Below are 55,653 nucleotides of genomic sequence, written 5' to 3'. Positions count from 1 at the left end.
GCATCGGGGCGCACCTCGACGGGTTGATTCCGCCGACTCGGCTTCCGCGCGCGGTGCCGGCGCAGCCCGTACGGTGGTGGGAACCGTGCCCCGAGAACCTGGGAGGGACCAGCATGGGTCAGCCCGACGAGGACTTCGTCCCCGGCGACCACCTCGCAGCCGACGAACGCGACATTGAGGCCGAGCCGGCCGACGCCGTCGAGCAGGCGGCAGTGGTCGGCCCCACCGACGTCGACGCCGAGCCGCACCGCGGCATGGAGGTCGGCGACTGGGACGCCATGGAGCAGGCCCGGGTGGTCATCGGCGACGAGGACGACTACCGCTGATTTCGCCCGCCAGCCGGTTGCCCGTTGCGGCAGAGGTGCTCAACCGTTCGGTTCGATAGACGAAGAACGATCACGCAGGGCCACCGTGGGGGCCGGTCGTCTAACTAGGTTGGACGGGCGCCACCTGTATCCCCCACGGGAGGACCCCCAATGCTCAAGCAATCGACCCGCTGGCTGGCCGCTGTCGGCGCCGCGGGCGCGTTGGTCGCCGCGGCCGCCACCCCGGCCGTCGGCGCGGCGGCCGCGATCGAGCCCTACTTCCAGGACGCCACAGTGGCCGTCGGCGCGACGGAGACCACCCGCAACCTGTTCCTGTACGCCGACGAGCCGACGGTCCTCACCGACGTCTCTGTGCGGTACGACTACCGCTCGCTCGCTGGCAAGATCACCATTTTGCCGGCCGACGGCCAGAAGTGCACGACCCCGGAGGCGGGCGTTCTCGTCTGCGCGGAGGCGCAGGATGTCTCCCTGTACGAGCTGCCGCCCATTGGCAGTGGGCTCTACCGCGGCGTGGCCAAGCGCGTGCGCATCACCACCACCGACGATGCGAAGGTCGGCGACTCCGGCGACGTGGCTGTCAGCTTCCAGGCCGCCGGCGGTCGGCAGGGCAGCTACACCTCGCGCGTCCGCGTCGGGGAAGGCGTCGACCTGGCCGGCGGGCCGTTCACCGAGCACTCCTCCAAGCCAGGGGGCAAGTTCACGGTGCCGCTGGCCGTGGCCAACGTCGGCGACACTGTCGTCAAGGGGTTCGCGGCGGTCTTCGATCTCGCCTACTCGATCCGCACCAAGGACCGGTTCAGCAACTGCCTCTACTCCGGCGACCACCTACTGTCCTGCCAGTTCGACGAGGAGATCCCCGTCGGCGAGGGCCTTGCCACCACGCTCGACTTCGAGCTGGCGAAGGACACCTACGCCCCGTCCAACCAATCCGGCTATGCCCAGTTCATGACCACCGCCGACTTCGAGGACCTGACCCGCGTCCGGGAAGCCGCTGGCGCACGGGCGGCCACGAGCGGCGGCGGCCCGAAGCTGACACTGGCCGAGGCGCCCAGCAGAATGCGGCAGGCCGACCAGACCGACGTCGGCCCGGGCTACGACTACACCGGGTGGATCATCAAGACCACCGGAAAGAACGGCATCGACCTCGCGGCGATCGGCGCCACGCTCAAGGGCAGAGCCGGCGACATCGTCACGGCAACCGTCGGCTTCCGGAACAACGGGCCGGCCACGCTCGACGCGGTGAACGGGGACTTCGAGGCCCCCACCCACATGGCCGTCGAGCTGCCGCCCGGCACCAGCGCCGTCGAAGTCCCCGCTACCTGCGAACTGCAGCGGGGCACCCGGACGTACGTGTGCCCCTCGGAGATGCTGCTGGTGGCCGGCAAGACGTACACGATGGAGTTCCGGCTGCGCATTGACAAGGTCATCGCCAACGCCCGCGGTGCGGTGCAGGTGAACGCGCCCTGCGAGTGCCCGAGCGGCGGCATCTTCACCGGCGACACCAAGCCGGCGAACGACAAGGCCCCGATCGTGGTCAACGCGGGCCCGGGCGGCGGCGCGGGTGGCGGTGGCGGTGAGGATGACGGGGGCGCGCTGCCCATCACCGGCTCTCCTGTCGGCCTGCTGGCCGGCCTCGGCGGCCTGCTGCTCGTCGCCGGCGCGGGCGGCTACCTGCTCGCCCGACGCCGCAGCACCCGTTTCGTCGCCTGATCCATCCCGCCTCACGTGGCCCCACCGTCGCAAGGACGGTGGGGCCACGTCGTGAACAGACCGAACGTTGCGATGACGCTGATCAACCGTTCGGTTGGTCTTGGCGGCTGGGCAGCGATCAGGACAGCGGCGAACTTAATCACTTCTTAAGATCCACCCACCGTATCGACCCCCCTGTTGGAGGAATCCCCTTCATGCCCACCCACTCCACCCGGCGTTGGCTCGCCGGCCTGGGCGTAGTAGGCGCGTTCGTCGCCGCCTCCGCCAGCCCGGCCGTCGCCGCTCCTGCGACCGAGTTCGACCTCTACTTCGAGGACGTCACCGTCGCTGCCGATTCGCCTGGCGTCGTTCGGTCACCGGCGCTGTACAGCAGCGAGTCCACGGTGCTCAACAAGGTCTCGGTTCGCTACGACTACCGCAGCCTCACCGGCAAGATCACGCTGGCTGGCGGGCTCGGCAACGACTGCGCCGCCGACGGCGAAGGCGTACTGCTCTGCAATGAGTCCTTCCCGGTCAGCGTCGACGAGTTGTACGGCGGCTTCTTCAGCGAGGTCGTCATCGCGCCGACCGACAAGGCGGCAACCGGTGACGCCGGCGAGCTGAAGATCAGCGTCAAGACCGCAGGCAAGGAAATCGCCAGCTACGCCTCCCGGATCCGGGTCGGCGAGGGCGTCGACCTGCAGGGCGGCCCGGATACCACTGTGACGGCGGCACCCGGGGGCAAGTTCCAGGCTCCCTTGACGGTGATCAACGCCGGCACGACCGAGGTCGATGGTGTCGTGGCACTGTTCGACACCGACTACGGCATCCGGACCAAGGAGCGGTTCGACAACTGCCTCTACGTCGAGGACTTCCTCTTCGCCTGTGTGTTCGACGAGAAGATCCCGGTCGCCGGGCGTGCGACGGCGACCCTCAACTACGAGTTGGCCACCGACACCTACGCGCCGGGCCGCGAGTACAGCTACATCCGGTTCATGACCCCGGCCGACCTGGAGGATCTCCTCGGTATCCGCGAAGAGGTCGGTGCCGAGAAGGCCCGTCGCGGCACCGGTAAGACGCTGTCGCTGAAGACGGTCTCCGCCGCCCGTGCGGCCCGTGCCGTGCAGACCGACACCGACCCCAGCAACAACTTCAGTGGGCTGACGGTAGATGTCACCGGCAAGAACGGGGCCGACCTGGAGGCCATCGGTGCCACGCTCACCGGCAAGAAGGGCGCGGTGCTGAGCACCCCCCTCGGGTTCCGCAACAACGGGCCGGCAACGCTTGACTACATCCGCAGCGACTCCGACGTGACGTACGTCGACGTGACGGTCCCGACCGGCACCACCGCCGTTGAGGTGCCGATGGAGTGTGCGCCGCGTACCGGCGACAAGGCCGCGTGGGACAAGGCTGGCACCCCGGGTGCCGCCGCGTACCGGTGCTACCCGGGCCCGTTCGCGCCAGCCGGCGAGGAGCTGACCGGCGAGTTCACGTTCCGGATCGACAAGGTCATCGCCAACGCCACGGGCACGGTGAAGGTCAATGTGCCGTGCGAGTGCGAGGGCGGCTTCTACGAGGACCTGAAGCCGGCAAACGACAGCGCCAAGATCCTGGTGAACGCGGCCAGCGGTCAGGGCGGCGGCGAGGGTGACGATGGCGGGCTGCCGGTCACCGGTCAGTCCACCGGCCTGATCGCGGGCCTCGGTGCCCTGCTGCTCGCCGTGGGCGTCGGTGGCTACCTGGTGGCGAAGCGCCGCCGGACCCGCTTCGTCGCCTGATCCATCCCGCACCACCCGGTGCCCCGCCGACTGCTTCCGGTCGGCGGGGCACCGGCCGTTTCGGCACCGCCGAAAAGATTCCGCTTGCGGGTCACGAGGACTCGGTCCGGCGCAATGAAAGACGCGGACTTCGGTACCCTTTGTGGCCGTGGACACAGCCGAAAAGACCCGCGCTCTCACGGAGAGCGTCGCCCTGAACCCGCTCGACCCGAAGGATCTGCTGCAGACCTTCGGGCTTGTCGGTGTCTGGGTGATCCTCTTCGCCGAGACCGGGTTGCTTGTGGGCTTCTTCTTTCCCGGCGACTCGTTGCTGTTCCTCGCCGGGGTGGCCGCCTCGCCGGTGGCGGACGCCATCTTCGGTGGCGGCACGCGGCTCGCCCTGGCCGGTCTGCTGATCGGCGGGCCAATCTGCGCGATCGTCGGCGCGCAGCTGGGTCACTGGCTGGGTGCGCGGTACGGCCGCCGGATGTTCGAGCGGCCCAACTCCCGGCTGTTCAAGAGGGAGTACGTCGAGAAGGCCGAGCACTACTTCAAGAAGTTCGGCCCGTCGAAGGCCGTGGTGCTGGCACGCTTCATCCCGATCGTGCGGACCTTCCTCAACCCGGTCGCCGGTGCGCTCGGCATGCCGGCTCGGCAGTTCCTGCTGTGGAACGTGGTCGGCGCGGTGCTCTGGGTGGACGGCATCCTGTTGATCGGCTACCTGCTGGCCGATCGGATCTACAAGGCCATCGGCGACAAGATCGACCACTACATCCTGCCCGTGGTCGCCCTGATCATCGTGATCTCGGTGCTGCCGATCTTCTTCGAGTTCCTCCGTGACCGGCGGGCCCGCAAGCGCGGCGAAGCGGTAGCGGTGGTCGCGGCGGCAAGCGCTGCCGGGGCCGTGGAAGCGATGCACGAGACGTTCGACCCCCACGAGCACCCGCGCACCGGACGGGAGCACGGCCAGGAGCGCTGAATCGGAGGTACGGCGACGGCCGGCCCCTGGTGAGGGCCGGCCGTCGACATGTCATGCCCCGCCTCCGGCGGTGCGCGACCGGGGACGAGCAGGTATCACACCGGTGGCGCCACCCCTGGCTCGCCACCGGACATCGTCCCGGCGCGGGACGATGCGCAGTGCCTAATTCAGCGGGCCTTCTTGGTGGCCCGCTTACGCGGCGGAGTCAGCAGGTCGGCGATCGTCGCGATCGCACTCGGGACCAGCCGGTAGTACGCCCAGACACCGCGCTTCTCCCGCTCCAGCAAGCCGGCCTCGGTGAGGATACGCAGGTGGTGACTGACCGTCGGCTGAGAGAGGCCGAGCGGCGCCGTCAGGTCACAGACGCACGCCTCGCCCTCGGGGGCCGACTGGATCAGGCTGAGCAGCCGCAACCGGGCGGGATCGGCAAGGGCCTTGAGGACCCCTGCGAGACGCTCGGCATCGGCACGTTCGATCGGCTCACCGGCAAGCGGCGAGATCTGAGGCATAGTCATTTCGGCCAACGCAGTTCCCACGTATTCCATCCTTCCACCAGCAGCATCGATCCGCCTGCATATCAGCAGATCCGAATCGGCAAACTTTTACGCCACAAGGCCGAGGTCAGCCAACGTATAGGCCGCCTTGTACGGCAATCCGGCGGCTCGCACCGCGTCGCCGGCGCCTCGATCAACAATAACCGCCACGCCCACGACCTCGGCTCCGGCCTCGCGAAGCGCCTCGACAGCGGTCAACACACTTCCGCCCGTTGTGGACGTGTCCTCCACCGCCAACACCCGACGGCCGGCCACCTCCGGCCCCTCGATCCGCCGCTGTAGACCGTGCGCCTTGCCCGCCTTGCGCACCACGAAGGCGTCCAGGGCGCGGCCGGTCGGAGCGGCGGCGTGCAGCATCGAGAGCGCGACAGGGTCCGCGCCCAGGGTGAGCCCACCGACTGCCTCGTACTCCCAGTCAGCGGTGAGGTCGAGCATCACCCGGCCGACCAACGGAGCGGCCTGGTGATGGAGCGTGACACGACGCAGATCGACGTACCAGTCTGCCTCGCGCCCAGAGGAGAGCACGACCCGGCCGTGGACAACGGCCAGGTCGGAAATGAATTTACGCAGGTCGTCGTGGTCCCCCATGGCGATAGAGGTTACTGCGCAAGTCTGAGCGCCGTGTTCGGGGTCCACCCTGATCAGGCCCCTGAGGAACCGATGACTGGCGATGTTCGACTACGCTCAGCAACTGGCCCGCGGTCGGCGTGCCGACGTCCGCCGATGGGACGGACGGCGCGGCCGGGTCCCGGTGGGTCAGCGCTCGTCGCGACCGATCCGGCCCCGGGTGTCTCGGGCGACGGCCTCCAGGAGCCGACGCGGCGCGTGGCGCAGGCCGGCGACGGCCACCTTGTATTTCCACGCCGGAACGCTTACCAACTTGCCTTTTCGCAGGTCACGCAGGGCTTCGTCGACAACATCCTCGGCGCGCAGCCACATCCACTCAGGCGTTTTCGACATGTCGATGCCGGCTCGTTCATGAAATTCGGTGCGGGTGTAGCCGGGGCAGAGGGCCATCACCCGGACGTCGAACGGGCGCGTCGACTGGCCGACGGACTCGCTGAAGTTTGTCACCCACGCCTTGCTGGCCGAGTATGTGGAGCCGGGCATCACTGCACCGAAGCCCGCCACGGAAGAGACATTTATCACTGCCCCGTCCCGCCTTTTGGTCATCGGGCCCAGCGCCGCCAGCGTCAACCGCATGACCGCGTGCACGTTGAGCCGCAGCAGACGGGCCTCGTCCTCCGCAGTGGAGCGCAGGAACGGCTTGTTCAGGCTGATGCCCGCGTTGTTGACAAGCAGGTGCACGGGGCTTCCGGTGGTCAGCCGCTGCTCGACGATGGCGCAGCCGTCGTCGGTGGACAGGTCCGCCGAGAGCGTCTCCACCGCGCGGCCGTGCGGGGACCCCAACTCCGCGGCCAACTCGGTCAGTCGACCCGCGTCGCGGGCGACAAGCACGAGGTGCCAACCGTCGGCTGCCAGGCGTCGAGCGAAGGCCGCGCCGATGCCAGCGGTGGCCCCGGTGACCAGGGCACGTCGCTCAACGGTCGTGGGATCGGGCGTCACTGGCGGTCCTCACCTGGGCGGAACGGGGGCGCGGACGGCGCCGCCGGGGGCTGGTACGGGGCGGGCGGGGAGCCCTGATGCACGGACGGCGCCGAGCGGCGGTGTCGACCGAACCAGGCGCTCGCCGCCGGCAGGACCAACAGCGTTGCCACGACAAGGTAACCGAGCCCCTGCCCGGCCGAAAGCCCTGCGTTCAGCGGGATCCACCAGGACGGGTACGCGTCGCCGATCAGACCCAGCAACTCGGCTGTGGCGCGCTCGTCGGCGCCCAGCCGCAGCGGAGCCGAGCGCTCACCGACGAGGACCGCCACGCTGCAACAGCCGGCGAGCAGCCCGAGACCGCAGACCACCCAGGTGGCCACCCGGGCGCCGGGCCGACCGGTGAGCAGCCAGAGGGCCAGGCCCACGAGCACCAGGGCGGACAGCGCCGCGACCACCGCCGACAGCACCATCGACACGCGCAGCAGGGTCACCACGTCGTCGATCTGTTGCGTGGTGGCCGACGTGTCCCGGGCCGCCTGACGGAACGCGTCGACAGTTCCGCCCACCGTCCCCAGGCCGACAACGGCGTACGCGAGCGCGACGACCGCCATCACCAGCAGCACTGTCGCGGCCAGCAGGACCACGGCGGGCCGGCGGGCCGGTACCGATTCGGGGTACGACACGACGAATCCCTCCGGTAGGCGTCGGGTTGCAACCTACTCGGAGGGATCGTCGGCGTCGTGCTTATCGGTCGGTCAACTCGTCGGGGGCGTCCCGGGGCGGTCGGCCGGCGGGGTGTCGTCCGGACGGTCCGTGCCGGACGGTCCCGACGGCGGGGTGCCCGGCTGATCCGACCCGGGCGCCTGGCCCGGAGTCGACGGGTAGCCCGGCTCCCCACTCGACTGATGACCCGGCTGGCCCGGAGCCTGCGGGTAGCCCGGCTGACCGGACCCCTGCGGATAGCCAGGCTGGTCCGGAGCCTGCGGGTAGCCCGGCTGACCCGGGGCCTGCGGGTAGCCCGGCTGACCCGGGGCCTGCGGGTAGCCCGGGTAGCTGGCCCCCGGAGTCGGCGGCTCCCAGCCCGCGGCGGGCTTGCGGAAGAACTCGTTGGCCTTGGGCAGGGCCAGCAGGATCAGCGCCGCGAGCAGTGCGAGCAGGCTGACGACGCCGAGCAGGACGCTTACCGGCGTGATCCAGGACGGCAGCGCCTCGTCCAGGCGTCGCTGGATCTCCTCGCCGCTCGGCATGTCACCGCTGGTGTCGCCGGTGGTGGTGAAGTTGCCGGCCACGCCGGTGAGCAGCGTGCCACCGACGCAGCAGACCATGATGCCACCGACGATCCAGGTGGTGATCCGTGCGGCGTTGCGGCCCTGGTTGTTGAAGATGGCCAGGACGCCCAGCACAATCGCGAGCAGGAGCACGAGGATGCTGCTGCCGAGGCCGAAGGCGAAGAAGACGTCCGCCACCTGGTCCGCGCCCTCGGCGGAACTGCCCGCGTACGCGTCGCGGAGCACGTCGCGCGACTTGCCGAGAGTGGAGAGGCTGAGGATAAGACTGATCACCTGGCACGCCAGGAACAGGAAAAGCAGATAACTGGAAATCGTCACGACGGACGGCCGCTGGCGGGCCGGCGTGCTCTGGGAATCGACCACGATTCTCCTTCCCTTAAGATCGCGCCCACACCGTATCGACAACCAGCCACCATGGCATGCCGGGTGGGTCACGCCGCGCCCGTGGGATACGCCTCAGCGCTCCCCGCCTGCCGTTCGGATCGCCAGGTCAGCGGGGTCGAGCAGGTCTCCCCGGGCGACCCGCCAGCCCTCTTCGCCGTACGCCTCGAAGGAGAGCCTGGAGTTCGAGCCGGACTGGTAGTCGTGGTAGCGCATCGTCCCGGCCGACGGCAGGCCGGTCTCCCCGACGGCGGTGTAGCGCGCCTGCCCGGTCTCGGACCAGGTGTACCGCCGCCCGCCGAGGTCGATGGTCGGGGCGCCGGGGGTGACTGTGGCGCCGGGCTCGGCGGTCCAGAGCACCAGTTCCAGGTCGGGGCCGCCGGCACCCTCCACGGAGAGCCGCCGCGCGGGGCCCGAGTTGTCGTCGAGGAGGTACTGCACCCAACTCCAGTCCCCCTCGACGAGGCGGATGGTGCCGTTAACGACGTACTCCCGCTCGCCGATCCGCACGCGGTCGCCCACGGCCAGCCGGTGCCGGCCGCCACGCGGTGCGTCCGTGGCCCCGCCGCGCGCCGGCCGACCGTCCGGCGACGCGCCGCCGGGCCGGGTCGCGGCCCGCACGACGACCACCAGCACGACCACGACGAGTACGGCCACCACCGCTACCAGGTACGCAAGCGCCCCGTCCACGCGACCACCTCCCCAGGTACGTCGGCGCAGACGGTAACAACCGTCGGCACCCAAACGAGTCGCGTCGTGACCGAAAGCTCAGCTACCTTCGGCATCCGCGGTGTCGCCGGGAGTGGCGGGCCGCACTGTGGACGGCGTGGTGGGTGGTTCATCCGGCGTCCCGGGTGGCGTCGGGGTCAGGTGCGCGGCCGGGTCCGGGCAGATCAGGTATCCGGCCGGGACGTACTGGCCCGGTGGAAGGAAACCGGGCATGCCGGGCGCCTGCGCCACGATCGGCAGCGGCGGGTACGCGTAGCCGGCCGGAATGAACGGGGCGACTGCGTAACCGGAGGGCGGTGCCGCGTCGGCGGGCGCGGGTCGCGGCACGAACCACCCGGCGGCCGGCGGCAGCGCCAGCAGCAGGACGACGGCACCGATGAGGGCGAAGACGGCGAGCACGCTCAGGCCCGTCATCGGGAAGAGCAGCTCGTCCAACGGGTCGGTGCCGGAGTAGAGCGTGTCGAGGAATTTCGACGTCTCCCACTCGTCGTCGAAGTCCGCCGACGACGGGGCCTCGATTTCCGGGGCGACCAGCATGGACACGAGGAACCCGGAGCAGCACTGGCCGAAGCAGACCAGCAGCTGAGCGCCGCTGGCGGCGAAGACGAGGATCCGCGCGATGTTCGAACCCCGGCGGAGCGGCCCGGCGGTGGCGGCGAGCCACCCCGCCAGCAGCACGGCCGGTACGCCGACGACCAGGGCCATCAGGACGTTGCCCTGGCGCTCGCTGGCCACCTCGGCCGGGTCGGCGTCGGGCACCAGCCGTGCGGCACGGGTGATCTGGCCATCGAAGTGCACTGCCTGGGCGACTGCCAACGCGGCGAGGCCGAGCAGGATCAGCGCGACGGCGAGTTGCAGCCAGAACGCGATGGTGACGGTGCCGGGGCGGGGCGGACGCGGCGCGGAGGCTGGCGAACTCATGGCTGGCAACGTACGGCGGAAGGCCGGGAATGGGCAGCACCGATCGGGCAGGCTCGATCGGCGAATGGATCATGCTGCGGTGAGTCGCTGGGTGGCGTAGTCGCCGACGGTGGAGCGCCCCATGACACAGCCGACGAACGTGGTGAACTCGGTGGGGTCGTCCCGCAGCGACGTCCAGGCCGATCGGGCCGCCGCCGGGTCGATCCGCTCCAACAGCGTGGCGCCGTACGCCCGGCCGGCAGGCGACCCCTTGGCCAGCAGCCGGTCGATCTGCTGGCGTACCTCGTCGGGGTGCTCGCCGTGGGCGGCCTCGACCCGGAGGTACGCCTTGGTCACCGGCAGCAGCGTGCCGGCGAAGCCGGTGCCGCCGAAGGCGAGCGTGTCAGCCTTCATCAACTCGTCGATGGCCGCGTCGAGGTCCCGCTGCCAAGCCTTGCGCATCCCGAACATGCCCCATCCTTTCCCCGCCCGACCCCACTCCACCCTGTTGATCAAGAGGTTTGCGTCATCAGCGGACACTGCCCCACGCGGAGGTCAGTAGCCGCGCCACTCCGCGCGGGCGTAGTCGAGGACCCTGGGGTGCAGCAACGTGGAGGCGGGCACGTCCAGGCGGGGACGATCGGCGGGGAAGGTTGCCGCCGACCGCAGCACCCCCGGGTCGAGGAAACGTAGCCGGGGCGCGTCGGCGGGCAGTTCCAGGGCCGGCGGGACGGTGCCCGGCGCGGCGAGCAGGAACCCCCAGTCGCCGAAGGACGGAACGTCCACGTGGTAGGGCACCGTGGCGAAGCCGGCCTCCCGCAGCGACGCCTCGATCGACCAGTACGACCGGGGAGCGAAGTACGGCGAGCCGGACTGCACCACCAGCCGCCCCTGGTCGGCGAGCACCGACCGGATCAGCGTGTAGAACTCGACTGTGTAGAGCTTGGCTGTCGCCGTCTCGTCCGGGTCGGGCAGGTCGGCGATCACCACGTCGAAACGATCGGCGGCGGTACGCAGCCAGCCGAAGGCGTCGGTGTTCAACACCCGCACCCGGGGGTCGTCGAGCGCGCCGCCGTTGAGCGCCCGCAACTGCGGCTCGGTGCGGGCCAACGCCACCACCGCCGGGTCGAGGTCGACAACTGTCACCCGGCGCACGTCCGGGTAGCGCAGGATCTCGCGGACCGCGAGGCCGTCACCGGCACCGAGGACCAGCACCTCACCGCGCGAACCGTTGAGCGCCGGATGCACGAGCGCCTCGTGGTAGCGGTACTCGTCGATCGAACTGAACTGGAGGTCGCCGTTGAGGAACAGACGCAGGTCGGTTTGGGCGTGGCCGACCTCGCGCACCGACCGGGTGAGCACGATCTCCTGGTAGCGGGAGCGCTCGGCGTGCACCACCGGATCCCGGTAGAGCTGCTGCCGGCTGGTCACCTCGAAGTCGGCGGCCGTCACCCACGCGTACCCCAGGCAGAGCGCGACCGCGACGGAGCCGGCGCCGATCACGAGCCGCGCCCGCCGGCTCAGCTCCGCCCGGAACACCGTGCAGACCAGGGCGACACCGGCCACCGCGTTCACCGCGCCGACCAGCAGGGCACCCTTGAGCTGGCCGAAGACCGGGATCAGCAGGAACGGGAAGGCGAGCCCGCCGAGCAGCGCGCCCACGTAGTCGGCCGCGAACAGGTCGGCCACCGCGCTGCCGGCGGCCTGCTCGCGGATGCGCTGCAACATCACCATGAGCAGCGGGATCTCCGCGCCGATCAGCAGGCCCAGCACGAAGGCGGTGCCGACGAGCGCGGGGCCGTACAGGTCGAGCCAGGCGAACGCGGCGTAGAGGCCGAGCACGGACAGGCCACCGAGCAGGGCGAGGGTCAACTCGATCACCGCGAACGCGGGGGCGGCCCGGGACTGCAACGGCTTGGCCGCCAGCGCCCCGACCCCCATCGCGAAGACCATCACGCCGAGCACTATCGACGCCTGCCCGACGGTGTCGCCGATCAGGTAGCTGCCGAGGGCGACCAGGGCCAGCTCGTAGACCAGCCCGCAGGCGGCACAGACGAAGACCGCGAGCAGCACCGACGCTCGGGCCAACCGCCAGCGGGGCCGCGCCCCGGAACCGCCGTCGACGGCCGCCGGCGCCTCGGTGCTCACGCCTTCCCTGGGTACGTCCGGCGGGCACCGCCCGGTTGTGTTGCCACGCTCATCAGATGATGGCGGCGGCGATGATCGCGCCGGTGGCCAGGTGCACCGCGGCCGACACCCACACGGCGGGGTGCGGCTCCGGGTCGACGAGCAGCTCACCCAACCGGCCCGGGGTCACGGCGTCGAGCAGCAGGAACGCGGCGGCCATGATGACCAGGCCGACGATCCCGTACGCCGCCGCGCCGATCAGGCCGAGGGTGAAGTCGTTGTCGCTCGCCACGATCGCCGCGACCACGATGATGCCGACGCCCAGCAGGTTCGAGGTGAGCAGCAGCGCCGCGTTGCGGTTGCGCTCGGCCCAGATCAGTTCGTGAAGCTTGCCGGGGGTGGCCAGATCCACCAGCCCGTAGCCGACGCCCATCAGGACGACGCCGACCACCCCGAAGGCGAGGGTGACCAGCAGGTCGGTGACGAGATTCTGCATAGGAGAGCTCCAGGGTGAGGGGGTCGGTCGTCAGGCTTACTTGCCGCTGCCGGGGCCGCCGCCCCGGACGCTGCTGCCGCGTCCCCAGCCCCAGTACGACCCGACGGTCGAGTGGTAGCGGGGGTTGGCGGTTTTCATGTCTTCGAGCAGGATCACCGAGCCGGTGGCGAGCGGCAGGATCACCACCGAGTCGTCGTCGTAGCGCAGGTACACGCCGCTGCTGTCGGTGTAGCGGTCGCTCGGCCGCCACTTGTCGGTCAGTTCCTTGGCGACCCGGTCCGGCGACTTCGACGAGGTGTATGCGATCGCTTCCCTGCCGATGTCCCGACTGGCCGCCCTCGTGTACTTGTCCTTCACGTAGCCGCGGGGCGAGAAGGTGCCGTTGACGATCGCGAAGCCGGCGACCAGCACGCCGACCACGGCGACCGCCATGCCCACCACGATCCAGCGTCGGTACGTCATCGCAGTGCCACCACCGTCTCGGTCAGGACCAGTTCGTTGGTCTGGGGGTACGCGTGCCAGGTACGCCAGCCGACCGACCCGTCCGGTGGGTCGGTGCGTACGGCAAGCGCGGTGACCGCGTCCGGGTCCCCGGGAAAGACCCCGACCAGGGCGTACGGGTCGACGGCGAGGTCGGCGCGGAGCGCTGTGATACGGGCGTGCAGCTCACCGGCGGCGGGACGCAGCACCGTGGCGCTGAACCGGTAGCCGCCCGCCTCGTCGTGCAGGGTGCCGGGCAGGTGCGGTGGGCGACCGGGCAGGCACGCCACCGTCTCGGTGAGCCCGTCCCCACCTGCGGAGTCGGTGAGCACTACCTGGTGGGACGCGCCGAGCAGACGCAGGCGCAGCCGCACGTCGCCGGGCAGTGTGAGGTCGCGGACGTGCAGCGCGGGACGCTCCGGGCCGCCGAGTGCCAGGCTCAGGTCCGCCGCGCAGGTGTCCACGTACGGGGTGTCGAGGCTGACCAGCACGTCAGACCGCTCCCGGTCCGGCCTGCGGGTACACCATCACGTCGGAGCGGTGCAGCTGCTCGCCCCGGGCAACCTCCCAGCCGGCCTGCCCGTACGCCTCGAAGGAGAGCCGCTCGCCGCTCGAGGTCCGGTAGTCGTGGTAGCGGACGGTGCCGTTCGGGTCGAGGCCGGTGCTGCCGACGGCCGTGTACCGGGCCTGGCCGGACTCCTCGGCGGTGTAGCGCCGGCCGGCGAAGTCGAGGGTGTGCGCACCCGGGGTGATCGTCGCGGCCGGTTCGGCCGTCCAGAGCACCAGCTCCAGGTCCGGGTCCTCCTCAACGGAGAGCCACCGCTTGTCACCGTCGACGGTGTCCAGCAGGTGCTCGGCCCAGCTCCAGCTGCCCTCGGCGAAGTGCACCGAACCGCGGACCGCGTACGACACGCGGCGGATCTCGACGATGTCGCCGGGCTTGAGCCTGCGCGGGTCGCCGCGCAGCGCGTCGCTGTCGGTGTCGCGGAACGGGTCCACGGGTGCCGCCGGCCGGGCCTGCTTGCGACTCTTGCGCAGGGCCACCAACGCCACCACGATCCCGGCGACTCCGACCAGACACCCGAGCGTCGTCACCACGTACGCCACGGAACCGTTCACGCCGACCACCTCCCCAAGTGCGTCGGCGCAGACGGTAACAACCCCGCGCACCTGGGGAAACTCAAGCGCAGCGCGGTAATCGCCCGACTACCGAACGTTCCGGCGGGGTGTCCCTGATTCAGGGGACAGCAAGAGCCGCCCCGCCGGCGGGGCGGGGTCGGCTCTTGGTGGGACGGCTCAGCCGGCGCTTACGGCCAGCCCTTCCTTGCTGTCGGCGAGGTCGACCTTGACCGTGTCGCCGTCGCGGATGGTGCCGGAGAGCAGGGCCTTGGCGAGCTGGTCTCCGATCGCGGTCTGGACCAGCCGGCGCAGCGGGCGAGCGCCGTAGATCGGGTCGTAGCCGTGCTCGGCGAGCCACTGACGCGCGGGCTCGGTGATGTCCAGCCCCAACCGGCGGTCGGCGAGACGGTTCCGCATCCGTTCGAGCTGGATGTCCACGATGGAACGCAGATCCTCACCGCGCAGCGCGGCGAAGACCACGATGTCGTCGAGACGGTTGAGGAACTCCGGCTTGAAGTGCGAGCGGACCACCGCGAGAACGCCCTCGCGGCGCTGCTCCTCGGCAAGCATCAGGTCGCTGATCACCGACGACCCGAGGTTGGAGGTGAGGATCAGGATCGCGTTGCGGAAGTCCACCGTGCGGCCCTGACCGTCGGTGAGCCGACCGTCGTCGAGCACCTGGAGCAGCACGTCGAAGACGTCCGGGTGGGCCTTCTCCACCTCGTCCAGCAGGATCACCGAGTACGGCCGGCGACGTACCGCCTCGGTGAGCTGCCCGCCCTCCTCGTAGCCGACGTAGCCGGGCGGGGCACCGACCAGGCGGGCGACGGAGTGCTTCTCGCCGTACTCGCTCATGTCGATGCGGACCATGGCCCGCTCGTCGTCGAAGAGGAACTCGGCGAGCGCCTTGGCCAGCTCGGTCTTACCGACGCCGGTCGGCCCGAGGAAGAGGAAGCTGCCGGTGGGGCGGTCGGGGTCGGCGACGCCCGCGCGTGCCCGGCGTACCGCGTCGGAGACCGCTCCGACCGCCTCGGCCTGGCCGACCACCCGGCTGCCCAGCGACTCCTCCATCCGGAGCAACTTGGCTGTCTCACCTTCCAGCAGCCGGCCTGCGGGGATGCCGGTCCAGGAGGCGACCACGGCCGCGATGTCGTCCGCGCCGACCTCCTCCTTGAGCATCGCCCCGTCGGCCTGGAGCTGGGCGAGTTCCTCCTCGGCCTGCTTCAGCTCGACCTTGAGGGCGGGGATCCGGCCGTAGCGCAGCTCGGCGGCACGCTCCAACTCGCCGTCCCGCTCGGCCCGCTCGGCTTCGCCGCCCAGGCGCTCCAGCTCCTCCTTGGCGGTGGAGAGCTTGGTGATGTGACTCTTCTCGGTCTGCCAGCGCTCGGAGAGCACTGTGAGCTGCTCACGCTTGTCGGCCAACTCCTGACGCAGCCGCGCCAGCCGCTCGGCGGAAGCGGCGTCCGGCTCCTTGGCCAGTGCCATCTCCTCGATCTCCAGCCGGCGGACCGCCCGCTCGATCTCGTCCACCTCGACCGGCCGGGAGTCGATCTCCATGCGGAGCCGGGACGCCGACTCGTCGACAAGGTCGATCGCTTTGTCCGGCAGGAACCGGTCGGTGATGTACCTGTCGGACAGCGACGCGGCGGCGACCAGCGCGGCATCGGTGATCCGGACGCCGTGGTGCACCTCGTAGCGCTCCTTGAGGCCACGCAGGATGCCGATGGTGTCCTCGATCGTCGGCTCGCCGACCAGCACCGGCTGGAAGCGGCGCTCCAACGCCGGGTCCTTCTCGATGTGCTCGCGGTACTCGTCAAGCGTTGTCGCACCGACCATCCGCAACTCGCCGCGGGCCAGCATGGGCTTGAGCATGTTGCCGGCGTCCATCGAGCCCTCGCCCTTGCCGGCGCCGACGACCGTGTGCAGCTCGTCGAGGAACGTGATGACCTGCCCGTTGGAGTTCTTGATCTCCTCCAGGACGGACTTGAGCCGCTCCTCGAACTGGCCGCGGTACTGGGCGCCGGCGACCATTGCGCCGAGATCCAGCGATACCAACTTCTTGTCGCGCAGCGACTCGGGGACGTCGCCGGCCACGATCCGCTGGGCCAGGCCCTCGACGATCGCGGTCTTGCCGACACCGGGCTCACCGATCAGCACCGGGTTGTTCTTGGTACGCCGGGAGAGCACCTGGATGACCCGGCGGATCTCCGAGTCGCGGCCGATGACCGGGTCGATCTTGCCGTCCCGTGCGCTGGCGGTCAGGTCGACGCCGTACTTGGCGAGGGCCTGGTAGGTCTGCTCGGGGTCGGCGGTGGTGACCCGCCGGTCGCCGCCCCGAACGGTCGGGAACGCGGCGACAAGGGTCTCCTCGGTGACGCCCGCCGACTTCAGCGCGCTGGCCACCGCGCCGCCGACCCGGGCGAGGCCGGCGAGCAGGTGCTCGGTGGAGGTGTACTCGTCACCCAGCGGGCGGGCGATCTGCTCGGCGGCACCGATGGCGTTCACGAACTCCCGGGCCAGTGTGGGCTCGGCGATGCTGGAGCCGCGGGCGGCCGGCAGGCCGTCCACAGCGCGCTGGGCCGCCCGACGCAACTCGGCGGGGTCGGCCCCGACGGCGCGCAGCAGGCCGGTGGCTGTCGAACCGTCGGTGTCGAGCAGCGACAGCAGCAGGTGCCAGGGCTCGACGGTGGCGTGGCCGCGCTGGTTCGCGAGTGCGACGGCGCCGGTGATGGTCTCGCGGCTCTTGGTGGTGAGGCGTTCGGCGTTCATGGGCTCCCCCGGATCGGCGTTGTCCATTGGTTTGGACACAACCAGAGTTGAGCGTATTCCACTCAACCTTACCGCTGTGACACCCATCACTCGCGGGGACGCCACCGCCAGTCAGGGCCGTCGATTGCCGAGGGCCACTCATCTCCGGATCTGCCGCCCGCCCCGGAAGCTGTAGCCTTGCCCGGTGCGAGTACGTGTCGAGCAAACCGCCCTGCCGGGCATCGGCGTACGTCATGATCTGGTGACGGAGTCTGGACGCCGCCTGGGAGTCGTTTCCCACCGGAACGGCCGCCGCGATCTTGTCCTCTACGACCCGGACGACCCCGATTCCTGCCAGTCAGACATCCCGCTCACCGACGACGAGGCGGAGGCGTTGGCCGACATCCTCGGCGCGTCGCTGATGCTCGGCCAACTGTCCGGGCTGCGCGAGCAGGCCGCCGGTCTGCTCACCGAGCAGATCGCCATCCCGGCCGGCTCGCGGTACGTCAACCGGATGCTCGGTGACACGAAGGCACGCACCCGCACCAGCGCCTCCATAGTGGCGGTGCTGCGCGACGGCGAAGTCAACGTCTCACCGCTTCCCACCTTCCGCTTCGCAGCCGGCGACGTGGTGGTCGTTGTCGGGACCCGCAAGGGGCTCGACGGCGTGTCCGCCATCCTCGCCGACAGTGACCCGGACGGCTGAGGCGGATGCACGATTCCACAACTCTTCTCGTCGAAGTCGGCGCGCTACTTCTCCTCCTCGGGATCCTCGGGCGGCTCAGCCGCAGGGTAGGCCTGTCACCCATCCCGCTCTACCTGCTCGCCGGGCTCGCCTTCGGCCACGGCGGGTTGCTACCGCTGGACGCCAGCGAGGAGTTCTTCGCGGTCGGCGCCGAGATCGGCGTCATCCTGCTGCTGGTCATGCTCGGGCTGGAATACTCGGCGAACGAACTGGTCGGCAACCTCCGCTCGGCTGCTCCGGCCGGCCTCATCGACGGCGTACTCAACGCGTTGCCCGGCGCGGCCTTCGCCCTGCTGCTCGGCTGGGACTGGGTCGCCGCCCTGGTGCTCGGCGGCATCACCTGGGTCTCCTCCTCCGGCGTGATCGCCAAGGTCCTCGGCGACCTGGGCCGGCTCGGTAACCGGGAAACCCCGGTGATCCTCTCGGTGCTCGTCATCGAGGACCTGGCGATGGCGCTCTACCTGCCGCTGGTCACCGCCGTCCTCGCCGGCACCGGCCTGATCGGCGGCGGCATCGCCCTCGCCGTCGCGGTGGGCACCGTCCTGCTGGTGCTGGTCGTCGCCATCCGGTACGGCCACCTGATCTCGGCCGCACTGTCGGCGAGGGATCCGGAGGCTCTGCTGCTCGGCGTCCTCGGCCTGACCCTGCTGATCGCGGGAGTCGCCGCGAAACTCCAGGTGTCGGCGGCGGTCGGCGCGTTCCTGGTCGGCATCGCGCTCTCCGGGCCGGTGGCGCACCACGCCACCGAGATGCTCTCCCCGCTGCGGGACCTGTTCGCGGCGGTGTTCTTCGTCTTCTTCGGCCTGGTCACCGACCCACGGGACATCCCGCCGGTGCTGCTGCCGGCGCTCGCGCTGGCCGTGATCACCATGGCGACGAAGACGCTCACCGGGTACCTCGCTGCCCGCCGGGTCGGCATCGGCGAGCCCGGTCGCTGGCGGGCCGGCCTGGCACTCGTACCCCGTGGGGAGTTCTCCATCGTCATCGCCGGACTGGCGGTGGCGGCCGGCAGCGTCGAGCCGCGGCTGGCCGCGCTGGCCACGGCCTACGTCCTGATCACCGTGGTGACCGGTCCGATGCTGGCCCGGCTGCCGGACTTCCAGTGGTTCAAACGGTGGCTACGCGCCCGCGCGCTGATCCAACGAAGCGCGCCGATACCCATCCCCGACTGACCTCGCCGCCGCCGCTGTCGTGCCGTTGACCAGCACGACAGCGGCGGCGATGGTCAGCGGCTCGTCCGTTCACACAAGCACAGCCAACGGTTGCCGAATTGCGCCCCTGCGGGTACTACCGCAGCAACCGGCGGGCAGGTTACCGTTTCGCCCCAGCAGCCACGGTCCGCAGGCCAGTGCCAGCGCGGGCGAGAGCGGAAGGTTGGCCGGTGAGCGTGCAGGAGTCGACGTTCCACGGCTTTGCCAACCCCGTCGATCCGACTCCGGCGGAGTTGCGAGCCTGGGCATTCCAGCCCGATTCGGTGCCGCTTACTTCCATGCCACCCGACTGGGATCTCCTCGTCTCCGGCGACCGGCTGGTGCTGACGCTCTTCGACCTGGCCATGGACCCGACCTGCCCGGCTCGACGCTTCGCGCTGCACTGCCTCTACATCTACGCCGCCGACGGCATCCGGACGAAATTCCGCGCCCACCCCAAGCGGCGCTTCCGCAAGCTGGTCGAGCAGGCCGAACGCGACGGCGACGAGCTGATGAGGATCTGGGCGCACAACGGCCGGGTACTCCTCGCCCGACCGGACCTGTTCGTCTACCGGGACTGGTGCGAAGGCGGCCTGGTTCGCGAGAACCGCCGCCTCGGCTGACACGCACCCGGCTGCCGAGGCGACGATGAGCGACGGGCCGGGACCCCCCGTGGGTCCCGGCCCGCACATCGTTACCGGTCAGTCCTGCTTCCGACCGGATTCTGGCCGAGCGCTGTCGCCCTGGTCAGCACGGCCACCGTGGTCGGCGCGATCACCGCGGTCGGCCTCGTCGGCGCGGTCACCGTGGTCGGCGAACCGCCCTTCGACGATCCGGTCCCGGAAGCTTCCCTCGGTCACCTTGTCGAACTTCTCGCGGACGGTGTCGGCCAACCGTTCCAGCCGCTCCTCCGTCTGCTCCGCCAAGTTCTTCGCCGGCCCCGCCATCGTTCCCCCTCATCGCGCCGATAGGCCCGAATTAAGGCGGTAGGACCCGTATTGACAGGCTAACGGAAACGGTCCGGCCCGCGCCGGAAAACCGACACGGGCCGGGGGCCAGGAACGACGAAAGTGAGCTGCGGGTCAGCGATCCGGCGTGCGGCGGGGACGCCACACCACAAGCGCCGTGGACGTGCGGTTGGTCGGCACCAGGTCGCGGCCCGGGAAGCGGGCCAGCGACTCCAGCTCGGCCACCCGGCGGTACGCGGCGTCCAACTCCGCCTCCAGCCGGGCCACCCGCTGCTGCGCCTGCTCCAGCAGCCGTTCCAGCCCGATGATCCGCTTGACGCCGGCCAGGTTGATCCCGTCGTCCTGACTGAGCCGTTGCACCTCGCGCAGCAGCACCACGTCCCGAACGCTGTACCGGCGTCCGCCGCCAGCGGCCCGGCCCGGCTGCACCAGCCCCAGCCGGTCGTACTGGCGCAGGGTTTGTGGGTGCATCCCCGCCATCCGTGCCGCGACCGAGATCATGAGCACCTTGGCCTCGTAGGCCGGGTCACCCGAACCGAGGAACTCGCCCGACATCCCGCTCACCTCCGCGTCCACCCCACCGGACTAACTGACCCGACGCACCCGGGCGTCGAGATGTTCCCGCGCCGCCGCCGGACTCTGCTCGGCGAACGCCTCAAGTGCCGTGCGCGCCTCGTCAGACAGTCGGGCCGGCACCACCACCTCCAGCGTGACAAGCAGGTCGCCGGCCTGCCCGTCGCGGCGGACCACACCCTTGCCCCGGGCCCGCAGCACCCGCCCGCTGGGCGTGCCCGGCGGAACCCGCAGGGTTACCGCACCGTCGAGCGTGGGCACCCGCAGGTCCGTGCCGAGCACGGCCTCCGCGAAGGTGACCGGCACGGTCAGTGTCAGGTCGTCTCCGGTACGCCCGAACAGCTCGTCCGGTCGAACCTTGACGTGCACGAAAAGGTCGCCGGCCGGCCCGCCGCGCTCACCTGGCTCGCCGCGCCCGGCAAGCCGGATCCGCTGGCCGTCTGCCACTCCGGCCGGGAAGCGCACGTTGAGCGTGCGGGTCTTTGTGACACCGCCGCTGCCGTGGCACTCCGGGCACTTCTCCTCCACGACCGTGCCGACACCCTGACAGTTGCGGCACGGCTCGGAGAAGCTGAACGACCCCTGGTCCCGGGTCGTCACCCCGGCGCCGTGGCACACCGGGCAGGTGCGCGGCTGGGTGCCGGGCTTGGCACCGTTGCCGTGGCAGGTGTCGCAGACGCCCGGAGCACGCAGCGTCAGCGGCAGGGTCACCCCGCGGACCGCGTCGCCGAAGTCCAGCGCCACCTCGGCCTCCACGTCCCGGCCCCGGGCCGGACCACGCGCAGTTGCCTGCCCGCCGGCCTGCCCGCCGGAGAAGATCGAGCTGAACAGGTCCTGGAAACCGGCGCCGCCGAAGCGACGGTCACCGCCACCGCCCGCGCCGCCGTTGAACAGGTCGGACACGTCGAACGGCATGCCGCCCGGCTGGCCGGAGCCGCGGGCGTTGCGCCGGAACGCGCCCGAGCCGAACAGCGAACGCATCTCGTCGTACTCCCGGCGACGGCCGGCGTCCGACAACACGTTGTACGCCTCGGACACGGCCTTGAACCGCTCCTCGGCCTTCGGGTCGCCCGGGTTGTGATCCGGATGCGATTCCCGGGCCAGCTTGCGGTACGTCTTCTTGATGTCATCAGCGGAGGCGGCCTTGTCCACGCCGAGCACGGCGTAGAAGTCCTTCTCGAGCCAGTCCTTCGAACTCACCGGTCCACCTCCTTTCGACCGTCGTGGCCCGGCCGCCCCGCCCACCGCTGCGCGGGGGACGGGACGGCCCGGTCACTGTCTCGCACTATTCCGGATCCGCGACCGCGACCAGCGCGGGGCGCAGCAGCCGCTCACCGAGCTGGTAGCCGCGGCGCATGACCTGCACGCAGGTCGGCTCGCTGACGTCGGCCGAGGTCTGGTGCGCGACCGCCTCGTGCCGGGTCGGGTCGAACGGGTCGCCCTGCTCGCCGAAGGCGGCCAGGCCGAACTTGCCAAGCGCGGCGGTGAGCTGTTCCGCCACCGATCCGAACGGCCCGACCAGGTCGCCGTGTTCCCTGGCCCGGTCCAGGTCGTCAAGGATCGGCAGCAGCGCGGCCAGCACCGAGCCGGTCGCCTGCTCCTGCACCAGGCTGCGGTCCCGGTCGACCCGCTTGCGGTAGTTGGCGTACTCCGCCGACACCCGCTGCACGTCCCTGGTCCGCTCCTCCAACTCGGCCCGGAGCGCCTCAAGCTCGGCACCGAGTGACGTCCCGGTGCCGCCGCCGTCGACGGGCTGCGCCGGGGCGTCCACCACCGGCGGACCGGACGGCGTCGACCCGTCCACAGAGGTCGCCTCGATCTCGATCTCGTCGACCACTACCTCGGCATCCTCGACGAGGCCCTCGGCCGAGACGTCGCTCCCCGCGTCGGTGGCGGTGCCCTCCGGCTCCGTCGTGTCGGTGAGCTTGCGGTTGTTGCGGATGACCACCCGCTCCTCGTCGCCGGTGGCTGGCTCCGTGGGCGCGGAGCCACCCGGCGTCGACCCGGCGTCGTCCGGGTCGGCGGCTCGTGACTTCTGCGTCATGCGGCTACCTCATCCCTTCGCCGTGGATACGTCCCGGAGGCCGATCGTCACTTCTTGCCGTCCTCGTCCACGATCTCCGCGTCGACGACGTCGTCGGGACCGCCGGCAGCACCCGCCTGCGGACCGGTCGCACCGGCCGCACCGGGGCCTGCCGCACCCGGGCCGGCCTCGCCGCCGGGCTGCTGGCCCTGCTCGGACTGAGACGCGTAGAGCAGCGAGCCGGCCTGCTGGGAGACCTGCGCCAGCCGCTCGTGCGCCGACTTGATCTTCTCGATGTCCTGACCGCCGAGGGCACCACGCAGCTCGCCGAGCGCCTCGTTGAGCTGCTCCCGGTTCTCGCTGGGCAGCTTGTCGCCGCTCTCGGCGAGGAACTTCTCGGTCTGCCACTGGAGCGCCTCGGCCACGTTGCGGGTCTCGGCGTCGTCGCGGCGGCGCTTGTCCTCCTCCGCGTGCTCCTCGGCGTCCCGGCGCATCCGCTCGATGTCGTCCTTCGGCAGCGAGGAGCCGCCGGTGATCGTCATCTTCTGTTCCTTGCCGGTGCCCAGGTCCTTGGCGTGCACGTTGACGATGCCGTTGGCGTCGATGTCGAAGGCGACCTCGATCTGCGGCACGCCGCGCGGCGCCGGCGGAAGGCCGGTGAGCTCGAAGGTGCCGAGCTTCTTGTTGTAGGACGCGATCTCCCGCTCACCCTGGAACACCTGGATGAGCACCGACGGCTGGTTGTCGTCCGCCGTGGTGAAGACCTCGGAGCGCTTGGTCGGGATCGTGGTGTTGCGCTCGATCAGCTTGGTGAAGATGCCGCCCTTGGTCTCGATGCCCAGGCTCAGCGGGGTCACGTCGAGCAGCAGGACGTCCTTGACCTCGCCCTTGAGCACGCCAGCCTGGAGGGCGGCGCCGACGGCGACGACCTCGTCCGGGTTGACGCCCTTGTTGGGGTCGCGACCGGTGAGCTGCTTGACCAGGTCGGTGACGGCCGGCATCCGGGTGGAACCGCCGACCAGGATCACGTGCTCGACGTCGGAGATCTTGATCCCGGCGTCCTTCACGGCCTGCTCGAACGGGCCCTTGCAGCGGTCCAGCAGGTCCTGCGTCATCCGCTGGAACTCGGCCCGGCTGAGCGTCACGTCGAGGTGCAGCGGGCCGGCCGCGCCAGCGGTGATGTACGGCAGGTTGATGTTGGTGGTGGTGGCGGCGGACAGCTCGATCTTGGCCTTCTCGGCGGCCTCACGGAGCCGCTGGAGCGCCATCTTGTCCTGGCTCAGGTCGATGCCGTGCTCGCCGCGGAACGTCTTGACCAGGTGGTCGATGATCCGCTGGTCCCAGTCGTCACCACCGAGCTGGTTGTCACCGCTTGTGGACTTGACCTCGACAACGCCCTCGGCCAGCTCGAGCAGCGACACGTCGAAGGTGCCGCCGCCGAGGTCGAAGACCAGGACGGTCTGCTCCTTGGAGCCCTTGTCCAGCCCGTACGCCAGGGCGGCAGCGGTCGGCTCGTTGACGATCCGCAGCACGTTGAAGCCGGCGATCTCACCGGCCTCCTTCGTCGACTGGCGCTGGCCGTCGTTGAAGTAGGCGGGAACGGTGATCACCGCATCGGTGATCTGCTCACCCAGGTACGCCTCGGCGTCCCGCTTGAGCTTCATGAGGGTCCGGGCCGAGATCTCCTGCGGGGTGTACTTCTTGCCGTCGATGTCGACGGACCAGTTGGTGCCGATCTCCCGCTTGACCGAGCGGATCGTCCGGTCCGGGTTGGTCACCGCCTGGCGCTTCGCGACCTCACCGACGAGCACCTCGCCGTTACGGGCGAACGCGACGATCGACGGGGTCGTCCGCGAGCCCTCAGCGTTGGCGATGACGGTGGGCTCACCGCCCTCGAGAACGCTGACGCAGGAGTTCGTCGTGCCGAGGTCGATACCGACCGCACGTGCCATCTTCGCTTCCTCGCTTCGTAAGGTTGTGCAGGTGGCGGGTGTTGCCCGCGACTGCCTGGCGGGCACCGCCCGCAGCGGGCCCCACCACAAGTTGAGTGGACTTGACTCAATAGTGCCACGCGTTGGCGAATCGTCAAGTCGAGTTGAGCCGACCCCACGCAACCCAGACGTTATTACCGTCCGGTTGTCTTCCCTTGCATCGGTCGGGCACGCTTTAGCGGTGACGACGCACGGCGATTCCGCCACCCGTTCCGGCGCGCCCGCCGTCGCAGCCCGCACCGGCCCGCCGGACGCCGCGGAGGAGCCGCCCGCCACCACCGGGGACGACAGCCTCCCCGGCGCGCTGTCGGGTCTCCGGGCCGCGATCGGTGCCACCCGGTATCCCCTCGCGCTGCCCTCCGCCCACTCCGCCCGGCACACCGCCACGGCCCTCACCGACCAGCTCGACGACTACCTGCTGCCCCGGCTCGCCCGCCTGGACGCCCCCCTGCTCGTGGTGGTCGGCGGCTCCACCGGCGCGGGCAAGTCGACACTTGTCAACAGCCTGGTCAAGGCCCGCGTCAGCGCCGCCGGTGTGCTCCGGCCCACCACCCGCTCGCCGGTGCTGGTGTGCAACCCGGCCGACGCCACCTGGTTCCGGCAGGGTGACCTGCTGCCCGGGCTGACCCGCACCACGGAGCCCAGCGAAGACCCCCGAGCCCTGCACCTGGTCACCGCGCCGGCCCTGCCTCCCGGGCTGGCCTTCCTCGACGCGCCCGACATCGACTCGGTCGTCGACGCCAACCGGGCGCTCGCGAGCCAACTGCTCGCCGCCGCCGACCTCTGGCTCTTCGTCACCACCGCCGCCCGGTACGCCGACGCGGTGCCCTGGGAACTGCTGCGCAGCGCGCGGGCCCGGGGCGCGGTGATCGCCATGGTGCTGGACCGGGTGCCCGCCGAGGCCAGCGACGAGATCGCCGCGCACCTGACCGAGATGCTCGCCGAGCAGGACCTGGGCCGGGCACCCCTCTTCGTGCTCCCGGAGACCTGGGTCGACGGGCAGGGGCTGCTCCCGGAGGGCGTCACCGCGGCGCTCGCCGACTGGTTCGCCCGGCTGGCCGCCGACGCCGACGCCCGCGCCGCAGTGGTCCGGCAGACCCTGGACGGCGCGCTGGCCGCCCTGCACCCCGCCGTGGAGGAGTTGGCCGACGCCGCCGACGAGCAGGTCGCCGCCGCCGACGGGCTGGACGAGCGCGTCCGGGGCGCCTACCGGGGAGCCGAGCGGACGGTCGAGCAGGGCCTGCGGGACGGCCGGCTGCTCCGCGGCGAGGTGCTGGCCCGCTGGCAGGAGTTCGTCGGCACCGGCGAGTTCTTCCGCACCCTGGAGGCACGGATCGGTCGACTGCGGGACCGGCTGGTGTCCACCGTCACCGGTCGGCCAGCGCCCGCCGCCGAGCTGCGCAACGCCATCGAGTCGCAGCTCGTCACACTGCTGCGCGGGGTGGCGTCCGAGGCCGCCGAGGCCGCGTACACCGGCTGGAAGGCGCATCCGGCGGGCACCGACCTGCTTGAGCCGGGGCTCGCCCACCCCAGCGACGACCTGCCCGAACGCGCCGAGCGGATGGTCCGGGACTGGCAGCGCGGCGTGCTGGAACTCGTCCGGGTCGAGGGCGGCGACAAGCGGTTCGTGGCACGCACCGCCGCGTACGCGGTCAACGCCACAGGGCTGGCCGTGATGATCGCCGTGTTCGCCTCCACGGCGTTCATTCCCACCGGGTTGGAGGTGGCCGCCGGGGCCGGCACGACCGTCGCCGCCCAGGCCGTACTCCAGGCGATCTTCGGCGACCAGGCGGTGCGTACCCTCGCCGCGAAGGCCCGGACCGACCTGCTGGTCCGGGTACGGGCGCTGCTGGACACGGAGGCCCACCGCTTCCTGGCCCGCACCGCCGAAGCCCGGCCCGCAGCGGCGGCCGGCGACGAACTGCGCCGCGCCGCCGGCCTGGTCGAGCTGGCCCGGCACCGCAGCGGCCTGGCCACAGGCAGCGGCCTGCCGGCGGGCGGCGACGAGGAGGACTCCCGGTGACAAACATCGTCGGCCGGGTACGCGAGGCGTTCCGCGGCGACCAGCGCATCGACCCGGATGCGTTGATCACCCGCCTCGACGCGGTACGCCGGTTCCTGACCGCAGTCGACGGCCTGCTGCCCGACGCCGATCTGGTGCCCGCGCACACCCTCGTCGAACGGGCCGGCACCCGGCTCGCGCTGTCCCGCGACCACACCGTCGTCGCCCTCGCAGGCGCCACCGGCAGCGGCAAGTCCAGCCTCTTCAACGCCCTGGCCCAACTGGAGCTCTCGCCGGTCGGGGTCCGCCGACCGACCACCGGCGTCACCCACGCCTGCGTGTGGGGGCCGCTGGAGGGCGCCAACCGGCTGCTCGACTGGATCGGTGTGCTGCCCCGGCACCGCTTCGTTCGGGAGAGCGCCCTCGACGGGGACGACGAGACGGCCCTGCACGGCCTGATCCTGCTCGACCTGCCCGACTTCGACTCGGTGCAGCGGTCGCACCGGCTGGAGGTGGACCGGCTGCTCGGCCTTGTCGACCAGGTGGTCTGGGTGGTCGACCCGCAGAAGTACGCCGACCGGGTGATCCACGACAGCTACCTGCGCGAGTTCCACAGGCACCGCGACGTCACCCTCGTCGTGCTCAACCAGGCCGACCGGTTGCCCCAGGCCGAGCTGCCCCGGGTCCTGGACGACCTGCGCCGGCTGCTCGACAGCGACGGGCTTACCGGAGTTCCACTGCTTGCCACCACCGCCATCGACCCGGCCGGGATGGTCGGGCTGCGCAACGCCCTGGAGCGGACTGTCGCCGAGCGGCAGGCTGCCCTGCGCCGGCTGGCCGGCGACGTCGACTCGGTGGTCGCCGGACTGGACGAACTGGTCGGTTCGGCACGACGCCCGGCCGGGCCGGACGACGCGGCCGTCGCCGGACTGAACCGGGCGCTGGCCGGGGCGGCCGGTGTGCCTGCGGTGGCCGAGGCGGTGGAGCAGGCGTACCGGCACCGGGCCGGCGCGGCCACCGGCTGGCCTGTGGTGCGAGGCTGGCGTCGGCTCCGGCCCGACCCGCTGCGGCGGCTGCACCTGCCCGGCCCGACCGGCGACCAGGCCGACCCGGCGGAGAGCCTTGTCGCGGCGACCTCGGTACCGGACCCGACCGCCGCCCAGCGCTCGGCGCTCGGCCTGGCGATCCGCGCGGTGGCCGACCGGGCCGCCGCCCACCTGCCCGCCGCCTGGCCGCCCGTTGTCACAGCAGCCGCCCGGTCCCGCCTGAACGACCTGCCCGACGCGCTGGACCGCGCGATCGCCGGCGCCGATCTCGGCCTGGACCGGCGACCGCTCTGGTGGCGGGTCGTCGGCGCTGTGCAGTGGCTTGTCACCCTCGCCGCCGTGGTCGGGCTGGGCTGGCTGGCGCTCGGGTACGCGCTGCGGGTGCTCGGCCTGCCGGCGTTGGACAACCCGATGGTCGGCCAGGTGCCGCTGCCCACCCTGCTGCTGCTCGGCGGGCTGCTGGCCGGGCTGCTGATGGCGGCCCTGACCCGCCCGGTGATCCGCTGGGCGGCCCGGCGGGCACGCGGCCGGGCACAGCAGCGGCTGACGGCGAAGGTGGCCGACGTGGGGCACGAGTACGTGCTCGTTCCGGTGCGGACCGTGCTCGCCTCGTACGAGCAGGCACGGGAGGCGCTGGGGGACGCCGCCCACCGCTGACGCATCGCTACCGCTCTGCACAGCCCCTCCGGCGGCGTAGGGTCGGAGCATGGCCACGCCTCAGACCCCCTACGACGCGGTGCTGCACGCCGCACGCGACGTGACCAAGCTGGAGTCCGCCCTCGACGCCGAGATGCTCGGCAGCGCCCTGCTGGGCAGTGTCTACGCGATCGCGGAGACCGACCGCGACACCGCCGTACGGGAATTCGTGACCGGGTTCCTCGCCGCCACCGCCCGCCGCCGGATCGCGGCGGCGACCACCATCCGGCAGGTCTTCGCCACCCTCGTTCCGAATGCCGAAGGCGCCGAGCGGGTCCGTCCCGGCAGCCAGGCGCCCGCCTGGTCAGGCCAACTCGGCCGGGTTCACCTCACCGGCAGCTGGGCGTACGGCGACGTGTACGGCGACCAGACCTCCTACCTCGCCACCTTCGCGTACGACGACGCGGCGGGCGGCCCGGAGCACGCGCTTGTGGCCCTCGTCGACCACAACATCGGGATCACCAAGGACATCTTCGTCGGCGGGCCGGCGGAGCGGATCCTGGACCAGGTCCGGCAGATGTGCGCCGAGGACGAGCTGACCTGGTTCCGCACCGAGGACCCGTCCCGGCTGCGGGGCGAGGTGGCCCGCCATCTCTCGGTCACCGACGACCTGAGCGAGCTGCCCGGTGAGGGTTCGCTTGCCACCGACCGCGCGCTGGTGGGCGCCCGACTGGCGGCGCTGCCCACTGCCGCCGCCCCGACCGGCCCGGCGGAGGTCGAACCGCTGTCCGCCGCCGAGCGCACCGACCTGGTCCGGCGGTTCCTTGCCGCGCCCGAGGCCGCCCGGTTCGGCCTCGACACCGTCGACGGCCCGGAGCTCGCCTCGCTGCACTTCTGCCTGAGCCTGCTGCTGGACCACTCGGCGACCTTCCCGGACGCCGACCCGATGCGCTGGAGCCCGGCGGTGTCCGGGCTCTTCCTGCTCGACTGGGTGCACCGCCGTGCCGTGCTCGACATGGACGACGCGGCCATGCTGCCCCGGGTGCTCCGCGCCTGGGCCCGGTACGCGTCACGTCAGCGCGGGCTGCCCGAGGCCGCCGCGACACGCACCGACGAGGCGATCGAGGAGATGGTGCCGGAGTTCGCACGGCTCTACTCGACCGGCGAGCGGCGCAGCCCGGCAACGGCTGCGGTGGCCCAACTGATGGCCGACGGCGTGGACCCGGACGACCCGGCCGCGCTTGACGCCTGGATCGAGGCGAACCGCCACCGCCTGGCCGACGACGGCGCCTGACGGCATCGGGGCCGGCACGGGGCTTGACGGCTCCGGGCCGGCCGACGCGGTTCCGCCGACCCTGCATCGCACGGCTCGATCCACGCAGAAGCAGGTTCGCTCAGCGCAGCAGGCCGAAGGCGAGAGCGGCGATCAGCGCGCCGACCACGCCTCCGGCAAGCACCTGCGGCACTGTGTGGTCGCGCAGTCGCACGCGGGACCAGCCGACCACCGCAAGCAGCGGCGCGGCGACGAGGAAGCCGCGTCCGAAGGTCATCGCCAGGATGACCAGCGTCCCGGCCGCCACCGCCGAGTGGATCGACATCTTCCACCAGTGGCTCACGGACACGGCGACCACCAAGCCCACCAGCCCGGCCACCGCCAGCGCCAGCAGCGGCCGGGGCGCACCGAGCACTGCGAGCAGGGCGAGCCCTGCGGTGACCGAGCCGAGGCCGACAAGCAGCGGTACCCGCCGCTGCTCCCGGCGGCCGATGTGGTGGTCGGTGAACCGGCCCCGGCGCACCCCGCCGAGGATGTAGGCGAACGGGATGCCGGTGACGAAGAGCGTGGCGAGCAGGCCCCACGCCAGGCCACGGCCGCCGCCCGGGGAGCTGTGCCAGCTCACCGCGATCATCAGCAGCGACACCAGCACGGCCGGCGCGGTCAGCTCGGTGACCAGTCGGGCGATCCGCAGCCCCGGGCCGGGCCGGACGGCGACCGGGCGGGGCTCCGCACCGCCGCCCACGCCACCCCCTCCGGTACGTGCCTACCGTGGACCGTCGCCGCCGTGTCGGTGGCGCCTGACCGTCACCGTACCGCTGCTGGAACTGTGGGATGCCTCGGTCCGGCCGGCTAGGGACCGACCGTGGACGACGGCGGCGCGGTCCGGCTGAGCCGGGCGACCGGCGTTGTGGAGGCCCGGGAAGTCGGCGCTGTGGAGGCGGCGGTCCACGGAGCCGAGGCGGTGGGACTGGCGGTCCGGGAAGCCGGCACCGTGGGAGTGGCGGTCCGGGTGGGTGGCCCGGCGGGAGGTGTGCACGGCGGTGTGCCGGCCGGCACGCTGTAGGTGCTCGTCGGGACGGCCGTCGGTGTGACCGGGTCCGTGGCCGTGGGTGTCACCGGGTCGGTCGCGGTGGGTGTCACCGGGTCGGTCGGCGTCGGGCTCGGCGTGGCTGTCGGGGTCGGGTCGGGATCCGGTGGCCCGGTGGGCGACGGCACCGGCGACGGGCTGGGCGGACGCGCGGGCGGCGGGGTACTCCGGGTTGCTCGCGGCACCGGCAGGGCGGGGGCCGGCCGGTGCGCGGGCAGCCTGTCGTCGGCAGTAGGCCCGGACCAGGACTCGTCCGCAGCAGGTCGGGGAGCGGCGGGCAGCCAGCCGGGGGGCGTCGTCGGATCAGCGCCGGGCGTGCCTGGTGGGCGGAGCGCCGGCTGGGCGGTCATCGGCATCGGGATGACCACCGGCCCGACCGACGGCGTCGGGATGAACGGTGTGCCACTGTCCGGTAGGGCGGTGCTGCCCTGGGTGGCAGAGCCCGCGCTGATCGCGGCGAGGATGGGCATCGACGCGGTGCCGACGAGTAGCGCGACGGTGAGCAGGTAGCCCCGGGAAGGGCCGCCGATGCCGGGCGCGCGGTGCGCCCCGACCACCCTGCGGTATCCACCAGCGGCTCGGTGTCGGCCGAGCAGCGGCGCACCGGGACCGTCACCTGGCTCGTCCACCGCGCCCCCTTGTCGTTCGCTGTCGTTCGTCGCTGTCGTTCGTCGCTGCGGGAGAACAGGCGTCGCCGACCGGAAGCCGGCAAACCACCCGATCAATGTGATCCTGTGGCAATCAGCCTGACTCAGTTACCGTCCGTCAGCCAGTCCCCACCGCGTGTCGACACGCAGCACTGACCGAACGGTGACGAATCGTCGCCGGATCGCCCGGTGGACGCGCTACGGCACGATGAAGACAAACGGCAGCAAACCCTAGACGTTCGGAATGCGGGGCAGGCGTACTGTGGGCGCGCTCACCTGCTCTGCGAATATGGAGCACGACGGCAACGCAGCCGTGACCGCCGCGCATCCTCGCGGCAGGCGCGGCCCGGCGCCGGCGCTCCCGAACCGGGTTCAGCCAAGAATCCGGCTCACGCCGCGCGGCAACCCCCACCGGGGCTAGGCGCGGCCGCCAGGAACCGGCCCGGCAGCAGCCGGGCAGGCGCACGAGTTGCGCGGCCGGGTGACCCCCCGGTGCCGCCGCAGACACGACAGGGAGACACCGATGGCAAAGGGCGACCCCGGGGGTACCCCCACCCGCGGCAGGCGGGCTGCACCCCGCTCCAAGAAGCGCGCGGCCGGCGATCCGGACCTGGTACAACTGCTCACCCCCGAAGGCGAACGGATCGACAGCGTCATCGGGCCGGACGGCATCGAGTACCGCGTCGACTTCACCGACGAGGAGTACCGCGGGCTCTATCGCGACCTGGTGCTGGTCCGCAAGCTGGACGCCGAGGCCACCGCGTTGCAGCGGCAGGGTGAGCTGGGCATCTGGGCCAGCCTGCTCGGCCAGGAGGCGGCCCAGGTCGGCTCCGGGCGGGCTCTGCGTACGCAGGACATGGCCTTCCCGACCTACCGGGAGCACGGCGTCCTCTACTGCCGGGGCATCGACCCGATCATGCCGCTCGGCCTGTTCCGCGGCGTCGACCAGGGCGGCTGGGACCCGAACGAGTTCAAGTTCAACATGTACACGATCGTGATCGGGGCGCAGACCCTGCACGCCACCGGTTACGCCATGGGCATCACCATGGACGGCAAGACCGGCACCGAGGACGGCGAAGCCGTGATCGCCTACTTCGGCGACGGGGCCACCAGCCAGGGTGACGTCAACGAGGCGTTCGTCTGGGCCGGCGTGTTCAACGCGCCGATGGTCTTCTTCTGCCAGAACAACCAGTACGCGATCTCCGAGCCGCTGGAGCGGCAGACCCGCATCCCCCTCTACCAGCGGGCCGCCGGCTTCGGCTTCCCCGGCATCCGGGTGGACGGCAACGACGTGCTTGCCACGTACGCGGTCACCCGCACGGCGCTGGACAACGCCCGGCACGGGCAGGGTCCGAGCCTGATCGAGGCGTACACCTACCGGATGGGCGCGCACACCACCTCCGACGACCCGACGCGTTACCGGATCGCCAGCGAGGTCGAGGCGTGGCAGGCCAAGGACCCGATCGCCCGGGTACGGGCGTTCCTGGAGAAGCAGCAGATCGCCGACGCGGACTTCTTCGCCGAGATCGACGAGCAGGCCCGCCGCGAGTCGGTGCACCTGCGCGAGCGTGTGCTGGCCATGCCCAACCCGGAGCCGGTGACGATGTTCGACCACGTCTACCCCAACGGGTCTCCGCTGCTGGACGAGCAGCGCGCGCAGTTCAGCCGCTACATGGAGTCGTTCGAGGGGAGCGCACACTGATGGCCACGGAGACGCTCACCCTCGGAAAGGCCCTCAACACCGGTCTGCGCCGCGCCCTGGAGAACGACCCCAAGGTCATCATCATGGGTGAGGACGTCGGCAAGCTCGGCGGCGTCTTCCGGATCACCGACGGGCTCCAGAAGGACTTCGGCGACCAGCGGGTGATCGACACCCCGCTTGCCGAGTCGGGCATCATCGGCACCGCCGTCGGCCTGGCCATCCGTGGCTACCGGCCGATCTGCGAGATCCAGTTCGACGGCTTCGTCTATCCCGCGTACGACCAGATCGTGTCGCAGGTGGCAAAGATGCACTACCGCTCGCGCGGCAAGCTCAGCATCCCCATGGTCATCCGGATTCCGTTCGGCGGCGGCATCGGCGCGGTCGAGCACCACTCCGAGTCGCCGGAGGCGTACTTCGCGCACACCGCCGGCCTGAAGGTGGTGTCCTGCGCCAACCCGCAGGACGCGTACGTGATGATCCAGCAGGCTGTCGCCTCGGACGACCCGATCGTCTTCCTGGAGCCCAAGCGGCGCTACTGGGAGAAGGGCCAGGTCGACCTGGACGCGCCGCTGTCCGAGGCGTACCCCCTGCACTCGGCCCGCGTGGTGCGGCCCGGCAGCGACGTGACAGTGCTGGCCTACGGGCCGATGGTGCGGACGTGCCTGGAGGCGGCGACCGTCGCCGCCGAGGACGGCCGGGAGCTTGAGGTAATCGACCTGCGGTCACTGTCCCCGCTGGACCTGACGGCCGCCTACGAGTCGGTGAAGCGCACCGGCCGCGCGGTGGTGGTGCACGAGGCGCCGTCGAACATCGGCCTCGGTGCCGAGTTGGCAGCCCGGATCACCGAGGAGTGCTTCTACTCCCTGGAGTCGCCGGTGCTGCGGGTCACGGGCTTCGACATCCCCTACCCGGCGGCCCGGGTGGAGGAGGAGTTCCTGCCCGACCTGGACCGGGTGCTCGACGCCGTCGACCGCACGTTCGGTTGGTGAGCGCCATGTCCCGGATCAAGGAATTCAACCTGCCCGACCTGGGTGAGGGGTTGACCGAGGGCGAGATCCTGACCTGGCTCGTCAAGGTCGGCGACACAATCGAGCTGAACCAGCCGATCGTCGAGGTCGAGACAGCCAAGGCTGCGGTGGAGATCCCGGCGAAGTGGGCCGGGCAGGTGCAGGCGATCTTCCACCCGGAGGGCACCACTGTCGAGGTCGGCAGCCCGATCATCGCGATCGACACCGACCCGGGCGCCGGCCCGCTGGAGGCGCCGTCGACCACGGCGACCCCCACGGGCGACCTGCCCACCCCGTCGGCGGCCTCGCTGGCAGCGGTCGAGGTGGCACCGGCCGAGGGCATGGTCGAACCCGGCCTGATCGGCGGCCCGGCCCCGGGCGGACGCACAGCGGTCCTGGTCGGCTACGGCCCCCGAACGACAACAGCAAAACGCCGCCCCCGCAAAAACGCCGCCCCTGCCCCTGCCCCCGTCGATCATGGAGTTGTGGTGGGTGATAAACCCGCTGCCACCCCTGCAATTCCGGCACCACAGGTCCATGATCGACGCGATGTGGTGAGTGGCGGCCGCGATGGGGTTGTGCTTGCCAAGCCTCCGGTGCGCAAGCTCGCCAAGGACCTTGGCGTCGACCTGCGCGCGCTTACCGGTTCGGGGCCGCTGGGCTCGATCACCCGGGAGGACGTACAGCAGGCGGCGAACGGGGCCACCACGGTCGCCGAGCCGGTCGCTGTGACGCCGGTGGCGACGAGCGCCGCGAGCTTCGGTGCCGACCGCGAGCAGCGCATCCCGGTCAAGGGGGTACGCAAGCTCACCGCCGAGAACATGTCCCGGTCGGCGTTCACGGCCCCCCACGTGACGGAGTTCCTGACCGTCGACGTGACCCGGGCCATGAAGGCGCTGGACCGGCTGCGTGGCCGGCGGGAGTGGCGCGACGTACGGGTCTCGCCGTTGTTGCTTGTGGCGAAGGCCGTGCTGCTGGCCGTGCAGCGACACCCGATGGTCAACTCGACCTGGGCCGGCGACGAGATCGTGGTCAAGGAGTACGTCAACCTCGGCATCGCGGCGGCCACCGAGCGCGGCCTGATCGTGCCGAACGTGAAGGACGCCGGCCGGCTCTCGCTCCGCGAGTTGGCGGACGCGCTCAACGACCTGGTGCAGACGGCGAAGTCCGGCCGCACCTCACCGGCGGCCATGTCCGGCGGCACTCTGACGATTACCAACGTCGGTGTGTTCGGGGTGGACACCGGTACGCCGATCCTGCCGCCGGGGGAGTCGGCGATCCTGGCCTTCGGCGCCGTACGGGAGATGCCCTGGGTGCACAAGGGCAAGGTCAAGGCACGTCAGGTCACCACGCTGGGTCTGAGCTTCGACCACCGGATCATCGACGGTGAGTTGGGCTCGAAGTTCCTGCGCGACATCGGCGATTTCCTCGCCGACCCCGAGGCGGCGCTGCTCGCCTGGACCTGACGGGTCCGAACGCAAGGCCACGGCCGGTGTGCGACGGGTTAACGCCCGGCACACCGGCCGTGTCCGTTGAGCGACGGAACAGTCGGTCAGGAGCCATCCCCACCTTCGATCGTTAGGCGGGTGTCCCAGCTCACCTAACAATCGATGGCATTCCACGGGCTGCTGCGGTTAAATAGACACATCAGGGGCCGACAATCGAATAGCCAGGGGGACCCACCAATGAGCATGATTGAGCGAATCCGCAACCACCGCGTCGCCACCCGCCGCGCCCGTGCCATCGAGCACGCGCTGCGTTCGGCCAACTCGCCGTCGGTTCGTGACGAACTCCTCGTCATCGCCCAGCGTCACATGAGCTGACGCTCCACGACATTCCGCACCCTCCTCCAGATCGATGGCCCACCCGGTTCCGGGTGGGCCATCGGCGTTCCGCCACCACCTGGACCGGGATTCCGCCCTGCCGCAGCGCCCGGTACCGTGGGCTTCGGTCGCCGCCGGCCGGCACTGCCGACGCCGGTCCGATAGAAGCTGCTCGACACCGACCGGCAACGCGGAGTGACGACAGGTGCTCCTTGGACACCTCGTGCGGGCACCGGATACCGTGCGGGGAGCCGGCACGGCGGTACGCCGGTGACGCCGGCTGCCATGCCGAGGAGACCGATCGGTGCCGGCGGCCGACATGTGATGGAGGAGGCGCACCCATGACGTCCGAGGGCCCGCACCGCCCCGGCCAGGAGCCGGACGAGGTGTCACCGGGCGCCGGACCGGCGCCGTACGGCGACCGCCCGGCGCAGCCGGACAACGGCTACAACGCCGCCGGCCCCGACCTGGGCTGGGCGCCGCCGCCGCCAGCGCGGCCCAACCCGCCGGCCCCCGCGTGGGCGACCCAGTCCCCCGAGCAGCAGGCGAACCCCGCCTGGGGTGCCGCCGCCGCTCCACAGTCCAGCGACCCCGGACAGCCCGCCTGGGCCACCGGCGGTGGCGCCCCCGAGCAGGGGCAGCCCGCCCAGTGGACGGCTCCGCAGCAGGGCTGGACACCACCCGAGCAGGCCGCACCCGCCGGCGCGCCCGAGCAGCCCGAGTGGGCGCCGGCCCAGCCTGCCGCGCGAGGTGCCGCGCAGGTGCCGGCCACGACCGCCTGGCCAGCTCAGGAAGACCCGGCCCGCTCTGGCGGTTGGGGCACCGAGACCCCGCCGGACGACGCGCCCGGCTCCGGCGGCTGGGGCGGTGCCGCGCAGTCCAGCCCGCCCGCCGACGACTGGCGCGGCGGCGCCCAGCCCGGGCAGCCCGCCGGTTGGCCCGGCAGCGCACAGCAGGACGACCAGTCCGGCTCTGGCGGCTGGGCCGTCGGTGCCGCCGCCGGCCGGGACGACCAGCCGGTGTGGACGCCGGCCGCGCAGGCGCCCCAGAGTTGGGGTCAGCCCACCGAGCAGGCCGAGCAGCCGGCGGCCCCCGCCTGGGGCCAGGCCGAGCCGGCAGGCGCCCGTGGCACGGCCCAACCGCCGACGGCCAACCGGCCTGGTCAGGACGACCCGTCCCGCTCCGGCGGATGGGCGGCACAGCAGCAACAGCAGGCGCAGCCGGGTGGCTGGGGCGACGGCGCCGACGTACGGCAGGACGAGCCGGCACAGCCGGCGGCCTGGGGTAACGCCGAGGGCCGCCCGCAACAGCCCGACTGGGTGCTCTCGGCCCAGGGCCAGCCGGCCGAGCGGCCGGAACCGGCGGGTTGGCAACAGGCAGAGCAGGCCAGCCCTCCGGCCGCCCGAGCCAGCGCCAGTGTGCCCGGCAACGACGCGACGCCCGGCTGGGCCGCAGCCGACCCGGGCAACGCCGCGCAGGGCGGTGCCGCTGTCCCGCAGGTCCAGCCGTGGGCGCCCGGCGAGGTGTGGGGGCGCGCCGAGGCGGAAGCCTCCGCGCAGTCCCGCGGCGGCCGGGGCGACGACGCACCGGTCTACCAGCCCGCCCCGGCACCGGGGATCTCACCGGCAAACGCGGTTCCCCTGCCGCCACAGGAACAGCGCGTGCCGGGCGCGAGCCTGGCCGCCGCCCCGCCGGCCGACTACGCGCCCCCGACCCAGTACCCGCCGATCCCCGAGCAGCCGGCGTACGCCGAGCGCGACACCCCGGAACCCGCCGCGCAGTACGAGGCGGAGCCCGCCGGTTGGGGTCGCGCCGAGGATGCTCCGGCCGCTGGTGCCATGGTTCCCGCTCCGCGTACCTCTCCCGAGTCGGGAGCGGGTCGTGCCGTCGTACCGGTGCCGGACGCCGGGTCGGCGGGTGGCGCGGCGGGCCGCGCCTCGGCGAGCGCCTCGGTGCCGCTGGCGAGTCGGGTGATGCCACCGGCGGACCAGGCCATGCGACCGGCAAGCACGTCCACGCCACAGCCCCGGGTGTACGGCCGCCCGGCCCAGGCCGAGCCGGAGAACGAGCCGGAGCAGTCGGCACCGGAGGCGTTCCAGGCCGACCCGGGCTCCGAGCGCCCGAGCACGCCCGACTGGCGCAACGACTCCGACCGGCCGAGCGCCCCGGACTGGCAGAACGGCCCGGACTGGCAGAGCGGCCCGGAGCGTCAGTCCCCACCGGACTGGCAGAACGGTGCCGACCGTCCGGGCCCACCGGACTGGCAGAACGGTGCGGAGCGGTCGGGTTTCCCCGGTTGGGGCGGCGAGTCGTCCTCCGAGCAGCGCTTCGACGACCGGGACCGCTCGTCGACGCCCGGCGGTTTCGGCGAGCCTCCGTCAGCCGCCGCCGCGCCACCGGCGTTCCCGCCGGGGGTTCCGTCCTTCGTCGACGCCCCCGGCACCAACCGGCCGGTGAACGGGGTCAAGCCGCAGTCCGGCACCGAGCGCCCGGGTGACCGTTTCGGTGCTCCGGGGGCCGCGGCAACCGGCAGCGCCGCGGTCAACGGCGCCCCCGGCTTCGGCGGGCAGGGTTTCGGCGGTGCGCCGACCACCGAGCCTGCGCCGGGTGCGCAGTTCCCTGCCTTCCCGGCGCCGCCGCAGCAGTCCGCGCCCGCCTGGGGCCAGGCGGACGGCGGATCGGACCAGGGTCGGTTCGACGCGTTCAAGCCGGACGCCGACGAGCCCAAACCGGAGCCGCCGACGCCGAAGGTCCGCAACGGGCGGGTGCTCGCGGCGGTGCTTGTCGCGGCGGTGCTCATCCTGGCGGTGCCGCTCGGCCTGCTGATGCTGCTCGGCAAGTTCGGCGGCAACGACAACTCGCCTGCCTTCGACCCGGCGGTCGGCACCTGCGTAAAGCAGGCCGGTCAGGCCGCGTCGGCGGTGGACTGCGGCGAGGCGGACGCCTTCACGATCGTGTCCAAGGTGGACTCGAAGGACAAGTGCGCCGACCCGGCCCAGCCCCACGTGGTGCTGCCCGGTGACGGTGCCAACCGGGTGCTCTGCCTCAAGCCGGCCACGAATTAGACCGACAGGCGGCGGGGTCACGGGCAACCGTGGCCCCGCCGTCGTCGTCGGCTGGCCGATCGGCTCGCCGCCGGGCGCGGCGAAGTCCACCCTCCGAGCAGGAGACCAGGTAGAGGTCGGACAAACCGTTCGGGTTGGGCGCTCAGACGAGATCCCGGCCGAGGAAGACAGCCCCGGGGTACGCTTTCAGCGGTCCGAAGGCTTCCACCGGCTGGTAGCCCTCGCGGTGATAGAAACGGATCGCCTCGGGCTGACCGGGCCCGGTCGTCAGCACCAACGACTTGATACCTTGCTCCCTGGCCCGCTCCTCGAGTGCCCGCAGGATGGCGGTGGAGACGCCGGTTCCACGAGCGTTCGGCACTACGAACATGCGCTTGACTTCGGCCGTGCCGTCGCCCTGAAAACGCAAGGCACCGCACCCGAGCGCCTCGCCGTCGGGATCCCGGGCGATCAGGAACAGAGCGAAGTCATCCGCGTCCAGTGGCTCCGGATCGTCGGCCCGGGTGAAGCCGTAGCGCGCGCGGAGGTCGGCCGCCATCTCATCGATCAGCCGGGTGCCGTCGGCGCTGTCGTACCTGTCGTCGGTAATCGTCGGGGGCATCAGGTTTTCTCCGGTAACTGAAACGTGTCGAGTGGACGTTATCGTCCACTATGGTAGCTGTCGCCGCGCGCGATCACGGCGCGGCTAGTAGTGCTTTGTTAGGTTGTTCCGGTGTGTCGCTTATAGGGCTCTTTGGGTTGTGTTTGGCTCCCGTCCGTGGACGAGCGAGGACTCACACGGGTGCGGACGCGGTTGGAGGACTTCGCGGCGCAGCGCCTCGAGGTGGATCACCAGCAGTTGCAGCAGTTCCTGACCTCATCGACCCGGGATGTCGCCGGTGTGCGACAGCGGCTGGCGAAGACCGCTATTGACCTGGTGTGCCCGTCTGTATGGGTAGTGGACGACACGGAGTTCCCCCTAGGACGGCAATGCGTCGGCGTGCGTGGCCCGGCAGCACTCCGGCACCCTCGGTAAGGTCACGAACTGCCAGATCGCCGTGAGTGTCCACGCCGCGACCGACACCCGCCGCCGGATGGCGTTGCCGCGCGCGATACCGCTCGGGATCGAGTGCGGCGCGCTGACCGAGACCGCCGCCCGCACGGCCCGGACCCGGCAACCGACCCGAGCGCTGGGAGCCGTTGTGTGTGCCTCGACGCTTTCTGTCGTCCGGGTCACGACCACCGATACGCAAAGCCTCGCCGTGGCAGGCTGACAGGCATGGCAACGACAGCGCGTGTACGTGCGCCCGAACTACGGGGCCGGCAGTGGCTTAATACGGGTGGAAAAAACCTGACATTGCAGGATCTTCGAGGTCGTTGCGTCATCTTAGATTTCTGGACGTTCTGCTGCATCAACTGCCTGCATGTGCTCGATGAGCTGCGGCCGCTGGAGGAGAAGTACGGCGACGTACTCGTGGTGATCGGCGTGCACTCCCCGAAGTTCGAGCACGAGAAGGACGCCGACGCGCTTGCCGCCGCCGTGGAGCGGTACGGGGTGCACCACCCCGTCCTCGACGATCCCGAGCTGGACATGTGGCAGCAGTACGCGGCCCGTGCCTGGCCGACGCTGTCGGTGATCGACCCCGAGGGCTACGTGGTGGCCACCATGGCCGGCGAGGGACACGCCGAAGGGCTGGCCCGGTTGATCGACGAGCTGATCGCCACCCACGAGGCCAAGGGCACCCTGCACCGGGGTGACGGCCCGTACGTCCCGCCGCCGGCGCCGGAGACGACGCTGCGCTTCCCCGGCAAGGCGGTGCTGCTGGACGGCGGCAACCTGCTGGTCTCCGACTCGGCGCGGCACTCCCTGGTCGAGTTGGCCCCGGACGGCGAGACGCTTGTCCGCCGGATCGGCTCGGGCGACAGAGGCAGGGCCGACGGGCCGGCCGGTGCGGCGGCCTTCTCCGAGCCACAGGGGCTCTGCCTGCTGCCCCGGCACGTCGCCGAGGTGGCCGGCTACGACCTGGTGGTGGCCGACACTGTCAACCACCTGCTGCGCGGCGTACGGCTGGCGTCCGGTGAGGTGGTCACCGTGGCCGGCAGCGGCCGGCAGTGGCGTGCCTCGGTCGACGACCACGCGCACGACGCGCTCGCCGTGGATCTGTCGTCCCCGTGGGACCTGGCCTGGTACGACGACAAGTTGATCATCGCGATGGCGGGCATCCACCAGCTCTGGTGGTTCGACCCGATCAAGCGGACCGCCGGCATGTACGCGGGCACCACAGTCGAGGCGTTGCGCGACGGCCCGCTGACCGAGGCGTGGATGGCGCAGCCGTCCGGGCTTTCCGTGTCGGCCGACGGTGCCCGGTTGTGGATAGCCGACAGCGAGACGAGCGCGGTCCGGTACGTCGAGAACGGGGTGCTGGGCACCGCCGTCGGGCAGGGCCTGTTCGACTTCGGCCACGTGGACGGGCCGGCGGAGTCGGCGTTGCTCCAGCACCCGCTCGGGGTGTGCGCGCTGCCGGACGGCTCGGTGTTGATCGCCGACACGTACAACGGTGCCGTGCGCCGCTTCGACCCGGCCACGTCCCAGGTGTCAACGGTCGCCGATGGGCTGGCCGAACCGAGCGATCTCGTGCTCACCCCGGCCGGTGAGGTGCTTGTGGTGGAGTCCGCCGGGCACCGGCTGACCCGGTTGGCCCCGGGGGCGCTGTCGGCGGCCGGCGCGAGCACCGTCGACGGGCCCCGGCACCGCACCGAACGTAAGCCGACCGACGTGGCGGCGGGAGCGGTCATCCTCGACATCGTCTTCACTCCCGCGCCGGGGCAGAAGCTCGACGAGACGTTCGGGCCGTCGACCCGGCTGGTGGTTTCCGCGTCCCCGCCGGAACTGCTGTTGGACGGTGGCGGCACGGGCACCGAGTTGTCCCGCCGACTGGTGCTCAACGGCGAGGTCACCGCCGGGGTGTTGCAGGTGACCGCGCAGGCGGCGACGTGCGACGCGGACGTCGAGCACGCGGCCTGCCACCTGACCCGGCAGGACTGGGGCGTACCGGTCCGGGTGGTCGAGGGTGCCGCGACCCGACTTCCCCTGGTGCTGCGCGGCCTCGACGCCTAGCTGTCTCGACGCCCAGCTGTTAGGAAGGGCCCCTTGTTATACAAAATCCGATAACAAGGGGCCCTTCCTTTCAGGCGAACGGGGCGAGGGGGATTCCCGCGTCGATCAGGGCAGCGCGGACTAGTTCGGTGGCGGAGACCGCGCCCGGCGTGTCGCCGTGTACGCAGATCGACTCCATCGCGCAGGGGATGGCAGTGCCGTCGACAGCCACGACGGTCCGTTCGGTGGCCATCCGTACGACCCGGGCCGCCACCTCCTCCGGGTCGTTGATCACCGCGCCGGGGGTGCCGCGTGGCACCAACGATCCGTTGGGCAGGTAGCCGCGGTCGGCGAACGCTTCGGCGACCACCGGTAGGCCCGCGCCGACGGCGAGCTGGGCGAGCACCGAGCCGGGCATGCAGAGGACTGGCAGTTCGGGGTCGTAGCCGCAGATCGCGGCGACCACGGCTGCGGCCTGGGACTCGTCGGTGGCCGCCGCGTGGTAGAGCGCGCCGTGCGGCTTGAGGTAGCGGACGCGGGTGCGGAAGATCCTGCAGAACGCGTCGAGCGCCCCCAGCTGATAGGTCACCTCGTCGCGCAGTTCCGCGAAGTCGTACGCGATGCGCCGCCGGCCGAAGCCGGCCAGGTCCCGGTAGCCGACCTGCGCGCCCACGGCGACGCCGTTCCGTGCCGCGACCTCGCAAACCCGTCGCATTGTGGACGGGTCGCCGCCGTGGAAGCCGCAGGCGACGTTGGCGGAGGTTACGAGGCCCAGCAGGGCATCGTCGTCGCCGAGTCGCCAGATGCCGAATCCTTCGCCCAGGTCAGCGTTGAGGTCCATGGAATCTGACGGTAGTACCTGGCCGGGCCTGCGCGAGCGGGGTCACGTCGGTGACCACCCCGATGACCGGGTATCCGCCGGTGGTCGGATGGTCGGCGAGGAAGACCAGAGGTTGGCCATCGGCCGGCACCTGCACCGCGCCGAGCACGATGCCCTCGCTGGGCAGTTCGCCGGCGACCGCGCGGGGCAGCGGTGCGCCGGCCAGTCGCGCACCCACCCGGTTGCTTACCGGGCTCACTGTGTACGCGGTTCCGAACAGCCGGTCGACCGCACCGGGCGTGAACCAGTCGTCACGTGGGCCGAGGCGCACTGTCAGGTGCAGCTCCGGCGCGGGTGCCGGGCCGACGGTCACGTCCACGGGTGCGGGCTCCCCGAGCGGCACGCCGACGGGCAGCCGGTCGCCGTCGCGCAGCGGGGCGGGACCGAGCCCGGAGAGGGTGTCGGTGGCCCGGCTGCCCAGCACCGCCGGCACGTCGATCCCGCCCGCCACGGCCAGCCAGCTCCGTACGCCCCGACGGGCCGGCCCGATCGTCAGCACCGTTCCCGCCGGCAGAGTGAGAGGGCGTCCGGTGTCGCCGGGACGCTCTCCCGCGCGGACGGCGACCTCGGCACCGGTGATCGCCACGGTGGTGGCCCGGGTCAGCCGCACCGCGCAGCCGGTCAGGGTGATCTCCAGGCCGGCGGCCTCCTCGGGGTTGCCGACCAGCCGGTTGGCGAGCCGCAGGGCGGTCGGGTCGAGAGCGCCGGAGCGGGGTACGCCGAGGTGCGCCCAGCCCGGCCGACCCAGGTCCTGCACGGTGGTGAGTGCGCCGGCCCGGAGCACCTCGATCTCGGTGATGTGGGTCATGCCGCCGCCAGCCGGACCAGGGTGCCCGGGCTGAGCCGGGCCGGCGGGTCGTCGTGCACGTCGAAGAGGGTCAGGTCGGTCCGGCCGACGAGCAGCCAACCGCCGGGGGACGCGCTCGGATAGATACCGGCGTACGGGCCGGCGAGAGCCACGGAGCCGGCCGGAACCCGGGGGCGGGGGGTGGACAGCCGGGGCAGCGCCAATTCGGCGGGGAGCCCGGTCAGATAGGGGAACCCGGGAGCGAAGCCGCAGAAGGCCACCCGGAACCGGGTGCCGGTCAGGCGACGCAGCACTGCTGGTACGTCGACCGACCAGTGTTCGGCGACGACTGTCAGGTCCGGCCCGTCGAACTCGACCGGAACGACAACCTCGACACCACCGGACCGGTCGCCGCCGGGCCGGCCGTCAACGGTCCGACCGCCACCGGACTGATCGCCACCGGGCCGGTCCGTGGCGGTGCTGGCTGTGGCAGTGCCGGCGGTGGCGGCCGTGGCAGTGCCGGCCGTGGTGGTGGCAGTGGTGGTGGCAGTGGCGGTGCCGGCCGTGGTGGTGACGGCCGTGGCAGTGGCGGTGCCGGTTGTGGCGGTGCCGGCCGTGGCGATGGCGGCGACCGTTGGTGCCCAACTGGTCAGCAGTGCGGCCGTGGCGGCGGGGTCGCGCAGGCCGTCGAGCAGGAGAGTGCTGGCCGCCGGCACGATCTCGACGGCATGCAGGTCTCCGTGCTCGCGGCGACGCCACAACTCGGCCCGCCATGCCTCCACGAGAGCGGCCTCCGGGACGGCTTCGGACGCGGAGGCGGGAGCGGGAGCGGTGAGGTCGAGCAGCAGGGCTTGTTCCCCGACGGGTCGGATCCGCATCGGCCCATCCTCGCCGACGCCGTGCTGGCGAGGAATTCACCGGGACGGTGCCTGGCGTCACTCAGCGTGCCTACTTGCAGGTAACCTACGGTGGCGTAACCTGATCTGGTGACCACCTCCGCACCGCTTCGCCTGAAGCCGGTCGACATCGGCAAACCCCGGATGCGCGGCTGGCTGCACACGTACGCCTTCTTCGTCGCCCTTGCCAGCGGCATCGTGCTCTGCTCGATCGCCGCCACCCGACCAGGGTGGGCGCCGCTGGTGAGCTGCGTCATCTACAGCCTCACGGTCTGCGGCCTCTTCGGCACCAGCGCGCTGTACCACCGTCGCGTGTGGTCGGAGCGCGGCTACCAGCTGATGCGCCGGATGGACCACTCGATGATCTTCGTGTTCATCGCGGGGACGTACACACCGCTCTGCGTCATGCTGCTCGAACCGCGACAGGCCACCGTGATGCTGTCCCTGGTCTGGGGTGGCGCGCTGGCCGGCGTGGCGGTCAAGATGGCCTGGCCGCACGCACCGCGCTGGGTCTCCGCGCCGCTCTACCTGGCGCTCGGCTGGGTGTCGGTGGCCATGCTTCCCGAGATCCTGCGCGGCGGCGGCGTCACCGCGCTGGTGCTGCTGATCGTCGGCGGCGTCATGTACAGCGTCGGCGCTGTCTTCTACGCGCTGCGTCGCCCCAACCCGTGGCCCAGCGTCTTCGGTCACCACGAGTTCTTCCACGCCTGCACGCTGCTCGCGGCGCTGTGCCACCACATCGCGATCTACTTCGCGTTGTTCGCCTGACCCACGAGCGCGCCGGCGTGAGGCGCAGCCTGGTCACGATCGACTCGGGTTCCTTGAAATCGGGGTATCCGACTCGGTGGGACACCGCGATTTGCAGGAAGGCGAGTCGTTCACCTGCGCAGACGCGAGCCGGGGCCCCGCGACGCTGCGGGACCCCGGAGTTCGCGGACGAGGATCAGACCGGGCGACCCGGCCGACGCACCTCGCGGTACTCCTCGACGACCCGGTCGTCCTGCACCGGCACCACCCGGTCGGCAACCACGCGCTCCTCGCGGACGGGCGCGGCGGCCACCGGGCGACGGCGGCTGTTCCAGAAGTAGAGGGTGACGAGCAGGCCGGCGACGCCGGCCAGCATGAGCACCCAGCCGACGACGGCCAGGTTCAGCCAGCCCAGGTCGGCCTCCACTGCGAATGCGAAGATCGCGCCCAACGCGATCAGGAAGATGCTGCCACCAATGCCCATGTCTCGCTCCTCGGCTCTAACCTGGCGTACGGCCCGTCGCGGCCGTTGGTAGGGGTCGCGGCATCCATCGACTTACCCCGGCGGAGAGATCGCCAATCGGGCAAGCTGGTGGCATGACGGACACCCGAGTCGAGACGCGGACGCTTGTGCTGCTCCGGCACGCGAAGGCCGAGCCGGGCGCCGAGGGTACTGACGACAACGATCGTCCACTCAGCGCACGCGGGGAGGCCGATGCGGCGGCGGCCGGCGCCTGGCTGGCCCGGCACGATCTGCTGCCCGACGTGGTGATCTGTTCGACGGCCCGGCGTACCCGGCAGACCTGGCATCAGGTGGCGATGGGGATGACCGGTGCGCCGCCGGAGGGTGGGCCGACCGGTCCGCGACCGACTGTCCGTTACGAGCCCGGCGCGTACGACGCCCACCCCGAGGAGCTGTTGGCGCTGGTCCGTACCGCCGATCCGGCGGCCCGGAGCGTGCTGCTGGTCGCCCACAACCCGGGCGTCTCGTTGTTGTCGGCGTTCCTCGACCCGGACGGGGCGGTCGACGAGGGCCTGCGGACGGCCGAGTTGGTGGTGCACCGCGGCACGCGCGCCTGGCCGGACCTGGGCCGCGCCGGAGCGCCGATCGTCGAGCGGCACACCGCACGCGACTGAACCACCCGCCGACTGTCGACGGGTGGTTCAGGGCGTACGCGGGTCAGGAGGGTGGCGCGGTCGGCGGCGGCGGGTCGGGCGGCGGCGGCATCATCGCCGTCGGATGAGACAGCCGGTTCTCCTCCACGATGAGGGTCCGGGCCCGCTTGCGCCGGTCCTGCCAGAACCAGAGCGTGGTGAGCAGCACGGCCAGCCCGGCCAGGATGAACACCCAGCCGACCGCGCGTAGGTCGATCCACCAGACATTGGCTCTGATCGCGAAGGTCATGATCGCGCCGAGCGCGATGAGAAAAATGCCGCTTCCTACACCCATGTGCGCTGCACTCCCCCGTGCGGTGGCTCTGGGCGTTCCCTTTCCTGGTCACGCGCCGGTTACCCGCCAGGGGGCCGGCCTACCCGGCGCGGCTCGATCAATCGACGTACCTCGGCGGTCGGCACCGGCTGGTCCGACATTCGCCGCTGTGGTGCATCGGGGGACGACAACGGCCGGCAGGGCAGTTGCCCCGCCGGCCGTCGTGGTCGGTTCCGGGTGGTGCGGCCCGGAACCGTCAGCCGTGCCGTGGCACGGTCAGAAGGCCTCCTCCGGGAGGTCCATGATGTCGAGGTCGGTGCCCTCGATGATCCGCCGGTCGGCGCCGATGCGCGGCAGCACCTCGCGGGCGAAGAACCGGGCGGCGGCGACCTTTCCGGTGTAGAACGCCTTGTCACTGGCGGAGATGTCGCCGGCAAGCGCCTTGAGCGCGACGTCGGCCTGCTTCTGGAGCAGCCAGCCGACCACCAGGTCGCCGATCGCCAGCAGGAACCGCCGGCTGCTCAGCCCGACCTTGTAGAGCGAGCGGGTCTCGCCGCCCTGCGCCTCGCCCAGCCAGCCGGTCATCACACCGAGGATGTTCTGGACCTCGCCGAGCGCCTTGCCGAGCGCCTGCCGCTCCTCCTTGAGCTGGCCGTTGCCCGCCTCGGAGGAGATGAACTCCTGGATCTCGGCGGCGACCGCCATGAGGGCCTTGCCGTTGTCCCGCACGATCTTGCGGAAGATCAGGTCGAGGCTCTGGATTGCGGTGGTGCCCTCGTACAAGGTGTCGATCTTGGCGTCCCGGACGTACTGCTCCAGCGGGTAGTCCTGGAGGAAGCCCGATCCACCGAAGGTCTGCAGGGCCTCGTGCCCGAGCAGCTCGTACGCCCGCTCCGAGCCGACGCCCTTGACAAGCGGCAGCAGCAGGTCGTTCACCCGCTTGGCCAGCTTGGTGGCCTTCTCGTCGCCGGCCGCCTCGGCAATGGCGACCTTGTCCTGCCAGGTGGCGGTGTAGAGAACAAGAGCGCGCAGACCCTCGGCGTACGACTTCTGGAGCAGCAGCGAGCGCCGGACGTCCGGGTGGTGGGTGATGGTGACCCGGGGAGCGGTCTTGTCGGTCTGCTGGACCAGGTCAGCGCCCTGCACCCGGTTCTTCGCGTACTCCAGGGCGTTGAGGTAGCCGGTGGAGAGGGTGGCGATGGCCTTGGTGCCGACGAGCATCCGGGCGTACTCAATGATCATGAACATCTGGCGGATGCCGTCGTGCTTGTCGCCAAGCAGCCAGCCCTTGGCGGGTACGCCGTGCTCGCCGAAGGTCAGCTCGCAGGTGTTGGAGACCTTCAGGCCCATCTTGTGCTCGACGTTCGTGGCGTAGACGCCGTTGCGCTCGCCCAACTCGCCGGTGGTCTCGTCGAAGTGGAACTTCGGCACCACGAAGAGCGACAGACCCTTGGTGCCGGGGCCGCCGTGGCCCTCGACGCCCACCGGGCGGGCGAGCACGTAGTGCACGATGTTGTCGCTCAGGTCGTGCTCACCCGAGGTGATGAAGCGCTTGACGCCCTCGATGTGCCACGAGCCGTCCGGCTGCTGGATGGCGCGGGCGCGGCCGGCGCCGACGTCCGAGCCGGCGTCCGGCTCGGTGAGCACCATCGTGGAGCCCCACTGCTTGTCGATGAAGAGCTTGGCCCACCGCTTCTGCTGCTCGGTGCCCTCGACCTCCAGGACGTGCGCGAAGGACGGGCCGGAGGCGTACATCCAGATGGGGGCGTTCGAGCCGAGCACCAGCTCGGCGAGGGCCCACCAGAGGGCGCGCGGCGCGGTGGTGCCACCCAGGTGCGGCGGCAGGTCCAGGCGCCAGAACTCGGAGTCCATGAATGCCTGGTAGGACTTCTTGAACGACGCCGGCAGCGGCGCGGTGTGCGTGGCCGGGTCGAACACCGGCGGGTTGCGGTCGCTGTCCGTGTAGCTGGCAGCCAGGTCCTCCCGAGCGAGCCGGTCGAGCTCCGCGAGGAAGGTGCGGGCGGTGTCGGCGTCGAGTTCCGAGTACGGTGCCTGGCCGAACGCCTGGTCCGCCCCGAAGACCTCGAAGAGGTTGAACTCAAGGTCCCGCAGGTTGCTCTTGTAGTGGGTCATGCTCACTGGCCCCGCTTCCGGACAGGTGTTACCGATCAGTAACCCACACTGTATTACTCACGGGTAGGCAGCGACAAGCCGATCTCCGAAGTGACAGCGATTACACACTTGCCTGTGGCACCGGCCGGGCTCAGCTCTCGGCGGCGCCGACCTCCCAGCTCGGCACGGCCGACGCCACACCCGTGGGCGTCCCCGCGTACTCCATGAGCACCAGAGCGATGTCGTCGTCCAGCCGGCCATGCACCCACTCGACGAGGGCCGTCTCCAGCGAGGCGAGCCCGTCCGCGACCGTGCCGTGGCCGAGCAGCCGCCACGCCCGGTCTGCGGTGGGGAAGAACTCGCCGTCCCGCCGGGCCTCGCCGAGACCGTCGGTGAACAGCAACAGCCGGTCACCGGGCTCCAGGCGCTCCACGCGCGGACGGACCACAGGCATGAACCCCAGCGGGGGCGCCGGTGCCGGCGGCTCCAGAGGGATCACCGCGCCCCTGCGCAACAGCAGCGGCGGCGGGTGGCCGCAGTTGACGATGGTGAGCGTGCCACCCCGCTCCTCCACCAGAGCGGCGGTCACGAAGTCCTCGTCGCCGACGTTGCGGGCCACCGCGCGGTCCAGGTCGGCGACGACGGCGCGCAGGTCGGCCCGCTCGTACGCCACGTGCCGGTAGGAGCCGAGGACGATGCTTGCCAGCCGGACCGCGTCGAGCCCCTTGCCGCGTACGTCGCCGATGATCATGCGTACGCCGTAGGGCGTGTCGATCGCCTCGTACAGGTCGCCGCCGATCTCGGCCGTGGCGGTGGAGGAGATGTAGCGGCCGGCCACCGAGAGCGTGCCCACCTGCGGGCCGAGCGGACGCAGCACAGCCTGCTGGGCCACCGAGGCGAGCTTGGTCAACTCGCCGATCTGCTCAGCCTGCCGCTGCCGTACGGACGCCACCGCCACCGCCAGCCCGGTCGCGAGCGCCACCCCGACAACGTTGACCGAGGTGACAAGCAACATCTTCGGATCGACGAGCGCGAAGCCCACCCCGGTCAGTGTCGCCACGGCGCCGACGCCGAGCACCACCCGCCAGGACGCCAGAGCGGCAGCCAGCAGCGGAACCGTCATCAGGATCGCGATGTAGTGCGCCCCCCGGCCGTCGGCCAACTCCACAGCCGAGACGATCACGAGCAGGGTAAGGGCCGCGCCGAGGCCGGCGCGGGATCCGGGGCTCAGCGGGCGGTGGCCCGACTGGAGGAGTCGCGTGCGTACGAGGGACAGCATGCCTGATCCACGTGAACCCGTGTATGAACCTGGCCCGTCGTCTGAGGAGGTTCTGTCCGGCCGGCGCGGGTGTCCGACCGGATCGGCCTCGTCAACTCCACTCAGCCGAGCACCTCGTACCGCACCGTGAACGCGCCGACGTCAAGCGAGGCGATGGTGGCGAAGGCCGCGCGGGACAGGTCGAGGCAACGGCCGTCGATGAACGGGCCACGGTCGTTGATCCGTACCACCACCGACTTGCCGCTGCTCGGGTTGGTCACGCGGACCTTCGTGTTGAACGGCAGCGTCTTGTGCGCCGCCGTCAGCTCGCTCGGGTTGAACGACTCGCCGTTGGCCGTGAGCTGCCCGTCGGAGTAGAAGGACGCGCCGCACGAACCGCTCTGGAGCACCTTGGCGGCCGGCGTGGTCTTCTTCGCGGTCGCGCTCGGCTTCGGCGTACTCGTGCGGGCCTTGGCACGGGAGGCAGCCTGCGGCGAGCGGCTCGCCGACCGACTCGCCGACGCGCTCGGCGAGGCGCTGGCGCTCGCGCTCGGGGAGACGCTCGGCGAACTCGCGGCCGGGCTGCTGGGAACGGCGGTCGGCGTGAGGTCGAGAGCCACCTGCTCCGACCCTGTGGAGCCGGAGGTCAGCTGGACGGCACCGAAGGTGCCTCCGACGGCGACAGCGACGCCGACCGCCGCGGTGGCCACGATGCCCGCGGGAGAGGAGAACATGCGGGTACGGGAGTGCCTACCAGCCACGGCCCGGTCCTTTCGTCGACTGAACAAACCGGGTCGGACCGTAACGAGAGAAGCACTTCCGAAGTCAACGTGATCATAGTGTTATGCCCGCATTTGAGCTGGTACGTGTAGCCGATCATCCGAGCCCGCATGGGTCGACCAGCCCGGGTGCCGACCCGCCGAACGCGCACGTACCGCAGGATGGACCGATGTCCGGTGAGCTGAGCGAACGCCTCGTCGACAGGTTCCGGTGGATCGACCCGGGGCCGGCCACCAGCCACCTCGTCAGCGACATCTCCGGTTGGTGGCGTGACCCGGCGGTGCTTGCCGAACTCGGTCCTGCCCTGGTCGCGCCGTACCGGGTCGCCCGGCCGACAGTGGTGCTCGCCCCTGCGGTCACCGGGCTGCTTCTCGGCCCGCTGGCCGCCACCGCCCTCGGGGTCGGCTTCGTTGCCGCACACAAGGCCGACGACGGGCGCCTACCGGCCGGGCCCCTCACCTGGGCGAAGAGCCCGCCGGACTACCGGGGCCGGCAGGTCGACCTGGCCGTGCGGGACCGCCACCTCGGCCCGGACGACCGGGTCCTCGTCGTGGACGACTGGGTACGCACCGGCGCGCAACTCCACGCCCTCTACGACATCTGCGCCGCGCGCGGCGCCGAGGTGCTGGGCACAACCGTGGTCGTCGTCGACTGCCCGCCCGAGGTCGCGGCCGAGCTACGGATCACCGGCCTGCTGGCCGGCACCGACCTACCGGCTTGACCTCAACCGCACTTCATCTTCGACGATCGACCGATGGGCGACGGGATCCTCGACCAAGCGTACGAACGGCTGCACCGCACCGGCCCCGAATACGAGGGCTGGCTCTCCAACCACGGACCGATGGCCGTCGAGGCGCTGGCCCGGCACGGGTACCCGCAACACGTACACCGCTGGCTCGACGACTACATCACCCGCCTCGACGAGCTGCCCCGAGGGCTGCGTCCCATCGACGACTGGCGGGCGGCGCTCGGCGACCCGAAACGAGCCGGTGACTGGCTGGCGTACTTCGACAGGCAACTGCGCGAACACCCGTGGCGGGACGTCCTCGGCACCTGGTGGCCCCGGCTGCTGCCCGGCATCGCCGCCGGCGCCACCCACGGCGTGATCCGCGTCGGGCATGCCGTCCGCGCCCTCGACACGAACGACGCGAACCCCCGGCGGCTCACCGAACTCGGCCAGGCCCTCGGCTACTGGGCGGCCCGCTGGCAGCCAGTCCCCGGCACCGACCGCCTGCTCGACCGGGCCACGCCGGACCGGGCCGGCACCGTCGACGCGCGAGGACCGGACACCGCCGACCTCCACGTGGCCGCTGCGCTGGCCGGGCTGCCCCGGATCGACGACCAGACCGGGGGCATCCGGGAACGGCTCGGGCAGCTTCCGGGCGTACCCCGCTGGGAGGCGGCAGTCGCGGCTCTGCGCCCCGCACGGACCCCGGCCGAGGCGGAGCGGGGCCTCACCACGCTTGTGCACCGCGCCGGCTTGGACTACCTGCGCTTCGGGCACGCCGCGCCGGTCATGCTTGTGCACGCGGTCACGGCACCGACCGCGGTACTGCGTACCCTGCCCGCCCTCGACCGGGCGCTCTGGGCGCCGAGCCTCGCCGCCGCCTGGGCCGCGACGGCGGCAGTGACCTCGGTGTACGCGCCGACCGACGGGATCACGCCGCCGACCTTGACCGCCGCAACCCCGGCGGAGGTCTTCGCCCGCGCGGCCCGCAACGGCGACGCCCACGTGGTCAAGCTGGCCGATGCGGTGCTGGACGCGTACGCGGCCACCGGCGACGAACGGCTGCTCGCCGCCGCGGGCTACGCGGGGCAGATGATCTGACCGTGGCCCGGCGAATTGCGACGACGACGGCACGCCGCTCGCCTAGCCTCGGCAGGATGTGGCCTCGGATCGGTGAACTGCGCGCCCTCCCCCTCGGCACCCCCGGCGAACTGCGGGCGACCCTGAACACCCTCGTGCTGGAAGGCGTGAAGACCGCCACGGCCGGACGGCTCGCCGAGTACGCCGAAGAGGGCGAGGAGTTGGAGCACGTCGGCGAACGGCTGGCGCTTGTCGACGACAACGACGCGCTGGTCGGCGTCGTGGAGGTCACCGGCGTCGAGGTGGTCCGCTTCGCCGACGTACCGTGGGATTTCGCCAGGGCCGAAGGCGAGGGTGACCGCTCGATCGAGGAGTGGCGGGCCGGGCACGCGACCTACTGGGCGCGGCTCGGCACCCCCGTCGACGACGACACCCCGATCGTCTGCCTGCGCCTGCGACTGGTCTCCGGCGGCGAGGGCGGCGTGGCCAGCGGCGATCTCGGCACCTGACGGTGGCTCAGCCGCGCATCTGAGGCAGCAGCCGGGTCGCCACGTCCGCCAGGACGGCCTCGTCGCCGGCGTACCAGCTGCTCTCGCGCGGCCAGTGCGTCACCACGTCGGTGAAGCCCAGCTCGGCGGCCCGGCCGACCTGGTCGGCGAAGAACTGCGCGCTGCTCAGGGAGAACACGGGGGCCGCGTCCAGCGAGAGATAGCGGTCCAGGGTCGCCGGATCGCGGCCGGCTTCCTCCAGCGTCCGGTCCATCCGGGCGGACAGCGCCGACACGGTGTCCCACCAGCCCTCCACGTCGTCGGCGTCGGTGCCGATGGTCACCCAACCCTGACCGAACCGGGCCACCAGCCGCATCGACCGCGGCCCGTTCGCGGCCAGCACAAACGGCACCCGGGGCTGCTGCACACAGCCGGGGTTGCTACGGGCGTCCACCGCCGCGAACCAGTCCCCGCGCCAGGTGGTGCCGTCCTGGCGCAGGATCAGGTCCAGCAGTTCGCCGAACTCGGCGAACCGGTCGACCCGCTGGCGCGGCGTCAGCGTCTCGCCACCCAGCACCGCCGAGTCGAAACCGATGCCGCCCGCGCCCAGGCCGACCAGCAGGCGGCCGCCCGAGATGTCGTCCGCCGTGGTGATCTGCCGTGCGAACGCGGCCGGGTGCCGGAAGTTCGGCGACGCGACGAGCGTGCCGAGCCGGATCCGGGAGGTCACCGTGGCGGCAGCCGTCAGCGTGGCCATCGAGTCGAACCACGGGCCGTCCTTCAGATCACGCCAACCCAGGTGGTCGTACGTCCAGGCGTGGTCGAAGCCCCACTCGTCGGCCTGCCGCCAGCGGCGCTGCGCTTCGGACCAACGCTGGTCGGGCAGGATCACGATGCCAATTCGCATAATCGCCAGCCTAGTTCGCCTCCCGGTGCCGCGGCGGTCGGCGGACGCCCGTCAGTAGTGATCCTCGATCGGCCGGCGGGCCTCGGCGAACAGGGCCGGGCCGTCGTACCGGACCGGAGCCGGAGCCGGTGTGGGCGGCTTGACGCTCTCGAACTGCTCGGCGGACAGCGCGAAGACGACCCGACCCAGACCGGACCGGTCGATGGCGGTGGCGCACATCGGGCACGGCTGGCAACTGGTGTACATGGTGGTGCCGGCGGCGACCTCCGCATCGAGTTCCCGAGCCGCCCAGCGGGCCAGCTTCAACTCCGGGTGGGCGGTGATGTCGACCTCGGACACCACAGTGTTGTGGTCCTCGACCAGGACGTCACCGTCCGGGCCGACAAGCAGCGAACCGAACGGTCGCTCGCCGGCCGCGCCGGCCCGGTCGGCGATCTCGATCGCTCGCCGGAGGAACTTCTCGTCGTCGGGGGTCATCGGTCCTCCACGGGTCGTTGCTCGGTGATGGTGTGACGCAGAGCTGCGACGGCGGCCAGTGCCTGCCAGGCCCGTTCCGGCTCGCGGATCTCGGTGACGTCGCCGTTGAACGGGTCGAGCACCACCGTTTCCGCGCCGAGCAGGCGAAGCCGGTCGAGGTCGGCGGCGATCTGCCCGATGGTGCCGACACCGGCGAGCCGGGCCGGGTCGGTGACCGGTTCGTCGGTCATCCGCAGCGCGATCCGCGGGATCAGCGCCGGCACCGGCCGGCCCAATTCGTCCGCGCTCGCTTTCAGCCGGTCGACCGCTTCGGTCAACCAGTCCATCGTGAACCGCAACGGGTGCCAGCCGTCTCCGAGGCGTACGGCACGGCGGATGCCGGCGTCGCTGTTGCCGCCGACCCAGATCGGGACGGGCGGGGTGTCGTAGTCGGCGGTGTTCCGCCACGCCTCCCGCATGGTGTGCAGGTATTCGTCGGTGAGCGCGCCACGCTGCCGGAACGGCACCCCCAGCGCCTCGAACTCCTGCCGCGCCCAGCCGACACCGACCCCGAGGACCAACCGGCCGCCGCTGAGCCGGTTGAGATTCGCCGCCATCCGCGCGGTGAGCAGCGGATGCCGGTAGGGAACGATGAGTACGGTGGTGCCGAGTTTCACCCGGCGGGTCACCCCGGCCAGAAAGGACAGCGTGGTGAACGGCTCGTAGAACGGGGCCGGATACTGCTCCGCCACGTCCGGGGTGATCACGATGTGGTCCGAGACCAGGAGCATGTCGAAGCCGAGGCCCTCGACGGTCTGGCCCCACCGGCGCAGCACTTCCGGCTCGGTGCCCTGGGCGAAGTTCGGCACGTTGACGCCAATTTCCACCGCGCAACGCTATCGGGCAAAGCCCCGATCGTGAATGGGCTGTTGCCGGTGACAGATGGCTTTCGCTGGCGGCGTTCGGCAGCGCCACCACGAACGTGGTGTACAGCGCCACCCCGCCGTGCCGAGGAGCGCGACCGTAAGGCCGGTTTCCAGCGCGCCTTGGGGCCGTACCCTTCGAGCCATGTCCGACGATTTTTCGGCCACCCGCGCGCCCTTGGGACGGCGGGCGCGCACGGGCGT

The 55,653-nt window shown here is 71.4% G+C and carries 56 protein-coding genes and 1 pseudogene (1 of these 57 running past the window's edge); 25 read left to right on the top strand and 32 right to left on the bottom strand.

Annotation, left to right across the window (positions count from 1 at the left end; genetic code table 11):
- Nucleotides 1-113: 113 nt before the first annotated feature.
- The 4 genes from ACLQ23_RS12650 (at nt 114) to ACLQ23_RS12635 (ending at nt 4,751) form a co-directional block, all read left to right on the top strand.
- A complete protein-coding gene (locus ACLQ23_RS12650; protein ID WP_355630630.1) occupies nt 114-326 on the top strand; it encodes a hypothetical protein in 213 nt (70 codons plus the stop codon).
- Nucleotides 327-476: 150 nt separating this feature from the next.
- Nucleotides 477-2,036, top strand: a complete 1,560-nt coding sequence (locus tag ACLQ23_RS12645; protein ID WP_355630632.1) for an LPXTG cell wall anchor domain-containing protein — start codon at nt 477-479, stop codon at nt 2,034-2,036.
- Between the two features lie 194 nt (nt 2,037-2,230).
- Nucleotides 2,231-3,793, top strand: a complete 1,563-nt coding sequence (locus ACLQ23_RS12640) for an LPXTG cell wall anchor domain-containing protein (RefSeq protein ID WP_355630635.1) — start codon at nt 2,231-2,233, stop codon at nt 3,791-3,793.
- 142 nt (nt 3,794-3,935) lie between these two features.
- Nucleotides 3,936-4,751 carry a DedA family protein gene (locus ACLQ23_RS12635; RefSeq protein WP_355630638.1) on the top strand — a complete coding sequence of 272 codons (816 nt, stop codon included), beginning with the start codon at nt 3,936-3,938 and terminating at the stop codon, nt 4,749-4,751.
- 167 nt (nt 4,752-4,918) lie between these two features.
- Here ACLQ23_RS12635 and ACLQ23_RS12630 read toward each other — a convergent pair whose 3' ends face one another.
- The 14 genes from ACLQ23_RS12630 to clpB form a co-directional block, all read right to left on the bottom strand.
- Nucleotides 4,919-5,296, bottom strand: coding sequence for an ArsR/SmtB family transcription factor (locus ACLQ23_RS12630; protein ID WP_007454255.1), 378 nt, complete (start codon nt 5,294-5,296; stop codon nt 4,919-4,921).
- Between the two features lie 57 nt (nt 5,297-5,353).
- Entirely contained in the window at nt 5,354-5,893 is a 540-nt protein-coding gene (gene pyrE / locus ACLQ23_RS12625; RefSeq protein ID WP_053651927.1) for an orotate phosphoribosyltransferase, read from the bottom strand.
- Between the two features lie 168 nt (nt 5,894-6,061).
- Complete coding sequence (locus ACLQ23_RS12620) at nt 6,062-6,871, bottom strand: SDR family NAD(P)-dependent oxidoreductase (protein WP_425734959.1); 810 nt, start codon at nt 6,869-6,871, stop codon at nt 6,062-6,064.
- Entirely contained in the window at nt 6,868-7,536 is a 669-nt protein-coding gene (locus tag ACLQ23_RS12615; protein WP_425880677.1) for a hypothetical protein, read from the bottom strand. Before ACLQ23_RS12615 ends, ACLQ23_RS12620 begins: the two co-directional genes overlap by 4 nt.
- A gap of 72 nt (nt 7,537-7,608) precedes the next feature.
- Nucleotides 7,609-8,505 carry a hypothetical protein gene (locus tag ACLQ23_RS12610; RefSeq protein ID WP_425880676.1) on the bottom strand — a complete coding sequence of 299 codons (897 nt, stop codon included), beginning with the start codon at nt 8,503-8,505 and terminating at the stop codon, nt 7,609-7,611.
- A gap of 93 nt (nt 8,506-8,598) precedes the next feature.
- Nucleotides 8,599-9,213 (bottom strand): DUF4178 domain-containing protein, encoded by a 615-nt coding sequence (locus ACLQ23_RS12605; protein WP_425734962.1) that lies wholly within the window; start codon nt 9,211-9,213, stop codon nt 8,599-8,601.
- Nucleotides 9,214-9,291: 78 nt separating this feature from the next.
- A complete protein-coding gene (locus ACLQ23_RS12600) occupies nt 9,292-10,173 on the bottom strand; it encodes a hypothetical protein (protein WP_355587758.1) in 882 nt (293 codons plus the stop codon).
- Between the two features lie 69 nt (nt 10,174-10,242).
- Entirely contained in the window at nt 10,243-10,623 is a 381-nt protein-coding gene (locus tag ACLQ23_RS12595) for a hypothetical protein (RefSeq protein ID WP_355587756.1), read from the bottom strand.
- Nucleotides 10,624-10,707: 84 nt separating this feature from the next.
- Nucleotides 10,708-12,300: a polyamine aminopropyltransferase gene (locus ACLQ23_RS12590; RefSeq protein ID WP_355587754.1), complete on the bottom strand. Its 1,593-nt coding sequence runs from the start codon at nt 12,298-12,300 to the stop codon at nt 10,708-10,710.
- Between the two features lie 52 nt (nt 12,301-12,352).
- A complete protein-coding gene (locus ACLQ23_RS12585; RefSeq protein WP_053651913.1) occupies nt 12,353-12,775 on the bottom strand; it encodes a DUF350 domain-containing protein in 423 nt (140 codons plus the stop codon).
- A 36-nt stretch (nt 12,776-12,811) separates the two neighbouring features.
- Nucleotides 12,812-13,237, bottom strand: coding sequence for a DUF4247 domain-containing protein (locus ACLQ23_RS12580; RefSeq protein WP_425880675.1), 426 nt, complete (start codon nt 13,235-13,237; stop codon nt 12,812-12,814).
- The gene (locus tag ACLQ23_RS12575) at nt 13,234-13,746 is read right to left on the bottom strand and encodes a DUF2617 family protein (protein WP_425880674.1); all 513 of its coding nucleotides are present in this window, start codon (nt 13,744-13,746) and stop codon (nt 13,234-13,236) included. Before ACLQ23_RS12575 ends, ACLQ23_RS12580 begins: the two co-directional genes overlap by 4 nt.
- Nucleotide 13,747: 1 nt before the next feature.
- Entirely contained in the window at nt 13,748-14,374 is a 627-nt protein-coding gene (locus tag ACLQ23_RS12570; RefSeq protein WP_425880673.1) for a DUF4178 domain-containing protein, read from the bottom strand.
- Between the two features lie 177 nt (nt 14,375-14,551).
- Entirely contained in the window at nt 14,552-17,143 is a 2,592-nt protein-coding gene (gene clpB / locus ACLQ23_RS12565) for an ATP-dependent chaperone ClpB (protein ID WP_355588467.1), read from the bottom strand.
- 184 nt (nt 17,144-17,327) lie between these two features.
- On the opposite strand from clpB, the gene ACLQ23_RS12560 reads away from it, so the two are divergent.
- The 3 genes from ACLQ23_RS12560 to ACLQ23_RS12550 all read left to right on the top strand — a co-directional run bounded on the left by ACLQ23_RS12560 (nt 17,328) and on the right by ACLQ23_RS12550 (nt 19,680).
- Nucleotides 17,328-17,828: a cation:proton antiporter regulatory subunit gene (locus ACLQ23_RS12560; protein ID WP_053651907.1), complete on the top strand. Its 501-nt coding sequence runs from the start codon at nt 17,328-17,330 to the stop codon at nt 17,826-17,828.
- A gap of 5 nt (nt 17,829-17,833) precedes the next feature.
- Nucleotides 17,834-19,039: a cation:proton antiporter gene (locus tag ACLQ23_RS12555; protein ID WP_355587745.1), complete on the top strand. Its 1,206-nt coding sequence runs from the start codon at nt 17,834-17,836 to the stop codon at nt 19,037-19,039.
- Between the two features lie 209 nt (nt 19,040-19,248).
- The gene (locus ACLQ23_RS12550; protein WP_425880672.1) at nt 19,249-19,680 is read left to right on the top strand and encodes a hypothetical protein; all 432 of its coding nucleotides are present in this window, start codon (nt 19,249-19,251) and stop codon (nt 19,678-19,680) included.
- Between the two features lie 78 nt (nt 19,681-19,758).
- On the opposite strand, the gene ACLQ23_RS12545 is transcribed toward ACLQ23_RS12550, so the two are convergent.
- The 5 genes from ACLQ23_RS12545 to dnaK form a co-directional block, all read right to left on the bottom strand.
- Nucleotides 19,759-20,004: a hypothetical protein gene (locus ACLQ23_RS12545; protein WP_425880671.1), complete on the bottom strand. Its 246-nt coding sequence runs from the start codon at nt 20,002-20,004 to the stop codon at nt 19,759-19,761.
- A 135-nt stretch (nt 20,005-20,139) separates the two neighbouring features.
- Nucleotides 20,140-20,580, bottom strand: coding sequence for a heat shock protein transcriptional repressor HspR (locus ACLQ23_RS12540; protein ID WP_030332087.1), 441 nt, complete (start codon nt 20,578-20,580; stop codon nt 20,140-20,142).
- 30 nt (nt 20,581-20,610) lie between these two features.
- A complete protein-coding gene (gene dnaJ, locus ACLQ23_RS12535; protein WP_355587741.1) occupies nt 20,611-21,798 on the bottom strand; it encodes a molecular chaperone DnaJ in 1,188 nt (395 codons plus the stop codon).
- An 85-nt stretch (nt 21,799-21,883) separates the two neighbouring features.
- Nucleotides 21,884-22,642: a nucleotide exchange factor GrpE gene (grpE, locus tag ACLQ23_RS12530; RefSeq protein ID WP_355587739.1), complete on the bottom strand. Its 759-nt coding sequence runs from the start codon at nt 22,640-22,642 to the stop codon at nt 21,884-21,886.
- Nucleotides 22,643-22,689: 47 nt separating this feature from the next.
- Nucleotides 22,690-24,573 carry a molecular chaperone DnaK gene (gene dnaK / locus ACLQ23_RS12525; RefSeq protein ID WP_355587737.1) on the bottom strand — a complete coding sequence of 628 codons (1,884 nt, stop codon included), beginning with the start codon at nt 24,571-24,573 and terminating at the stop codon, nt 22,690-22,692.
- A 220-nt stretch (nt 24,574-24,793) separates the two neighbouring features.
- Between dnaK and ACLQ23_RS12520 the strand changes: the two genes are divergently transcribed.
- Genes ACLQ23_RS12520 through ACLQ23_RS12510 form a run of 3 tightly spaced genes read left to right on the top strand, consistent with a single transcriptional unit; the run spans nt 24,794 to nt 29,590 of the window.
- Nucleotides 24,794-26,635, top strand: coding sequence for an ABC transporter (locus ACLQ23_RS12520; RefSeq protein ID WP_355587735.1), 1,842 nt, complete (start codon nt 24,794-24,796; stop codon nt 26,633-26,635).
- Complete coding sequence (locus tag ACLQ23_RS12515; RefSeq protein ID WP_355587733.1) at nt 26,632-28,317, top strand: GTPase; 1,686 nt, start codon at nt 26,632-26,634, stop codon at nt 28,315-28,317. The genes ACLQ23_RS12520 and ACLQ23_RS12515 overlap by 4 nt, the downstream gene beginning before the upstream one ends.
- A 49-nt stretch (nt 28,318-28,366) precedes the next feature.
- A complete protein-coding gene (locus ACLQ23_RS12510) occupies nt 28,367-29,590 on the top strand; it encodes a hypothetical protein (RefSeq protein ID WP_355587731.1) in 1,224 nt (407 codons plus the stop codon).
- 100 nt (nt 29,591-29,690) lie between these two features.
- On the opposite strand, the gene ACLQ23_RS12505 is transcribed toward ACLQ23_RS12510, so the two are convergent.
- Nucleotides 29,691-30,314, bottom strand: coding sequence for a phosphoesterase PA-phosphatase (locus tag ACLQ23_RS12505; protein WP_425734964.1), 624 nt, complete (start codon nt 30,312-30,314; stop codon nt 29,691-29,693).
- A 120-nt stretch (nt 30,315-30,434) separates the two neighbouring features.
- On the opposite strand from ACLQ23_RS12505, the gene ACLQ23_RS12500 reads away from it, so the two are divergent.
- The 7 genes from ACLQ23_RS12500 (at nt 30,435) to ACLQ23_RS12470 (ending at nt 38,903) form a co-directional block, all read left to right on the top strand.
- On the top strand, nt 30,435-30,635 hold the full coding sequence (locus tag ACLQ23_RS12500) for a hypothetical protein (protein WP_425734965.1): 201 nt from the start codon (nt 30,435-30,437) through the stop codon (nt 30,633-30,635).
- 24 nt (nt 30,636-30,659) lie between these two features.
- A complete protein-coding gene (locus ACLQ23_RS12495) occupies nt 30,660-31,169 on the top strand; it encodes a hypothetical protein (protein WP_355587725.1) in 510 nt (169 codons plus the stop codon).
- Nucleotides 31,170-31,829: 660 nt separating this feature from the next.
- Nucleotides 31,830-33,008 carry a pyruvate dehydrogenase (acetyl-transferring) E1 component subunit alpha gene (pdhA, locus tag ACLQ23_RS12490; RefSeq protein ID WP_355587723.1) on the top strand — a complete coding sequence of 393 codons (1,179 nt, stop codon included), beginning with the start codon at nt 31,830-31,832 and terminating at the stop codon, nt 33,006-33,008.
- The gene (locus ACLQ23_RS12485) at nt 33,008-33,997 is read left to right on the top strand and encodes an alpha-ketoacid dehydrogenase subunit beta (RefSeq protein ID WP_355587722.1); all 990 of its coding nucleotides are present in this window, start codon (nt 33,008-33,010) and stop codon (nt 33,995-33,997) included. Before pdhA ends, ACLQ23_RS12485 begins: the two co-directional genes overlap by 1 nt.
- A 5-nt stretch (nt 33,998-34,002) precedes the next feature.
- Nucleotides 34,003-35,481: a dihydrolipoamide acetyltransferase family protein gene (locus tag ACLQ23_RS12480; protein ID WP_355588465.1), complete on the top strand. Its 1,479-nt coding sequence runs from the start codon at nt 34,003-34,005 to the stop codon at nt 35,479-35,481.
- A 219-nt stretch (nt 35,482-35,700) separates the two neighbouring features.
- Nucleotides 35,701-35,838 (top strand): hypothetical protein, encoded by a 138-nt coding sequence (locus ACLQ23_RS12475; protein WP_355587720.1) that lies wholly within the window; start codon nt 35,701-35,703, stop codon nt 35,836-35,838.
- Nucleotides 35,839-36,179: 341 nt separating this feature from the next.
- On the top strand, nt 36,180-38,903 hold the full coding sequence (locus tag ACLQ23_RS12470) for an LppU/SCO3897 family protein (RefSeq protein WP_425734966.1): 2,724 nt from the start codon (nt 36,180-36,182) through the stop codon (nt 38,901-38,903).
- A 142-nt stretch (nt 38,904-39,045) separates the two neighbouring features.
- On the opposite strand, the gene ACLQ23_RS12465 is transcribed toward ACLQ23_RS12470, so the two are convergent.
- Complete coding sequence (locus ACLQ23_RS12465; protein WP_355630338.1) at nt 39,046-39,504, bottom strand: GNAT family N-acetyltransferase; 459 nt, start codon at nt 39,502-39,504, stop codon at nt 39,046-39,048.
- A 156-nt stretch (nt 39,505-39,660) separates the two neighbouring features.
- On the opposite strand from ACLQ23_RS12465, the pseudogene ACLQ23_RS12460 reads away from it, so the two are divergent.
- A pseudogene (locus tag ACLQ23_RS12460) lies at nt 39,661-39,967 on the top strand (transposase); the annotation flags it as partial.
- 194 nt (nt 39,968-40,161) lie between these two features.
- Nucleotides 40,162-42,000, top strand: a complete 1,839-nt coding sequence (locus ACLQ23_RS12455; RefSeq protein WP_355630341.1) for an NHL domain-containing thioredoxin family protein — start codon at nt 40,162-40,164, stop codon at nt 41,998-42,000.
- 70 nt (nt 42,001-42,070) lie between these two features.
- On the opposite strand, the gene ACLQ23_RS12450 is transcribed toward ACLQ23_RS12455, so the two are convergent.
- The 3 genes from ACLQ23_RS12450 to ACLQ23_RS12440 are packed head-to-tail and all read right to left on the bottom strand — an operon-like array spanning nt 42,071 to nt 44,524.
- The gene (locus ACLQ23_RS12450) at nt 42,071-42,820 is read right to left on the bottom strand and encodes a LamB/YcsF family protein (protein WP_355587715.1); all 750 of its coding nucleotides are present in this window, start codon (nt 42,818-42,820) and stop codon (nt 42,071-42,073) included.
- Entirely contained in the window at nt 42,804-43,667 is an 864-nt protein-coding gene (locus tag ACLQ23_RS12445; protein ID WP_355630343.1) for a biotin-dependent carboxyltransferase family protein, read from the bottom strand. Before ACLQ23_RS12445 ends, ACLQ23_RS12450 begins: the two co-directional genes overlap by 17 nt.
- A complete protein-coding gene (locus tag ACLQ23_RS12440) occupies nt 43,664-44,524 on the bottom strand; it encodes a 5-oxoprolinase subunit B family protein (protein WP_425880670.1) in 861 nt (286 codons plus the stop codon). The genes ACLQ23_RS12445 and ACLQ23_RS12440 overlap by 4 nt, the downstream gene beginning before the upstream one ends.
- 108 nt (nt 44,525-44,632) lie before the next feature.
- On the opposite strand from ACLQ23_RS12440, the gene trhA reads away from it, so the two are divergent.
- Entirely contained in the window at nt 44,633-45,310 is a 678-nt protein-coding gene (trhA, locus tag ACLQ23_RS12435; protein ID WP_355587709.1) for a PAQR family membrane homeostasis protein TrhA, read from the top strand.
- 175 nt (nt 45,311-45,485) lie between these two features.
- Here trhA and ACLQ23_RS12430 read toward each other — a convergent pair whose 3' ends face one another.
- Nucleotides 45,486-45,773, bottom strand: a complete 288-nt coding sequence (locus ACLQ23_RS12430; protein WP_355587707.1) for a DUF6458 family protein — start codon at nt 45,771-45,773, stop codon at nt 45,486-45,488.
- Between the two features lie 113 nt (nt 45,774-45,886).
- Between ACLQ23_RS12430 and ACLQ23_RS12425 the strand changes: the two genes are divergently transcribed.
- Nucleotides 45,887-46,426, top strand: coding sequence for a SixA phosphatase family protein (locus ACLQ23_RS12425; RefSeq protein ID WP_355587705.1), 540 nt, complete (start codon nt 45,887-45,889; stop codon nt 46,424-46,426).
- Nucleotides 46,427-46,469: 43 nt separating this feature from the next.
- On the opposite strand, the gene ACLQ23_RS12420 is transcribed toward ACLQ23_RS12425, so the two are convergent.
- From ACLQ23_RS12420 to ACLQ23_RS12405, 4 genes are all read right to left on the bottom strand, one after another.
- A complete protein-coding gene (locus tag ACLQ23_RS12420) occupies nt 46,470-46,739 on the bottom strand; it encodes a DUF6458 family protein (RefSeq protein ID WP_007454197.1) in 270 nt (89 codons plus the stop codon).
- A gap of 255 nt (nt 46,740-46,994) precedes the next feature.
- Entirely contained in the window at nt 46,995-48,851 is a 1,857-nt protein-coding gene (locus tag ACLQ23_RS12415) for an acyl-CoA dehydrogenase (RefSeq protein ID WP_425880685.1), read from the bottom strand.
- Nucleotides 48,852-48,981: 130 nt separating this feature from the next.
- A complete protein-coding gene (locus ACLQ23_RS12410) occupies nt 48,982-50,109 on the bottom strand; it encodes a PP2C family protein-serine/threonine phosphatase (protein ID WP_355587704.1) in 1,128 nt (375 codons plus the stop codon).
- Nucleotides 50,110-50,210: 101 nt separating this feature from the next.
- The gene (locus ACLQ23_RS12405; RefSeq protein ID WP_425880669.1) at nt 50,211-50,849 is read right to left on the bottom strand and encodes a septal ring lytic transglycosylase RlpA family protein; all 639 of its coding nucleotides are present in this window, start codon (nt 50,847-50,849) and stop codon (nt 50,211-50,213) included.
- Between the two features lie 188 nt (nt 50,850-51,037).
- Between ACLQ23_RS12405 and ACLQ23_RS12400 the strand changes: the two genes are divergently transcribed.
- Genes ACLQ23_RS12400 through ACLQ23_RS12390 form a run of 3 tightly spaced genes read left to right on the top strand, consistent with a single transcriptional unit; the run spans nt 51,038 to nt 53,184 of the window.
- Nucleotides 51,038-51,589, top strand: a complete 552-nt coding sequence (locus ACLQ23_RS12400) for a phosphoribosyltransferase family protein (RefSeq protein WP_425880668.1) — start codon at nt 51,038-51,040, stop codon at nt 51,587-51,589.
- A 33-nt stretch (nt 51,590-51,622) separates the two neighbouring features.
- Nucleotides 51,623-52,696, top strand: a complete 1,074-nt coding sequence (locus ACLQ23_RS12395) for a questin oxidase family protein (RefSeq protein ID WP_425880667.1) — start codon at nt 51,623-51,625, stop codon at nt 52,694-52,696.
- A 56-nt stretch (nt 52,697-52,752) separates the two neighbouring features.
- On the top strand, nt 52,753-53,184 hold the full coding sequence (locus ACLQ23_RS12390) for an ASCH domain-containing protein (protein WP_355587695.1): 432 nt from the start codon (nt 52,753-52,755) through the stop codon (nt 53,182-53,184).
- Nucleotides 53,185-53,191: 7 nt separating this feature from the next.
- Here ACLQ23_RS12390 and ACLQ23_RS12385 read toward each other — a convergent pair whose 3' ends face one another.
- Genes ACLQ23_RS12385 through ACLQ23_RS12375 form a run of 3 tightly spaced genes read right to left on the bottom strand, consistent with a single transcriptional unit; the run spans nt 53,192 to nt 55,413 of the window.
- A complete protein-coding gene (locus tag ACLQ23_RS12385) occupies nt 53,192-54,070 on the bottom strand; it encodes an LLM class flavin-dependent oxidoreductase (RefSeq protein ID WP_425880666.1) in 879 nt (292 codons plus the stop codon).
- 51 nt (nt 54,071-54,121) lie between these two features.
- Nucleotides 54,122-54,547, bottom strand: coding sequence for a nucleoside deaminase (locus ACLQ23_RS12380; RefSeq protein WP_355630352.1), 426 nt, complete (start codon nt 54,545-54,547; stop codon nt 54,122-54,124).
- Nucleotides 54,544-55,413 (bottom strand): LLM class flavin-dependent oxidoreductase, encoded by an 870-nt coding sequence (locus ACLQ23_RS12375; protein WP_355630354.1) that lies wholly within the window; start codon nt 55,411-55,413, stop codon nt 54,544-54,546. Before ACLQ23_RS12375 ends, ACLQ23_RS12380 begins: the two co-directional genes overlap by 4 nt.
- 181 nt (nt 55,414-55,594) lie before the next feature.
- Between ACLQ23_RS12375 and ACLQ23_RS12370 the strand changes: the two genes are divergently transcribed.
- Nucleotides 55,595-55,653 carry the 5' portion of a hypothetical protein gene (locus tag ACLQ23_RS12370; RefSeq protein WP_355630357.1) on the top strand. Its footprint extends 346 nt past the window's final position, so 59 of the gene's 405 nt are visible here — the first part of the coding sequence; the start codon lies at nt 55,595-55,597; its stop codon lies beyond the right edge, outside the window.

Source organism: Micromonospora sp. DT41 (genome assembly GCF_049841715.1).
Classification (GTDB): Bacteria; Actinomycetota; Actinomycetes; order Mycobacteriales; family Micromonosporaceae; genus Micromonospora; species Micromonospora profundi.
The sequence above is the reverse complement of the archived record's forward strand: the minus strand, read 5'-3'. Positions and strand labels throughout refer to the sequence as shown.

Excerpts from the sequence above, each read along its gene's own strand:
- pyrE (WP_053651927.1), bottom strand. The coding sequence starts at position 5,893 with ATGGGGGACCACGACGACCTGCGTAAATTCATTTCCGACCTGGCCGTT.
- pdhA (WP_355587723.1), top strand. The coding sequence starts at position 31,830 with ATGGCAAAGGGCGACCCCGGGGGTACCCCCACCCGCGGCAGGCGGGCT.
- ACLQ23_RS12470 (WP_425734966.1), top strand. The coding sequence starts at position 36,180 with ATGACGTCCGAGGGCCCGCACCGCCCCGGCCAGGAGCCGGACGAGGTG.
- ACLQ23_RS12410 (WP_355587704.1), bottom strand. The coding sequence starts at position 50,109 with ATGCTGTCCCTCGTACGCACGCGACTCCTCCAGTCGGGCCACCGCCCG.
- ACLQ23_RS12415 (WP_425880685.1), bottom strand. The coding sequence starts at position 48,851 with ATGACCCACTACAAGAGCAACCTGCGGGACCTTGAGTTCAACCTCTTC.
- ACLQ23_RS12445 (WP_355630343.1), bottom strand. The coding sequence starts at position 43,667 with ATGACCCACATCACCGAGATCGAGGTGCTCCGGGCCGGCGCACTCACC.
- ACLQ23_RS12540 (WP_030332087.1), bottom strand. The coding sequence starts at position 20,580 with ATGTCGGGCGAGTTCCTCGGTTCGGGTGACCCGGCCTACGAGGCCAAG.
- ACLQ23_RS12630 (WP_007454255.1), bottom strand. The coding sequence starts at position 5,296 with ATGGAATACGTGGGAACTGCGTTGGCCGAAATGACTATGCCTCAGATC.
- dnaK (WP_355587737.1), bottom strand. The coding sequence starts at position 24,573 with ATGGCACGTGCGGTCGGTATCGACCTCGGCACGACGAACTCCTGCGTC.
- clpB (WP_355588467.1), bottom strand. The coding sequence starts at position 17,143 with ATGAACGCCGAACGCCTCACCACCAAGAGCCGCGAGACCATCACCGGC.
- ACLQ23_RS12390 (WP_355587695.1), top strand. The coding sequence starts at position 52,753 with ATGTGGCCTCGGATCGGTGAACTGCGCGCCCTCCCCCTCGGCACCCCC.
- ACLQ23_RS12580 (WP_425880675.1), bottom strand. The coding sequence starts at position 13,237 with ATGACGTACCGACGCTGGATCGTGGTGGGCATGGCGGTCGCCGTGGTC.
- ACLQ23_RS12600 (WP_355587758.1), bottom strand. The coding sequence starts at position 10,173 with ATGAGTTCGCCAGCCTCCGCGCCGCGTCCGCCCCGCCCCGGCACCGTC.
- ACLQ23_RS12510 (WP_355587731.1), top strand. The coding sequence starts at position 28,367 with ATGGCCACGCCTCAGACCCCCTACGACGCGGTGCTGCACGCCGCACGC.
- ACLQ23_RS12645 (WP_355630632.1), top strand. The coding sequence starts at position 477 with ATGCTCAAGCAATCGACCCGCTGGCTGGCCGCTGTCGGCGCCGCGGGC.
- ACLQ23_RS12475 (WP_355587720.1), top strand. The coding sequence starts at position 35,701 with ATGAGCATGATTGAGCGAATCCGCAACCACCGCGTCGCCACCCGCCGC.
- ACLQ23_RS12430 (WP_355587707.1), bottom strand. The coding sequence starts at position 45,773 with ATGGGCATTGGTGGCAGCATCTTCCTGATCGCGTTGGGCGCGATCTTC.
- ACLQ23_RS12640 (WP_355630635.1), top strand. The coding sequence starts at position 2,231 with ATGCCCACCCACTCCACCCGGCGTTGGCTCGCCGGCCTGGGCGTAGTA.
- ACLQ23_RS12480 (WP_355588465.1), top strand. The coding sequence starts at position 34,003 with ATGTCCCGGATCAAGGAATTCAACCTGCCCGACCTGGGTGAGGGGTTG.
- ACLQ23_RS12595 (WP_355587756.1), bottom strand. The coding sequence starts at position 10,623 with ATGTTCGGGATGCGCAAGGCTTGGCAGCGGGACCTCGACGCGGCCATC.
- ACLQ23_RS12545 (WP_425880671.1), bottom strand. The coding sequence starts at position 20,004 with ATGGCGGGGCCGGCGAAGAACTTGGCGGAGCAGACGGAGGAGCGGCTG.
- ACLQ23_RS12425 (WP_355587705.1), top strand. The coding sequence starts at position 45,887 with ATGACGGACACCCGAGTCGAGACGCGGACGCTTGTGCTGCTCCGGCAC.
- grpE (WP_355587739.1), bottom strand. The coding sequence starts at position 22,642 with ATGACGCAGAAGTCACGAGCCGCCGACCCGGACGACGCCGGGTCGACG.
- ACLQ23_RS12465 (WP_355630338.1), bottom strand. The coding sequence starts at position 39,504 with ATGCCCCCGACGATTACCGACGACAGGTACGACAGCGCCGACGGCACC.
- ACLQ23_RS12650 (WP_355630630.1), top strand. The coding sequence starts at position 114 with ATGGGTCAGCCCGACGAGGACTTCGTCCCCGGCGACCACCTCGCAGCC.
- ACLQ23_RS12395 (WP_425880667.1), top strand. The coding sequence starts at position 51,623 with ATGGGCGACGGGATCCTCGACCAAGCGTACGAACGGCTGCACCGCACC.
- ACLQ23_RS12450 (WP_355587715.1), bottom strand. The coding sequence starts at position 42,820 with ATGGACCTCAACGCTGACCTGGGCGAAGGATTCGGCATCTGGCGACTC.
- ACLQ23_RS12555 (WP_355587745.1), top strand. The coding sequence starts at position 17,834 with ATGCACGATTCCACAACTCTTCTCGTCGAAGTCGGCGCGCTACTTCTC.
- ACLQ23_RS12455 (WP_355630341.1), top strand. The coding sequence starts at position 40,162 with ATGGCAACGACAGCGCGTGTACGTGCGCCCGAACTACGGGGCCGGCAG.
- ACLQ23_RS12380 (WP_355630352.1), bottom strand. The coding sequence starts at position 54,547 with ATGACCCCCGACGACGAGAAGTTCCTCCGGCGAGCGATCGAGATCGCC.
- ACLQ23_RS12485 (WP_355587722.1), top strand. The coding sequence starts at position 33,008 with ATGGCCACGGAGACGCTCACCCTCGGAAAGGCCCTCAACACCGGTCTG.
- ACLQ23_RS12400 (WP_425880668.1), top strand. The coding sequence starts at position 51,038 with ATGTCCGGTGAGCTGAGCGAACGCCTCGTCGACAGGTTCCGGTGGATC.
- ACLQ23_RS12440 (WP_425880670.1), bottom strand. The coding sequence starts at position 44,524 with ATGCGGATCCGACCCGTCGGGGAACAAGCCCTGCTGCTCGACCTCACC.
- ACLQ23_RS12585 (WP_053651913.1), bottom strand. The coding sequence starts at position 12,775 with ATGCAGAATCTCGTCACCGACCTGCTGGTCACCCTCGCCTTCGGGGTG.
- ACLQ23_RS12420 (WP_007454197.1), bottom strand. The coding sequence starts at position 46,739 with ATGGGTGTAGGAAGCGGCATTTTTCTCATCGCGCTCGGCGCGATCATG.
- ACLQ23_RS12385 (WP_425880666.1), bottom strand. The coding sequence starts at position 54,070 with ATGCGAATTGGCATCGTGATCCTGCCCGACCAGCGTTGGTCCGAAGCG.